This is a genomic window from Mesorhizobium sp. P2_C7 (genome assembly GCF_056404515.1).
This window is the reverse complement of sequence record NZ_JBFUDW010000003.1, coordinates 390831-445091: the sequence shown is the minus strand read 5'-3', so window position 1 is coordinate 445091 and position 54261 is coordinate 390831. Positions and strand designations below refer to the sequence as shown.

56 protein-coding genes and 1 other RNA gene (1 of these 57 cut by a window edge) are annotated in these 54261 nt (G+C 63.2%); 25 read left to right on the top strand and 32 right to left on the bottom strand.

From position 1 onward, the window contains the following. Nucleotides 1-10 precede the first annotated feature (10 nt). Together AC1D2G_RS09870 and miaA are read right to left on the bottom strand one after the other, a co-directional pair. Nucleotides 11-802, bottom strand: coding sequence for a GGDEF domain-containing protein (locus AC1D2G_RS09870; RefSeq protein ID WP_095087133.1), 792 nt, complete (start codon nucleotides 800-802; stop codon nucleotides 11-13). Between the two features lie 129 nt (nucleotides 803-931). Next, nucleotides 932-1876: a tRNA (adenosine(37)-N6)-dimethylallyltransferase MiaA gene (gene miaA, locus AC1D2G_RS09865; RefSeq protein WP_477413568.1), complete on the bottom strand. Its 945-nt coding sequence runs from the start codon at nucleotides 1874-1876 to the stop codon at nucleotides 932-934. Here miaA and serB point away from each other — a divergent pair. Both serB and AC1D2G_RS09855 read left to right on the top strand, forming a co-directional pair. Further along, nucleotides 1866-2753, top strand: coding sequence for a phosphoserine phosphatase SerB (gene serB / locus AC1D2G_RS09860; protein WP_477413566.1), 888 nt, complete (start codon nucleotides 1866-1868; stop codon nucleotides 2751-2753). The genes miaA and serB overlap by 11 nt on opposite strands. Next, a complete protein-coding gene (locus AC1D2G_RS09855) occupies nucleotides 2750-3322 on the top strand; it encodes a GNAT family N-acetyltransferase (RefSeq protein ID WP_477413564.1) in 573 nt (190 codons plus the stop codon). Before serB ends, AC1D2G_RS09855 begins: the two co-directional genes overlap by 4 nt. A 48-nt stretch (nucleotides 3323-3370) precedes the next feature. Here the strand turns inward: AC1D2G_RS09855 and AC1D2G_RS09850 are convergent, their stop codons facing one another. The 6 genes from AC1D2G_RS09850 to AC1D2G_RS09825 all read right to left on the bottom strand — a co-directional run bounded on the left by AC1D2G_RS09850 (nucleotide 3371) and on the right by AC1D2G_RS09825 (nucleotide 9040). Beyond that, entirely contained in the window at nucleotides 3371-4888 is a 1518-nt protein-coding gene (locus AC1D2G_RS09850; protein WP_457153337.1) for a DegQ family serine endoprotease, read from the bottom strand. A gap of 191 nt (nucleotides 4889-5079) precedes the next feature. Continuing rightward, nucleotides 5080-5268 (bottom strand): DUF2065 domain-containing protein, encoded by a 189-nt coding sequence (locus AC1D2G_RS09845; protein ID WP_095087125.1) that lies wholly within the window; start codon nucleotides 5266-5268, stop codon nucleotides 5080-5082. Nucleotides 5269-5274: 6 nt separating this feature from the next. Continuing rightward, a complete protein-coding gene (hflC, locus tag AC1D2G_RS09840; RefSeq protein ID WP_095087123.1) occupies nucleotides 5275-6243 on the bottom strand; it encodes a protease modulator HflC in 969 nt (322 codons plus the stop codon). Then, nucleotides 6243-7355, bottom strand: coding sequence for an FtsH protease activity modulator HflK (gene hflK, locus AC1D2G_RS09835; RefSeq protein WP_095087121.1), 1113 nt, complete (start codon nucleotides 7353-7355; stop codon nucleotides 6243-6245). The genes hflC and hflK overlap by 1 nt, the downstream gene beginning before the upstream one ends. A 150-nt stretch (nucleotides 7356-7505) precedes the next feature. Continuing rightward, nucleotides 7506-8024, bottom strand: coding sequence for a dihydrofolate reductase (locus AC1D2G_RS09830; protein ID WP_477413562.1), 519 nt, complete (start codon nucleotides 8022-8024; stop codon nucleotides 7506-7508). Further along, on the bottom strand, nucleotides 8024-9040 hold the full coding sequence (locus AC1D2G_RS09825) for a DUF4424 domain-containing protein (RefSeq protein ID WP_477302137.1): 1017 nt from the start codon (nucleotides 9038-9040) through the stop codon (nucleotides 8024-8026). The genes AC1D2G_RS09830 and AC1D2G_RS09825 overlap by 1 nt, the downstream gene beginning before the upstream one ends. Nucleotides 9041-9171: 131 nt before the next feature. On the opposite strand from AC1D2G_RS09825, the gene cobF reads away from it, so the two are divergent. Then, the gene (gene cobF / locus AC1D2G_RS09820; protein ID WP_477413560.1) at nucleotides 9172-9951 is read left to right on the top strand and encodes a precorrin-6A synthase (deacetylating); all 780 of its coding nucleotides are present in this window, start codon (nucleotides 9172-9174) and stop codon (nucleotides 9949-9951) included. A gap of 32 nt (nucleotides 9952-9983) precedes the next feature. On the opposite strand, the gene AC1D2G_RS09815 is transcribed toward cobF, so the two are convergent. From AC1D2G_RS09815 to modA, 5 genes are all read right to left on the bottom strand, one after another. Next, nucleotides 9984-10505, bottom strand: a complete 522-nt coding sequence (locus AC1D2G_RS09815) for a class I SAM-dependent methyltransferase (RefSeq protein ID WP_477413558.1) — start codon at nucleotides 10503-10505, stop codon at nucleotides 9984-9986. A gap of 219 nt (nucleotides 10506-10724) precedes the next feature. Next, on the bottom strand, nucleotides 10725-11066 hold the full coding sequence (locus tag AC1D2G_RS09810) for a winged helix-turn-helix domain-containing protein (RefSeq protein ID WP_095087111.1): 342 nt from the start codon (nucleotides 11064-11066) through the stop codon (nucleotides 10725-10727). A gap of 81 nt (nucleotides 11067-11147) precedes the next feature. Then, nucleotides 11148-12260 carry a molybdenum ABC transporter ATP-binding protein gene (gene modC, locus AC1D2G_RS09805; protein WP_477413556.1) on the bottom strand — a complete coding sequence of 371 codons (1113 nt, stop codon included), beginning with the start codon at nucleotides 12258-12260 and terminating at the stop codon, nucleotides 11148-11150. Continuing rightward, nucleotides 12257-12961, bottom strand: a complete 705-nt coding sequence (modB, locus tag AC1D2G_RS09800) for a molybdate ABC transporter permease subunit (protein WP_477286977.1) — start codon at nucleotides 12959-12961, stop codon at nucleotides 12257-12259. The genes modC and modB overlap by 4 nt, the downstream gene beginning before the upstream one ends. Nucleotides 12962-12977: 16 nt before the next feature. Next, a complete protein-coding gene (modA, locus tag AC1D2G_RS09795) occupies nucleotides 12978-13772 on the bottom strand; it encodes a molybdate ABC transporter substrate-binding protein (RefSeq protein WP_477413554.1) in 795 nt (264 codons plus the stop codon). A gap of 149 nt (nucleotides 13773-13921) precedes the next feature. Between modA and AC1D2G_RS09790 the strand changes: the two genes are divergently transcribed. Then, a complete protein-coding gene (locus tag AC1D2G_RS09790; protein ID WP_095087103.1) occupies nucleotides 13922-14128 on the top strand; it encodes a TOBE domain-containing protein in 207 nt (68 codons plus the stop codon). 38 nt (nucleotides 14129-14166) lie between these two features. On the opposite strand, the gene AC1D2G_RS09785 is transcribed toward AC1D2G_RS09790, so the two are convergent. Together AC1D2G_RS09785 and AC1D2G_RS09780 are read right to left on the bottom strand one after the other, a co-directional pair. Beyond that, nucleotides 14167-14961, bottom strand: coding sequence for a thymidylate synthase (locus AC1D2G_RS09785; RefSeq protein WP_477227035.1), 795 nt, complete (start codon nucleotides 14959-14961; stop codon nucleotides 14167-14169). Between the two features lie 224 nt (nucleotides 14962-15185). Continuing rightward, nucleotides 15186-15497: a DUF2853 family protein gene (locus AC1D2G_RS09780; protein ID WP_477413552.1), complete on the bottom strand. Its 312-nt coding sequence runs from the start codon at nucleotides 15495-15497 to the stop codon at nucleotides 15186-15188. Between the two features lie 169 nt (nucleotides 15498-15666). Here AC1D2G_RS09780 and ssrA point away from each other — a divergent pair. Both ssrA and AC1D2G_RS09770 read left to right on the top strand, forming a co-directional pair. Continuing rightward, nucleotides 15667-16027: a transfer-messenger RNA gene (ssrA, locus tag AC1D2G_RS09775) on the top strand. 113 nt (nucleotides 16028-16140) lie between these two features. Further along, nucleotides 16141-16692, top strand: coding sequence for an AAA family ATPase (locus AC1D2G_RS09770; protein WP_477302128.1), 552 nt, complete (start codon nucleotides 16141-16143; stop codon nucleotides 16690-16692). A gap of 41 nt (nucleotides 16693-16733) precedes the next feature. Here AC1D2G_RS09770 and AC1D2G_RS09765 read toward each other — a convergent pair whose 3' ends face one another. Further along, nucleotides 16734-17939, bottom strand: coding sequence for a multidrug effflux MFS transporter (locus AC1D2G_RS09765; protein WP_477302126.1), 1206 nt, complete (start codon nucleotides 17937-17939; stop codon nucleotides 16734-16736). Between the two features lie 189 nt (nucleotides 17940-18128). Here AC1D2G_RS09765 and AC1D2G_RS09760 point away from each other — a divergent pair, with 189 nt between their 5' ends. The 4 genes from AC1D2G_RS09760 (at nucleotide 18129) to AC1D2G_RS09745 (ending at nucleotide 19982) form a co-directional block, all read left to right on the top strand. Beyond that, a complete protein-coding gene (locus AC1D2G_RS09760; protein WP_095087095.1) occupies nucleotides 18129-18818 on the top strand; it encodes a TetR/AcrR family transcriptional regulator in 690 nt (229 codons plus the stop codon). Between the two features lie 118 nt (nucleotides 18819-18936). Next, on the top strand, nucleotides 18937-19479 hold the full coding sequence (locus tag AC1D2G_RS09755; RefSeq protein WP_477302124.1) for an SspB family protein: 543 nt from the start codon (nucleotides 18937-18939) through the stop codon (nucleotides 19477-19479). Nucleotides 19480-19494: 15 nt separating this feature from the next. Next, nucleotides 19495-19740 (top strand): DUF4169 family protein, encoded by a 246-nt coding sequence (locus AC1D2G_RS09750; RefSeq protein WP_477413550.1) that lies wholly within the window; start codon nucleotides 19495-19497, stop codon nucleotides 19738-19740. 20 nt (nucleotides 19741-19760) lie between these two features. Then, nucleotides 19761-19982, top strand: coding sequence for a ribbon-helix-helix domain-containing protein (locus AC1D2G_RS09745; protein WP_477302120.1), 222 nt, complete (start codon nucleotides 19761-19763; stop codon nucleotides 19980-19982). Nucleotides 19983-20109: 127 nt separating this feature from the next. On the opposite strand, the gene AC1D2G_RS09740 is transcribed toward AC1D2G_RS09745, so the two are convergent. Further along, nucleotides 20110-21912: a chloride channel protein gene (locus AC1D2G_RS09740; protein ID WP_477413548.1), complete on the bottom strand. Its 1803-nt coding sequence runs from the start codon at nucleotides 21910-21912 to the stop codon at nucleotides 20110-20112. A gap of 152 nt (nucleotides 21913-22064) precedes the next feature. Between AC1D2G_RS09740 and AC1D2G_RS09735 the strand changes: the two genes are divergently transcribed. The 3 genes from AC1D2G_RS09735 (at nucleotide 22065) to AC1D2G_RS09725 (ending at nucleotide 23806) form a co-directional block, all read left to right on the top strand. Further along, nucleotides 22065-22496, top strand: coding sequence for a MarR family winged helix-turn-helix transcriptional regulator (locus AC1D2G_RS09735; protein ID WP_477413547.1), 432 nt, complete (start codon nucleotides 22065-22067; stop codon nucleotides 22494-22496). 107 nt (nucleotides 22497-22603) lie between these two features. After that, nucleotides 22604-22909: a hypothetical protein gene (locus AC1D2G_RS09730; RefSeq protein ID WP_477413545.1), complete on the top strand. Its 306-nt coding sequence runs from the start codon at nucleotides 22604-22606 to the stop codon at nucleotides 22907-22909. A gap of 15 nt (nucleotides 22910-22924) precedes the next feature. Next, nucleotides 22925-23806 carry a sigma-70 family RNA polymerase sigma factor gene (locus AC1D2G_RS09725; protein WP_477413543.1) on the top strand — a complete coding sequence of 294 codons (882 nt, stop codon included), beginning with the start codon at nucleotides 22925-22927 and terminating at the stop codon, nucleotides 23804-23806. A 33-nt stretch (nucleotides 23807-23839) separates the two neighbouring features. Here AC1D2G_RS09725 and AC1D2G_RS09720 read toward each other — a convergent pair whose 3' ends face one another. Next, nucleotides 23840-27754: an AsmA family protein gene (locus AC1D2G_RS09720; protein WP_477413541.1), complete on the bottom strand. Its 3915-nt coding sequence runs from the start codon at nucleotides 27752-27754 to the stop codon at nucleotides 23840-23842. A 178-nt stretch (nucleotides 27755-27932) separates the two neighbouring features. On the opposite strand from AC1D2G_RS09720, the gene AC1D2G_RS09715 reads away from it, so the two are divergent. Further along, nucleotides 27933-28919, top strand: coding sequence for a Dyp-type peroxidase (locus AC1D2G_RS09715; RefSeq protein ID WP_477413539.1), 987 nt, complete (start codon nucleotides 27933-27935; stop codon nucleotides 28917-28919). Between the two features lie 144 nt (nucleotides 28920-29063). Here the strand turns inward: AC1D2G_RS09715 and AC1D2G_RS09710 are convergent, their stop codons facing one another. Further along, nucleotides 29064-30551 carry a winged helix-turn-helix domain-containing tetratricopeptide repeat protein gene (locus AC1D2G_RS09710; protein ID WP_477413537.1) on the bottom strand — a complete coding sequence of 496 codons (1488 nt, stop codon included), beginning with the start codon at nucleotides 30549-30551 and terminating at the stop codon, nucleotides 29064-29066. A 143-nt stretch (nucleotides 30552-30694) separates the two neighbouring features. Here AC1D2G_RS09710 and AC1D2G_RS09705 point away from each other — a divergent pair, with 143 nt between their 5' ends. Further along, nucleotides 30695-30913: a hypothetical protein gene (locus tag AC1D2G_RS09705; protein ID WP_477413535.1), complete on the top strand. Its 219-nt coding sequence runs from the start codon at nucleotides 30695-30697 to the stop codon at nucleotides 30911-30913. Between the two features lie 78 nt (nucleotides 30914-30991). Here the strand turns inward: AC1D2G_RS09705 and AC1D2G_RS09700 are convergent, their stop codons facing one another. Continuing rightward, nucleotides 30992-32404: an FAD-binding oxidoreductase gene (locus AC1D2G_RS09700; RefSeq protein WP_477413533.1), complete on the bottom strand. Its 1413-nt coding sequence runs from the start codon at nucleotides 32402-32404 to the stop codon at nucleotides 30992-30994. 205 nt (nucleotides 32405-32609) lie between these two features. On the opposite strand from AC1D2G_RS09700, the gene AC1D2G_RS09695 reads away from it, so the two are divergent. Next, a complete protein-coding gene (locus tag AC1D2G_RS09695; protein ID WP_095087065.1) occupies nucleotides 32610-33095 on the top strand; it encodes a thioesterase family protein in 486 nt (161 codons plus the stop codon). Between the two features lie 144 nt (nucleotides 33096-33239). Beyond that, nucleotides 33240-33437 (top strand): hypothetical protein, encoded by a 198-nt coding sequence (locus AC1D2G_RS09690; protein ID WP_095087062.1) that lies wholly within the window; start codon nucleotides 33240-33242, stop codon nucleotides 33435-33437. Nucleotides 33438-33461: 24 nt separating this feature from the next. Here the strand turns inward: AC1D2G_RS09690 and AC1D2G_RS09685 are convergent, their stop codons facing one another. Next, entirely contained in the window at nucleotides 33462-33941 is a 480-nt protein-coding gene (locus AC1D2G_RS09685; protein WP_477413531.1) for an Lrp/AsnC family transcriptional regulator, read from the bottom strand. 89 nt (nucleotides 33942-34030) lie between these two features. Between AC1D2G_RS09685 and AC1D2G_RS09680 the strand changes: the two genes are divergently transcribed. The 3 genes from AC1D2G_RS09680 to AC1D2G_RS09670 all read left to right on the top strand — a co-directional run bounded on the left by AC1D2G_RS09680 (nucleotide 34031) and on the right by AC1D2G_RS09670 (nucleotide 36681). Continuing rightward, nucleotides 34031-34939, top strand: a complete 909-nt coding sequence (locus AC1D2G_RS09680) for an EamA family transporter (protein WP_457153961.1) — start codon at nucleotides 34031-34033, stop codon at nucleotides 34937-34939. A 147-nt stretch (nucleotides 34940-35086) separates the two neighbouring features. Then, on the top strand, nucleotides 35087-36235 hold the full coding sequence (locus AC1D2G_RS09675) for a histidine kinase dimerization/phosphoacceptor domain -containing protein (RefSeq protein ID WP_095087053.1): 1149 nt from the start codon (nucleotides 35087-35089) through the stop codon (nucleotides 36233-36235). Continuing rightward, nucleotides 36232-36681, top strand: a complete 450-nt coding sequence (locus AC1D2G_RS09670; RefSeq protein WP_477413528.1) for a response regulator — start codon at nucleotides 36232-36234, stop codon at nucleotides 36679-36681. The genes AC1D2G_RS09675 and AC1D2G_RS09670 overlap by 4 nt, the downstream gene beginning before the upstream one ends. Before the next feature lie 84 nt (nucleotides 36682-36765). On the opposite strand, the gene AC1D2G_RS09665 is transcribed toward AC1D2G_RS09670, so the two are convergent. Beyond that, nucleotides 36766-37641: a dienelactone hydrolase family protein gene (locus AC1D2G_RS09665; RefSeq protein WP_477413526.1), complete on the bottom strand. Its 876-nt coding sequence runs from the start codon at nucleotides 37639-37641 to the stop codon at nucleotides 36766-36768. A 257-nt stretch (nucleotides 37642-37898) separates the two neighbouring features. On the opposite strand from AC1D2G_RS09665, the gene AC1D2G_RS09660 reads away from it, so the two are divergent. After that, nucleotides 37899-38054 (top strand): hypothetical protein, encoded by a 156-nt coding sequence (locus tag AC1D2G_RS09660; RefSeq protein ID WP_457151974.1) that lies wholly within the window; start codon nucleotides 37899-37901, stop codon nucleotides 38052-38054. Between the two features lie 9 nt (nucleotides 38055-38063). Next, the gene (locus tag AC1D2G_RS09655) at nucleotides 38064-38498 is read left to right on the top strand and encodes a hypothetical protein (RefSeq protein ID WP_457151975.1); all 435 of its coding nucleotides are present in this window, start codon (nucleotides 38064-38066) and stop codon (nucleotides 38496-38498) included. Between the two features lie 30 nt (nucleotides 38499-38528). Here the strand turns inward: AC1D2G_RS09655 and AC1D2G_RS09650 are convergent, their stop codons facing one another. Continuing rightward, nucleotides 38529-40844 carry a glucose/quinate/shikimate family membrane-bound PQQ-dependent dehydrogenase gene (locus tag AC1D2G_RS09650; RefSeq protein ID WP_457151976.1) on the bottom strand — a complete coding sequence of 772 codons (2316 nt, stop codon included), beginning with the start codon at nucleotides 40842-40844 and terminating at the stop codon, nucleotides 38529-38531. Between the two features lie 188 nt (nucleotides 40845-41032). Between AC1D2G_RS09650 and AC1D2G_RS09645 the strand changes: the two genes are divergently transcribed. Together AC1D2G_RS09645 and AC1D2G_RS09640 are read left to right on the top strand one after the other, a co-directional pair. Next, entirely contained in the window at nucleotides 41033-41860 is an 828-nt protein-coding gene (locus tag AC1D2G_RS09645) for a DUF2059 domain-containing protein (protein WP_477413524.1), read from the top strand. Between the two features lie 81 nt (nucleotides 41861-41941). Continuing rightward, nucleotides 41942-44605: an ATP-dependent helicase gene (locus AC1D2G_RS09640; RefSeq protein ID WP_477302087.1), complete on the top strand. Its 2664-nt coding sequence runs from the start codon at nucleotides 41942-41944 to the stop codon at nucleotides 44603-44605. A 57-nt stretch (nucleotides 44606-44662) separates the two neighbouring features. On the opposite strand, the gene AC1D2G_RS09635 is transcribed toward AC1D2G_RS09640, so the two are convergent. The 5 genes from AC1D2G_RS09635 to AC1D2G_RS09615 all read right to left on the bottom strand — a co-directional run bounded on the left by AC1D2G_RS09635 (nucleotide 44663) and on the right by AC1D2G_RS09615 (nucleotide 49638). After that, nucleotides 44663-45706: an ABC transporter permease gene (locus AC1D2G_RS09635; protein ID WP_477302085.1), complete on the bottom strand. Its 1044-nt coding sequence runs from the start codon at nucleotides 45704-45706 to the stop codon at nucleotides 44663-44665. Further along, nucleotides 45703-46500 (bottom strand): ATP-binding cassette domain-containing protein, encoded by a 798-nt coding sequence (locus tag AC1D2G_RS09630; RefSeq protein WP_095087031.1) that lies wholly within the window; start codon nucleotides 46498-46500, stop codon nucleotides 45703-45705. The genes AC1D2G_RS09635 and AC1D2G_RS09630 overlap by 4 nt, the downstream gene beginning before the upstream one ends. Nucleotides 46501-46585: 85 nt before the next feature. Further along, the gene (locus tag AC1D2G_RS09625; RefSeq protein WP_095087028.1) at nucleotides 46586-47593 is read right to left on the bottom strand and encodes a substrate-binding domain-containing protein; all 1008 of its coding nucleotides are present in this window, start codon (nucleotides 47591-47593) and stop codon (nucleotides 46586-46588) included. A 105-nt stretch (nucleotides 47594-47698) separates the two neighbouring features. After that, nucleotides 47699-48604, bottom strand: coding sequence for a sugar phosphate isomerase/epimerase family protein (locus AC1D2G_RS09620; RefSeq protein ID WP_477302083.1), 906 nt, complete (start codon nucleotides 48602-48604; stop codon nucleotides 47699-47701). Then, a complete protein-coding gene (locus AC1D2G_RS09615) occupies nucleotides 48604-49638 on the bottom strand; it encodes a Gfo/Idh/MocA family protein (protein ID WP_477302081.1) in 1035 nt (344 codons plus the stop codon). The genes AC1D2G_RS09620 and AC1D2G_RS09615 overlap by 1 nt, the downstream gene beginning before the upstream one ends. Nucleotides 49639-49836: 198 nt before the next feature. Between AC1D2G_RS09615 and AC1D2G_RS09610 the strand changes: the two genes are divergently transcribed. Beyond that, the gene (locus AC1D2G_RS09610) at nucleotides 49837-50862 is read left to right on the top strand and encodes a LacI family DNA-binding transcriptional regulator (protein ID WP_477302079.1); all 1026 of its coding nucleotides are present in this window, start codon (nucleotides 49837-49839) and stop codon (nucleotides 50860-50862) included. Nucleotides 50863-50905: 43 nt separating this feature from the next. Here the strand turns inward: AC1D2G_RS09610 and AC1D2G_RS09605 are convergent, their stop codons facing one another. The 4 genes from AC1D2G_RS09605 to AC1D2G_RS09590 form a co-directional block, all read right to left on the bottom strand. Then, the gene (locus tag AC1D2G_RS09605) at nucleotides 50906-51220 is read right to left on the bottom strand and encodes a ferritin family protein (RefSeq protein WP_095087016.1); all 315 of its coding nucleotides are present in this window, start codon (nucleotides 51218-51220) and stop codon (nucleotides 50906-50908) included. Between the two features lie 55 nt (nucleotides 51221-51275). Beyond that, entirely contained in the window at nucleotides 51276-52031 is a 756-nt protein-coding gene (locus tag AC1D2G_RS09600; protein ID WP_477302077.1) for a bestrophin-like domain, read from the bottom strand. 98 nt (nucleotides 52032-52129) lie between these two features. Beyond that, nucleotides 52130-53683: a trimethylamine methyltransferase family protein gene (locus AC1D2G_RS09595; RefSeq protein ID WP_477302227.1), complete on the bottom strand. Its 1554-nt coding sequence runs from the start codon at nucleotides 53681-53683 to the stop codon at nucleotides 52130-52132. A gap of 9 nt (nucleotides 53684-53692) precedes the next feature. Next, on the bottom strand, nucleotides 53693-54261 hold the end of the coding sequence (locus tag AC1D2G_RS09590) for a GcvT family protein (protein WP_477302075.1). Its footprint extends 1843 nt past the window's final position; only the last 569 of its 2412 coding nucleotides appear in the window; its start codon lies off the right edge, out of view; the stop codon is at nucleotides 53693-53695.

Below are 54261 nucleotides of genomic sequence, written 5' to 3'. Positions count from 1 at the left end.
CTTTGGGATTTTAGGCGCAGACGCGGTTGCGGCCTTGCCTCTTCGCCTCGTAGAGCTGGCGGTCGGCGCGGCGATAGAACTCCTCCGCCGTTTCCTTGCGGTCCCAGACAGCCAGACCGACGCTGGTGGTGATCTTGAGCCGGACATTGCCGGACAGCACCGACATGTTGGCGACCGCCTTGCGGATGCGCTCGGCAAACTTGCCCAGCAGTTCGGAGTCCATGTTGGGCGTGACCACTGCGAACTCCTCGCCGCCCAGCCGCGCCACCACGTCGTGATAGCGTGTCATGTCCTTGAGGCAGCTCGCGACGGCCTTCAGCACCTCGTCGCCGACATCATGGCCATGGGTGTCGTTGACCTGCTTGAAATGGTCGAGGTCGAGGATCATCAGCCCGACGGGCTTTTCGATGCGCCGGAACTCCTCGAGATATTCCTTCAGCGCGTCGTCGAAATAGCGCCGGTTCTGCATGCCCGTCAGGCCGTCGGTCAGCGCGGCATGCTCGAGTGTCTCAGAGCGGGCGCTGAGCGATACCGTCATGGCGCGCAGCTTGCCTTCCTCCGTGGCCTGTTTGCGGATCAGCGGATAGATGAAGAAAATGCCGAAGAACAGCGCAGTGGCCAAAAGCACGCCGGTCGCGAACAGCAGCTTGTTGAGATAGATGACCTTGTCCATGCCCGAAGCCGTATGCAGCTCGGTGGCGAAGGATTGCAGCAGTCCATAGGCATGCAGCGTCACCAGGCCGGCGGCCAGGATCACGAAGATAAAGACGAAAAATGCTGATTCCGCCTTATGGAAACGCATCTGCTCCCCAATGGAAAAGTGCCCACTGACCTTATGGCATGGGCGGGCTTACGGAGGGTTAATTTGGACAACCGCAACGGGAACCTTACCTTGCAGATAAACTTTTTAGGTTGCAATGGAAACAGGCGATCAAATCGTGGTTTCCAGATCGTCACCGGGCCTCAATCTTTGCCATTCCGAGCCCAATTGGTGCCTGAACCAGGTCGTTTGCCGCTTGGCATATTGCCTGGTTGCAATCTTGGCGCGCTCGATCGCCTCGGGAAAGCCAATCTCTCCAGCCGTCGCGGCCTGCAGTTCGCGAACACCGATCGCTTTCATCGCCGGCAATTCGGGGTCGAGGCCGAGCGCCGATAGCCGCTTGACCTCGTCCAGTGCCCCCTTGTCCAGCATCTGGTCGAAGCGTTTTTCGATGCGGTTGACCAACGCCGCCCGGTCCGGCTCGATCACGAAGAAACGCGCGCTCTGCCTGTCGATGAGCGGCCGGCCGCGTTCCGCCTGCCATTCCCGGATCGAACGGCCCGATGCGTCGAGCACCTCCAGTGCCCGCACGATGCGCTGGCTGTCCGTCGGCTTCAGCATCATGGCAGCCGCCGAATCCTGGCGCAGCAGCAGGCTGTGCAGCTTGACGGCGCCCTGCTCCTTCAGCTCATAGCGCCAGCGGTCACGAATTCGCTGCGGAATGTCGGGCATTTCCGAAATGCCCTCGGCAAGCGCGCGGAAGTAGAGCCCGGTACCACCGACAAAAATAACAGGCTGTCCGGAGAGCGTACCGTCGTCGATCAGCTTCATCACGTCGCGCAGCCAGGCGCCGGTGGAATAGGCTGTGGCCGGGTGGACATGGCCATAGAGAAAATGCGGCGCGCGGGCGAGGTCGGCGGCCCCCGGCCGGGCGGTCAGCACGTCGAGCACCGAATAGCCCTGCATGGAATCGGTGTTGACGATGACGGCGCCCTTGCGGTCGGCCAGCTCCAGCGCAAGGGCCGACTTGCCGCTGGCGGTCGGCCCGGCTATCAGGATCGCGTTCTTCACGCGGCCCTCGCCCGCCTGTCCGCCGGAATCGTCCATGCCGCTCATCGCCACGCTTGTTTCCCGTCCCGCCGATCGCGCATTGTCGCTTTCGCTTGCGAATATGGCGTCACGGTCAGTCGGCGCAAGCGCTGTTGTCTGGCTTGCCGACGGGATTGCCTGCGATCTTGCCTTGCCGAAAGAGGCTGACGCCGCCGACATAAGTGCCGCCCTGCGTGCAGCACTCGCCACCGAACCGGTCGACGTGATTGTCCAGCCGGCGGAAACGCGCCGCAAGAAGATCCTCATCGCCGACATGGATTCGACCATGATCGACCAGGAATGCATCGACGAACTGGCCGACGAGATCGGCGTCAAGGATCATGTCGCCGCCATCACCGCGCGATCGATGAACGGCGAGATCGCGTTTGAACCGGCCTTGCGCGAGCGGGTGGCGTTGTTGAAGGGCCTCGACGCCACCGTGGTCGACCGCATCGTCGCCAATCGCCTGACGCTGGCCGCGGGCGGCGGCGCGCTGGTGCGGACCATGCGGGCCAATGGCGCCTGGACGGCGCTGGTGTCCGGCGGGTTCGAGGTCTTCACGACGCGCATCGCGGCCATGCTTGGCTTCCAGGAGAACCGCGCCAATCGCCTGCTCGAACAGGAAGGCCGCTTCACCGGGCTGGTTGGCGAACCGATACTCGGCCGCGCCGCCAAGGCCGATGCGCTGATCGAGATTTCCACACGCCTCGGCCTGACGCCGACTGACGCCATTGCTGTCGGCGACGGCGCCAATGATCTCGACATGATCCGGCTGGCTGGCACCGGTGTCGCCCTCCATGCCAAGCCGACGGTGGCGGCACAGGCAAAGGTTCGCATCGACCACGGCGACCTGACAGCATTGCTCTATGTGCAGGGCTACAGGCAGGAGGAGTTTGTGCAATGAAGCCGATGCGTACCGAGCGCCTGATCCTGCGCAACTGGGAGGATCGCGATCGCGAACTGTTCCACCGGATCAATTCCGACGAACTGGTCATGGAATTCTTTCCGTTCCGCCGCACCCGCGCGCAGGCGGACGCCAAAATGGACGAGGTCCGCGCCTGGGTTGATGAGGACGGCTATGGCTTCGCCGCGGCCGAGATTGCGGCCACGGGCGAGTGCATCGGCTTTGTCGGGATAACCGGGACAGAAGACATCGACGTCCTACCCGCCGGCACGATCGAGATAGGCTGGCGTCTCGCCCCGGAATTCTGGGGCAAGGGTTACGTCACCGAGGCGGCCGAGGCCTGGCTCGCCTACGGTTTCGAAACGCTCGACCTGGACGAAATCGTGTCTTTCGCGGTTTACGAAAACCATCGCTCCACCGCCGTGATGAAACGCCTCGGCATGAGGGTCGACCCGGCTAGCGACTTCGACCATCCCGACGTCCCTGACAGCCACCCGGCGCTCAAGCGGCATGTCCTCTACAGATTGTCGCGCAAGGACTGGCAGGCAAGAAAAAAGGCGGCTCAATAGCCGCCTTTTTTCGTCTCAAAATCAGGGCACTACAAGCCTTTCCGGACTTCAGTCCATCCGGATCGTCACGAACCTGAGCTCGCCGGTCTTCGACGCCAGCATCAGCAGCGCGTTCTTGCGCCCTTGCTCCTTCAAGGCGCCAATCCGGTCCATGACATCCTTGGGCGTGGCGACCGATTCCTGTGCGATCTCGGTGATCACCTCGCCCGGCTGGATGCCGCGTTCGGCGGCAGCCGAATCCTTGGTGACATCGGTGATGACGACGCCGGAGACATCGGCGGCAATGCTGAACTTCTTGCGCGTTTCGTCGTTCAGTTCGCCGACGGTCATGCCAAGCACCGAAGCCGTCGAGACGGCCGGAGCCTTGTCGCCCTTGTTCTGGTCGGTGTTGCTGCCGTCCTCGCCGCTGGCCAGCTTTTCGCCATCTTCGAGCCGGCCGAGCGTCACCTTCACGGTCTGCTCGACGCCCTTGCGCACGATCAGCACGTCGACCGCCTTGCCGACCGGGCTCTCGGCGACCACGCGCGGCAGGTCGCGCATTTCATGGATGTCCTTGCCGTCGAATTTGAGGATGACATCGCCGGCCTGAATGGTGCCGTTGTCGACCGGGCCGCCCTTGATGACGCCGGCGACCAGCGCGCCCTTGGCAGTCGCCATGCCGAGGCTTTCGGCAATGTCGTCGGTCACCGGCTGGATGCGCACGCCGAGCCAGCCGCGCCGGGTCTCGCCGAACTGGCGCAACTGGTCAACGACGCCGGAGGCGAGTTGCGAGGGGATGGAGAAGCCGATGCCGATCGAACCGCCCGACGGCGAAATGATCGCGGTGTTGATGCCAATGACCTCGCCGGCGCTGTTGAACAGCGGACCGCCGGAATTGCCGCGGTTGATCGCGGCGTCGGTCTGGATGAAATCGTCATAGGGGCCGGAATTGATGTCGCGGTTGCGGGCCGAAACGATGCCGACCGTCACCGTGCCACCGAGGCCGAACGGATTGCCGATCGCCATGACCCAGTCGCCGACGCGCATCTTCGTGGAATCGCCGAACTTCACCGCCGTCAGCTTGTGGCCCTTCGGGTCGACCTTCAGCACCGCGACATCGGTCTTGGTGTCGGTGCCGACCAGCGTCGCCTTCAAGGTGATGCCGTCCGAGAAATTGACCTCGATGTCGTCGGCATCGGCGATCACGTGGTTGTTGGTGACGACGATGCCTTGCTCCGCGTCGATGACGAAGCCGGAACCCAGCGACTGCACTTTCTGCCCGCCATTGTCCTTGTCGCCGCCACGGTTCTTGAAGAAATCGTCGAAGAAATCCTGGAAAGGCGAACCCTCGGGCAACTGCGGCATCGGCACAGCGCCCGGACCTTCCGTACCCTTCACAGTCTGAGAGGTCGAGATGTTGACCACCGCGCCGAGCAGGCCTTGCGCCAGGTCGGCGACCGAAGCAGGGCCGTCGGCGGCCAATGTCGGCGTCACGAAGGACGGGGCAGCGACGGCGCTGACAAGAAGGGCTGCCGCACCGGCGATGAGCGTCCGCCGTGCCGCGCGCAAAAGGGTATTGGATGTCATCGAGAAGCCTCCCGGTATTCTTGAAAAGAAAAGCGCTTCGACGAAAACGCCGCGTCGCGCCATGTTGGCAAAAAATACGGCACGTTTGCGGCTATGACTATCGGCAGAGGATAAATCATCCGTTATCCCAGGATCGAAGCTCGTATCCCGGGATCGAACTTCGTATCCCCCGGGATCGAAGCTCGCCACGCTTACCCGCTTCGCACCAGCCAGACGATGCCGACACCGATGGCAATCGCCGCCAGCCCGGCGATCCGCAACGCATTCTCGGGCAGCGACAACACTTCAGTGGCGAGCTTCCTGGCAAGGCCTGGAAAGCCGCCATAGACCAGACCTTCTATCACAAGGACAAGGCCCATGGCGGCGAGAAAGTCCTGCACCTGCCGCTACGGGCTGGTGCTGGGCTGTGCCGCCGGCGCGGCAGGTGCCGTCGCCGGCGCGGCGGGTGCCGGTGAAACCGGCTTCGCCGGCGCCTCCTTGCCATCAGGATCGCGGAAGAACCGGAAGAACTCCGAGTTCGGCGACAGCACCATGGTCGTCCCGGTGTTGTCCAGCGCCGTGCCATAGGCGTTCATCGACCGATAGAAATCGAAGAAGGCCGGGTCGCGCTTATACGCTTCCGCGAAGGTGGCGCTGCGCTGGGCTTCACCCTCGCCTCGCAGGATTTCCGACTCTTTGCGCGCTTCGGCAACGATCTCGACCACTTCGCGATCGGCGCGAGCCGTGATGCGCTGTGCCGCTTCGTTGCCGCGTGCCCTCAGCCGCGCAGCCTCTGCCAGGCGTTCGGCCTTCATGCGGTCGTAAGTCTGTTGCGAGACTTCCGCGGTGAGATCGGTACGGCGGATGCGCACATCCTCGATCTGCAGGCCGAGCGACGTGGCGTCGGGCCGGAGCTGATCGCGGACTTCGCGCATCATCACGGCGCGCTGTTCGGAGAGCGCGGCCTCGAAATCGCGCAGACCGTAGACACGGCGCAAGGCAGCGTCGAGACGCGTCCTGAGCCGGGCTTCTGCCAGTTCGATCTGACCGGACACGGCGGCACGGAAGACGCGCGGATCCGAGATGCGATAGGCGATGAAGGCATCGACCTCATAGAACTTGCCGCCCGACACCTGGACGCGGATGTTGTCGAGGTCGAAGCGCAGCACCCGGTTCTCGATCAGCTGCACCGTATCGGCGTCGAAGAATGAGAACGGCGCCTTGAAGTAGATGCCGGGTTCGCTCTTGACGTCGACGATCTCGCCGAACCTGAGCACCAGCGCCTGCTGGCGCGCATTGACCACGAACACCGACGAGTAGAGCAGGAACAGGATGATCGCCACGGCGACGACGATGATGGGGAGACGATTGGCCATTACTGGTTACCTCCCGTTACGGCAGCAGGGGCGGCCGGTGCCGGCGCCTTCGGCTGCAATGCCGGCAGCGGCAGATAGGGAACGACCCCTTGCCCGTTGCCCTGCTCGACGATCACCTTGTTCGAATCCTTCAGAACTCTCTCCATGGTTTCCAGATAGAGGCGCTTGCGTGTCACATCCGGCGCCTTGGCATATTCGTCATAGACCGAGATGAAGCGCTGCGCCTCACCTTCGGCTTCCTGCACGACCCGGTTCTTGTAGGCGGCCGCGTCTTCGCGAACCTGTGCGGCCTCGCCGCGCGCCTGGCCGAGCTTCTGGTTGGAGTACTGGTTGGCCTGCTCGACGAACTTGTCCTCGTCCTGCTCGGCACGCTGCACCTCGTCGAACGCATCGGCCACCTCGCGTGGCGGTGCTGCATCCTCGATCGAGACGGCATTGACGTTGAGGCCGGCCTTGTAGCCATCCAAAGTGGTCTGGATGATCTCGCGAACCGAGGCGGCGATGCCCTGGCGGTCATCGCGGAAGATGTCCTGCGCCGGCCGGCGGCCGACGGCTTCGCGCATGGCGCTTTCGGCAACCTGCCGCAGCATGCCGTCGGGATCGGAGACGTCGAACAGATAGGCCCGGGGGTCGGAGACCTGATAGGCTACGGAGAACTGGACATTGACGATGTTCTGGTCGCCCGAAAGCATCAGGCCGTTGCCGCTGGTGTTGCCGCCGCCAATGTCGACGAGCTGTTCGGAAATCTTGGCTGTCTCGACGGTTTCGAGCGGCCACCAATGGAAATGCAGGCCGGGTTGCGAGAGTTCGGCCTTCGGCTTGCCGAAGCGCAGTTCAACCGCGACCTCATCGGGCTGCACGGTGTAAACCGCCTGGAACGCCCACAGCACCACTAATGCTGCCGCAATCAGCGCGAAAATAGCCGGGCTTGCGCCACCGCCACCCGGCAGTGCGCGCCGTAGCCTGTCCTGGCCGCGGCGGATGATGTCTTCGAGATCGGGAGGCGAACCCTGCGGGCCGCTCGGTCCCTTTGGTCCCTGCCCCCAGGGTCCCTGATTATTGCCGCCGCCGCCCCATGGGCCGCCGCCGCCGCTTTTATCGTTCCAGGGCATGAATGTCCTTTCGCATGGAATTCCCTCAAGCGCCGGTATTATGGCGCGAAATCCAGTATCGTTCTTCTATAGGGACGCCACGAGACGCTTTCAACGCGATGCGTTGCCGACTTCGTCCGATTTGGCCCAGTCGCGACCCTTTGTCGTCTTTCAATGCACGTCGCGGCGGCGCTCGTAAACCGAATAGCGCGTCGCGTGGCTGTCCTTTTCCCCCGCCGGAATCTCCCGTGAGCCGACCATACGCCAGGAATTGGGATCGATCGGCGGGAAATGCGCATCGCCGTCGACCGCTGCCAGCACATGGGTGACGTGCAGCCGGTCGGCCAGCGGCAGCGCCTGGGCGTAGATTTCGCCGCCGCCGATGACGCAGACCTCGTCCACACCGGCCATGCAGCGTCCGCGCACCGTTGCCAGCTGGATCGCGGCTTCGAGTGAATGCGCCACCTCGATACCCTCGGAACGCCAGGCCTTGTCGCGGGTGACCACGATGTTCAGTCTGCCCGGCAGTGGCCGGCCGATGCCTTCAAAGGTCTTGCGGCCCATGATGATCGGCTTGCCCATCGTGTCGGCCTTGAAGCGCTTGAGATCGGTGGACAGCCGCCAGGGCAGCCCGCCATCCCGCCCGATCACGCCGTTCTCGGCAATGGCAACATAAATCGCGACATGCATCAGTTGGCCTCCCCGCCATTGCTGGCCGTCGGATCGAGAAGCAGGATGTCGATGTCGTGCTCGGGATAGAAATCGTCTGCCGTCATCTCGAACGTCGTCGGCCCGACCTTTTTGACATTGTCGCCGCAGAACGAGACCAGCGCTTTCGGATTGACCTTGTCGACGGTCAGCTTGAACTTGCCGATGGTGCCCGCCGCCCAGTTGCCGCCGGTGGTCAGGATATAGGCGATGCGGCTTTCGTTGTACTGGGGATAGCCGTCTGGACCATCCTTCGCCGCCTTGCGCACCGCGTTCTCGAAGGTGTCGTCCATGCAGTAACGGGTCTTGTAGCTGGCGTATTGGCCCTGGAACTTGCCGTCGAAGAAAAAGCTGACCGAAGACGTGCCGCCGACGCTCGGCTTGTAATGGTGCGAGACATGAACGTCCTTGTTGGCCGGAAAGGTCGAGCGCCACCAGTAGGTCGACCGCAATTGCCAGAACGGCGCGTAGTTGGGTTTTGCGCCGGGGCTGTCGTCAATCGTGTCCTCGATGATGATGCCGCGGTTGACCCAATCGTCGGCCACCGCTTGCGGCAGCTTTGCCAATGCGGCCTTCGCCTCGTCGCCGAACGGGTTGAACGGCACATTCTGAGCCTTCAGATCGGCACCGATGTCGATGCCGAGCGCGAACACCTTCTGCTCGAGCTGGGGCTTGGCGGCGACACCGTCGATCGTCACCTCGAAGCCGAGAAAATTGTCGCTCTGATTTTCAGGGATCGCCGGCATCTCCTCGGGATCGCCCGAAATGTCGGGCATCGGGAAAGCGACGATCGCGTCGACATCCTTGTCGGTGTTGTTGTGGAAGACGTAGTCGACCGTCACCTTTTGCGGCGAGATGAAGAGGTCCTCGCTTTGCATCGACACGGCATCGCTGCGCGACAGGATCAGGCCGCCGGTGCCGAGCTCGGCAACCGAATCATTGGCGAATGCAGGCGCGGCTGAAAGCGCCAGCACGGCGGTCAGGACGTATCGCAACATGGAAGCCCCCTCGGCTAGAATGCCGACACGACCCTAGCCGTTTCAATGTGGCGTTTCAAAGCCCTTCCGCATCCGCGGGCGCGCCATGACGCTCTGGACTAACAGGTTTCGATCGGGCAGGAGATCGTTCCATGCGCAAGCTTCTCGTCATCGGCATCGGCGCCGGCAATCCAGACCACATGACTGTTCAGGCCATAAACGGCCTCAACCGCGCCGACGTGCTGTTCATCCCCGACAAGGGCGCGAAAAAGAACGACCTTGCCGACCTGCGCCGCCAGATCTGCGATCGCTTCGTCACCAACCCGAAGTCGCGCCGCGTCGAATTCGACGTGCCGGTGCGCGCCGAGCCGGCGCCCTCCTACCGCTCGACGGTCGACGACTGGCACGAGGCCATTGCCGCCATCTACGAAGCCCTGATCCGCGACGAGATTGCGCAGGATGGCTGCGGCGCCTTTCTGATCTGGGGCGATCCCTCGCTCTACGACAGCGCGCTGCGAATCCTCGAGCGCGTGCGCCTGAGAGGCAATGTCGCGTTCGAACTGGAGGTCATTCCAGGCATCACCGCTATCCAGGCGCTTGCCGCCAGCCACAAAATGGCGCTGAACCGCATTGGCGATTCCGTCCTCGTCACCACCGGCCGCCGCCTCTCCCACGAGGGCCTGGCCGACAATGCCGGCAGCACCGTCGTCATGCTGGATGGAAAATGCGCGTTCAACACGCTTGCCGACAAGGATGTCGCTATCCATTGGGGCGCCTATCTCGGCACAGCGGACGAGATTATTCTCTCGGGCCGGATCGGCGATGTCGGCCCGGAGATCGAAAGGGTCCGCGAGGAAGCCCGTCTGCAAAAGGGCTGGATCATGGATACGTATCTGCTGCGCAAGCCTGGTGAGCCGCAGGACGATCGGTAATTTTCAGGAACCGAAGGTCCAAACCTAACGACCTACGCCTGCCGTCGTTTCAAAATTGCGCAGAATTCAAAGTTGTTGTGCGGCGTGGCATAGACTTGCTCGACATCCAGCCCGATGAGACCGAGATTGGAAAGTGCCTCTATGCCGTCGCGGAAGCTTTGCGGCGTAAATTGCCACGCGTGAACATCGACGTATGCCCCGCCGGAATTGTCATATTCGCTCATGGCCACGGAGACGGCAGCAATATTCTGCCGATAAACCGGCAGCCCATGATCTCCGGCCCAATGACGGGCAGCGTCATTGTGCGTGATCAGTGCTCTGTGTTCGATGACGCTCTTTACGCAGTGAACGCTGTTGCCCCGAGCGTTGATGAAATCTGCAATTGAGCTCTCTGGAATGAAGTGATCGAAGCAATAGCGCTTGTCCGGTACAATCAGGAGGTATCTGCCTGTCGGCACGAGAATCCTCTCGACCTGTCTCAGATGGTGGATCAGATCCGGCTGATGCTCGATGCAGTGACTGCTCAGGCAGTGCTGCGCTGCTTCCAAGATCATGGCCTCAGTTTCCTCGATGTATGGAGTGCTCAGGGGGCCGATCTGCTGTGCATCAACGTGTCGTCTAACCAAGAGGTGCCAATTCTAACCAAGAATCCGGAGCCGGACAACTGGCCCGCGAGCGCTCAAAGCAACCGTTGCGATGATGTTGTTGGCACCGCGCTGTCGGCCTCTGGTTGGCGCCGTGAACTGGGCGTCCCATCTTCCGCTCGGCAGCTCTCACCCGGCGTCGATTTCAGCCTGCAATGCCTCCATATGCGTCGCAGCCGCAGCCGCAGCCGCGCGCTCGATGGCGCGGAAGCGGCTGACAACCGCAAGCCCCACCGCCGTCAGTTGCGCGCCGCCGCCCTTGCGGCCGCCGGTCTGCGCCGCGACCAGCGGCTTGCCGAACACCCGGTTCATGTCCTCGACCAGGTCCCAGGCATGCTTGTAGGACATTTCCATGCCACGCGCCGCCGCAGAGATCGACCCGAAGGCGGCGATCTGCTCGAGAAGCTCGATTTTGCCCGGTCCGATGCGCCCGTCGGGGTCTAGATTTATCCGCAAGCTCAGCGACGGCATTTTGGCTCCTCCGCGGTCACGCCCGATGCCATACTAGAAGCTCTTCCGCGATACCGCTATTCCAAAAAAACATAGCGATGGTCAGCCATCCGCTTCGACGGACAGGCCGGCGCCGGTGTTTGCCCGGTCGAAACTCACCGTCTTGACCACCGCGAAAACCTTGCCGCCGAGCCGAAGCTTCAGCCCCTGCCGCGACTGCTCGGTGATGCGGGCAAGCACGGTTGCGCCGTTGCAGTCGATGCCGACCTCGACTGTCGCGCCCTCGCCCGGGCTGATGGCGACAATGGTGCCCGGCAGAATGTTGAGCGCGCTGAGGCCTGTCGGTTTCTCCGTTGCGATCATCACGTCGCGGGCGCGGATGCGGATGCGCACCCGCGCCCCTGTCGTCATCGCCAGCCGCGGCACCCGGATCTCGCCGGCGGCCGAGCCGAGCACGGTCATGCCGAAAATATCGTCATGGTGCAGCACCTTCGTGTCCAGCACGGCGCCGCCCTCGGCGCGCTCCTCCGCCGGCAGCAGGTCGAGCCTTTGCATCACCGCCTCGGTCGGTCCGCTCGCGATGACATGGCCTTGCGACAGCGTCACCACGTCGCTGGCCAGCCGCGCCACCTCGGCAACCGAATGGCTGACATAGACGATCGGGATTTTCGTCTCGTCGCGCAGCCGCTCGATATAGGGCAGGATCTCGGCCTTGCGCGCCTCGTCGAGTGAGGCCAGCGGTTCATCCATGAGCAGCAATCTGGGGCTGGCCAGCAACGCCCGGCCGATCGCCACGCGCTGCTTCTCGCCGCCCGAGAGCCTTGCCGGCCGCCTGTCCAGCAGCGGTCCAATGCCGAGCAATTCGACAACGGCATCCATCTCGGCGTAGCGCTCCGTTGCCGGCGTGAACCAGCGGCCATAGCGCAAATTGCTGGCCACGCTCATATGCGGAAACAGGCGCGCATCCTGGAAGACCATGCCGACGCGGCGCTTGTGCCTTGGCACGAAAATGCCAGCGCCGGTGTCGACCAGCACGCGGCCATCGACCTCGATGCGCCCTTTGTCGGGCCGGATCAGCCCGGCGATCATATCGATCAGCGTCGTCTTGCCGGAGCCCGAGGGTCCGAACAACGCCGTCAGCCGCCCGGCGCTCTCGAAGCGAACATCGAGGCCGAAATCGCCGAGGCGATGGCTGATGTCGACAAGGACGGTCATTCAATGTCCATCCGCCGACCGACACGCCGTGCCAGCACCTCCGAAGCGACCAGTGCGGCCATCGAGATGACAATGGAGATCAGCGTCAGCCTGAGCGCGCCTTCGTCACCGCCCGGCACTTGCGTGAAGGTATAGATCGCCGACGGCAGTGTCTGCGTCTCGTTGGGGATGTTGGACACGAAGGTGATGGTCGCGCCGAACTCGCCCATCGCCTTGGCAAAAGCCAGGATGGCGCCGGCGATCAATCCGGGCAGGATCAGCGGCAGCGTGATGGTGGCGAACACCCAGTAGGGATTTGCGCCGAGCGTTCCCGCCGCCGCTTCCATCTTGCGGTCAACCGCCTCGATCGACAGCCGGATCGCACGCACCATCAGGGGAAAGCCCATGACGCCGCAAGCGAGCGCCGCACCCGTCCAGCGAAACGAGAAGACGATGCCGAAATGCTCGGCCAGGAAGGCGCCGGCCGGCCCTCGCTTGCCGAAGGTCAGCAGCAGCAGATAGCCCGTCACCACCGGCGGCAGAATCAGCGGCAGATGGACCAGGCCATTGAGCAGCGTCTTGCCCCAGAATTGTCCTCGGGCAAGCAGCAGCGCGATCAGTATGCCCGGCGGCAGGCTGGCGAGCATCGCCACCGTCGCCACCTTGATCGACAGCCGGACCGCATTCCATTCGTCGGGAGTGAGGTCCAGCAGCCAGTTCATGCGTTGGTTTCGTACCTCAATTGCTCGGCGTCAGGACAGTAAATCCCTGCTCCTTGAACAGCGCACCAGCCTTGCCCGACTGCAGGCATTTCAGGAAAGCCGGCGTATCCTTGTCCTTCGAATCGGCGGTCTGGGCAACCGGATAGATGATCGGCGGATGCGAATCCTCCGGGAAGGTGCCGACCACCTTGACGCCCTTCTCGGCATGCGCGTCGGTGGCGTAGACGATGCCGAGGGCGGCTTCGCCGGTCGAAACCAGCTTCAGCGCCGCGCGCACATTCTCGGCCTGCGCCACCTTGCCTTCGACCGACGACCAGACACCGAGCGATTCAAGCGCGGCCTTGCCGTATTTGCCGGCCGGCACAGCCTTGAAGTCGCCCATGGCAAGCTTGCCGTCGCCAATCAGCTTGGCAAGGTCAAAACCCTTCTCGATCTTGGTTTCAACCGTCGAGTCCTTCGGCGCCACCAGCACGATCTCGTTGCCGAGCAACTTCACTTCGGTGTCCGGCTTGGTCAGCTTCTTGTCGGAGAGATATTTCATCCAGTCGAGGTCGGCCGAAATAAAGACGTCGGCAGGTGCGCCGCCCTCGATCTGCTTGGCCAGCGCCGAGCTTGCGGCGTAGGAGACGGTCGCGGCCTCGCCGACATCGACCTCGCATGCCTTGTTCACCGCGTCGAGCGCGTCCTTGAGGCTGGCCGCGGCAAACACCACCACCTTGTCTTCGGCATGCGCGGCCGGCACTGCCGCCATCAGCGTCGCGGCAAAACCGCCAATGGCGATCGCTCTCAATCCGAAACCTTTGCGCGTCATGGAAAACTCCCCTGGGTTTGAAATCCGATCGGCTCGAAGCCTACCAACCGATATATCCGCATGAATATAACAAGGGAAGGCCCCGTACCCCTGTGCGACATCGATTGTTCTGGTAAGACGGGCAAAGAAACCCTGGAAAGGAAACTCCGATGAAGATCAGCGCCCGCAATATCCTCAAGGGAACGATCACCGAGATCGTCAAGGGAGCCACCACCTCGCATGTCAGGATCGACATTGGCGGCGCCGTCGTCACCGCTTCGATCACCAACGAGGCCGTCGCCGATCTCAAGCTCGAAAAGGGCAAGCAGGCCTATGCCGTGATCAAGGCTTCGGATGTGATGGTCGGCATCGACTGATCGGTGCCTGATTTCGAGGGTAAGCCGATCGGCGGGACTTAGACCGCGATCGGCGCCTTGATAGTCGCATCGGCGACGTAGTTTTCCAACCGGAAATCCTCGAAGCGAAAGGCGAACAGGTCCTTCACCTCCGGATTGATCCACATTGTCGGCAGCGCCCTTGGCGTGCGCTGCAATTGTTCGCGCGCCTGTTCGAAATGGTTCGCGTAGAGATGCGCGTCACCGAGCGTATGGACGAAATCGCCTGGCTTCAGCCCGGTCACCTGCGCCACCATCAAAGTCAGCAGCGCGTAGGAAGCGATGTTGAACGGCACGCCGAGGAAGATATCGGCGGAGCGCTGGTAGAGCTGGCAAGAAAGCCGGCCCTCGGAAACATAGAACTGGAACAGGCAGTGGCATGGCGGCAGCGCCATGGCTTCCACTTCGGCCGGGTTCCAGGCTGAAACGATCAGCCGCCGCGATTGAGGATTGCGGCGTATCTCCTTCAGAAGATTCGCTATCTGGTCGATGGAACCGCCATGGCCATCCGGCCACGAGCGCCACTGCTTGCCGTAGACCGGGCCGAGATCACCATTCTCGTCGGCCCATTCGTCCCAGATCGAAACGCCATGGTCGGTGAGGTATTTGATGTTGGTGTCGCCGGCCAGGAACCACAGCAGTTCATGGATGATCGACTTCAAGTGCAACTTCTTGGTGGTGGTGACGGGAAAGCCGCGCGCCAGATCGAAACGCATCTGGTAGCCAAACACGGAGCGCGTACCAGTGCCGGTACGGTCGCCGCGATCGGCGCCGTTGTCCAGCACATGCTGCAAGAGGTCGAGATATTGGCGCATCGGTTTCCGGCTCGATTCGAGATTTCACCAATCATAGCGCATGTGTGGGTTGACGCCACGCTTGTCTGAAGTCTTCCCCGGCGGAGAGACCTTTTCAGAATTCGCTCTGGCGAGTCGAATAGCGTGGTTTTCGAGAACCGGAGCGGAGCGTACTAAAGTACGTGAGCACCGGAAGCGCAGAAAACCGCGCTAGTCGGCCGCCAGAGTAGAATTATCAAAAGGTCTCAGAGGGAGCCGAGTTTGCCCAGGTCCTTGGCGACCAGATAGTAGAAAGTCACCCGGTTCTTGGTGTTGTCGGCGGCCATCGCCTTGCAGACCTTTTCGATCGACGCATCAGCCATCTTGTCGTCTGATATGCCAAGCTTTTTTGACACCCAGCCGGCCTTGACGCGGTCGAGCTCCTTCGGGTCGGTGCAGGACACCAGCGAGGAATCGCGGTTCCTGAGCGCAATGCCCAGATGCTTCACGATCTTGTCGACCACGTCGGCGCTTGCCGCGGCATCGTATTTCTTCACGTCTGCAAGATAGTCGGCCATCAGAATTCCCCTCGACGGCGCCACGAATCCGATCGATGAGGGCTGTGGCGCGCTGCTGCAACCTGTGCGCTAGGTCGGTAACTCCTCACCGTCGCAAAGCTTCGGTTGAGACCGCGCCCAAGTCAACCCTTGGCAATGCGGTTTTGGCATGGGGACAAAGTGCCATTGCGGCCTTTCATTTTCCACCATCGGCCCCTATATTCGTTTTGTCGGCTTGACCGACTATGGCGATAAATGGGCGATGAAATAAGCCGTTCGGACCCGGGGGCGGTACCCGGCGCCTCCACCAAAAGCCGCTGCTGAGAACAGAGCGGTTTTTGCTGGGGGCGAAATAGGATCGACGAAGGTGTAAAGATCGTACTTTTGCCCGGCATTGTACCACCGTCATCGGGCTAAACTTATAGTTGCCAACGACAACTATGCGGAAGCACGTCTCGCTGCTTAATGCGGTGCGATAGCTTCAATTCAAGTCCTAGAGGTTCGCACTTCTAGGCGGGGTTCGGAGGTACCTGGCAACAGAAACCTCCACTTCTCCCCCCTTCAATACGCTTCACGCGCAACGGCAGCTTCGGCTGATCAGCCCCTTTGCACCGCCATGGCCGCGAAGGGCGCAGCCCCGCGTGCCCGTCTCCATGGACAAAAGATGCAAAACGATTCAGATCGATTCTTCGTGCTGACCGGTGGTCCCGGCTCCGGCAAGACCACCTTGATCGAAGCCTTGCGCCAGGCAGGCTTTGCCACCTCGGTCGAAGCCGGCCGCGGCATCATCCGCGACCAGTCCGCCATAGGCGGGACTGCCCTGCCCTGGCATGATCGCGCGCTGTTTGCCGAGTTGATGCTGTCGTGGGAGATGCGCTCCCATCAGGTCGCGTGCGAACCCTCAGGCCCGGTCTTTTTTGATCGCGGCGTACCGGACACGCTTGGTTATCTGCGCCTGACCGACCTGCCCGTTCCCGAGCACGTCATGCATGCCGCCGAACGCTTCCGCTATGCCAAGCGCGTCTTCATTGCTCCGCCATGGCCTGACATCTTCACGCAGGATGCCGAGAGAAAGCAGACGCTCGACGAGGCCGAGCGCACATATCATGCGCTGGTCGGCGTCTATACGGAACTGGGTTATGAGCTGGTCCCGCTGCCATTGGCGCCGATCGAGGTCCGGCTGCGATTTGTGCTGGCCGAGGCAGGATTGAGATAAAAAAGGCCGGGCGAGCCCGGCCTTTTCGTGGATTGTAATTGTTATTCCGCCGGCGCCTCAACAGCTTCGCGCGAGCGGCCGAGCGTGACCTTGGCCAGCGTGAAGGAGATCACCGCACAGAGCGTGATGCCGGCCACCATCGGCAGCGGCGTACCGTCGAAGAACACCCCGGCGACGCCCATGGCCACCGCACCGATGGCGAAGTGCAGCGTGCCCATCAATGCCGAAGCCGTGCCGGCGATCTCGCCATGCTCTTCCATGGCCAGCACCGAGGTGGTCGGGATGACCAGGCCGAGGAAGCCGTAGCCGACGAACAGCAATGCCGCCATCACGTCGAGCCGGTCGATACCTGTGGCCATCACCGCGAACAGCATCACCATCGTCGTGGCGTAGCCAGTCACCGCGACACGCACCACGCGCCGCAGCCCGAAGCGCTCGGCCAGCAGACCCGTCAGCTGCGACATGCCGATGAAGGCGACCGCATTGATCGAGAAGAACACGCTGTAGACCGAAGGCGAAAGCCCGTAGTGGTCGATCAGGATGAACGACGAGCTCGACAGATAGACGAAGAAGCTCGCAATGCCGAAACCGGCGATCGCCACCAGACCGAGGAAGTTGCGATCACCCATCAGGAAGCGGTAGCCGGAAAGCGCGGTTGCAAAGGAGGAACCGGCGCGGTCTTCCACCGGCCGCGTCTCCTTGAGCGAAGTCGCCAACAGGATGGTGGCAAGCACTGCCGCACCCGTCACCGTCCAGAACACCGCGCGCCAGCCGAAATTCTCGATGATCTGGCTGCCGGTCAGCGGCGCCAGGATCGGCGACACCGAAAACACCAGCATCAGCAGCGACATCAGCTTGGCAGCCTCATTGCCTGTGTGCAGGTCACGCACGATGGCTCGTGGAATGGCCATGCCGGCGCTGGCGCCAAGGCCCTGCAGAAAGCGGAAAGCGATCAGCCATTCGATGGTCGGCGCCATTGCCGAACCAATGCCGCCGATCATGAACAGCGCAAGGCCGCCATAGAGCGGCAGCTTGCGGCCGACCATGTCGGAGATCGGCCCAACGACGATTTGGCCAAAACCCATCGACAGGAAGAAGATCAACAGGCTCATCTGCACGGCAGCGGTGCCGGCGTGCAGATCCGCGCCGATCGAAGGCAGCGCCGGAAGATACATGTCGATGGCGAACGGGCCGATGGCGGACAACAAGCCGAGCACGACCGCAATGCGGAGGAATTTGGGACTCATGATAAAGGCTTCTTTCGAATCTGGTTGCCGCCGCGGGCCGGCGGGTAACCCAAGGACGTTCCATCCCCTGAAATTCCGACTCTCCAAGAGCGAATTCTCTTCGTCTCTCCGGAGCGAAATCTCTTCGTATTGTGTCCACAAATTTAGACACTCTTGTCTAATTCGTCAATCACCTCTATATAGATTTCTATGAAGCTGCACGTTTCTCCTGACACTTTCCCGCCACGTGGCCATGAGGCCAAGCGCATATCGATCGTCGACGCCGCAGCTGGAGTCTTCTGTCGCGAAGGTTATGCCGGCGCCAACATCGACCTGATCGCGGTCGAGGCCGGCGTCTCACGCCAGACCGTCTATAACCATCATGGCGACAAGGAAAAATTGTTCGTCGCCGTGGTGCGCGATCTGACCGAGCGCTGCAATACCGGCATTTTCGCCACCATCGCCACCTTCCCCGATCAGCCCAAGGACCTCGAAGCCGATCTGATCGGCTTTGCCGTACGCTTGAACCAGAACTGCATCTGCAACCGCGACGGAAAATTCCTGCGCAAGCTGATCCAGACCGAAGGCGAGCGCTATCCCGAACTGTTTGCAGAATGGCTGGAACAGGGCCCAGGCCGGACCTGGCCGGCAATCGCCGCCCGCTTCGCGCGGCTGGCTTATGGCGGTTACCTCGCGATCGAGGATCCCGATGTAGCGGCACGCCAGTTTCTCGGCCTCGTCAATGCCGAGCTGCAAACGACCTTCATGCTCGGCGGCACGCCGCGCGAGGACGAGGTGCTCCAGTCGGCGACCAATGGCGTGCGCACCTTCCTGCGTGCGTTTGGCAAGCGCCGGTCCGTCGCATCGGTTGAAAAGCAGGCCGCGCTGGCCAGCGCCTGAGCGATCAAATCGTCGGCAATAGTCCTCGTCTCGGTGCGGAGGTGATCTATATGCGGTTTACGCCGCGCTCAAGCTTGATTACAGCTATGCGGACGATTCAACGGAACCCGACCGCCACATGGCCGACGACCACATCCGCTACGACATTCTCGCCCAGGAGGCGTTGCGCGGCGTCATGCGCAAGGTCCTGGCCGAAGTCGCGCGCACCGGCCTCCCCGGCAACCACCACTTTTTCATCACATTCCTGACCGGCGCGCCGGGCGTGCGCGTGTCGTCGCGGCTGCGCGAGCGCTATCCCGAGCAGATGACCATCGTCATCCAGTTCCAGTATTGGGACCTGAAGGTGACCGACACCGGCTTCGAGGTCGGCCTGTCCTTCTCCGACGTGCCGGAGAAACTCGAAATCCCCTTCTCGGCCGTGCGCGGCTTCTATGATCCTTCGGTCAATTTCGAACTCGAATTCGACGTCAAGACGGACGGTGTGGCAGCCGAGGAACTAGCCGCTGAAGCCTCGCCCGAGCCGCTGACCATCGTCTCCGAGAAAAAGCCGAAGGCCGAGAAGAAGGCCGCCGCCGCCGAGTCGGAGAAGAAGCCCGCCGCTGCCGACGCCGCCACCAAGGGCGCCGAAGTGGTCTCGCTCGACGCCTTCCGCAAGAAATAGTCCACGCCTCGCGCCATGGCCGACATCGTCAACCTCCGCCAGGCCCGCAAGCAGAAGGCGCGGGACGAGAAACTGCGCGTCGCCGAACAGAACCGGGCGCTGCACGGTCGTTCCAAGGTCGAAAAGGAACGCGACCGCATGATCGCCGACAAGAGCGACAAATTCGTCGCTGGCCACCGTCGCGAACCCTTTGGCGATAAAGACAACCAGAGCATCGGACCGAAAAGCGCGCGGCGGCTTCGGGATGAATCCGATGCTTAGAGCAAAATGAGCACTCCGCCGTGAGCGCCGTCGAAAAGCGCTCGGTGACCATTCGCGGTCACCGCACCAGCTATTCGCTGGAAAAGCCCTTCTATGACGATCTCGTCGGGATCGCGGCGACCAGGAAGCTGACGCTCGCCGCTCTTGTCGCCGAAGTCGACGAGACGCGGCCCCGCGACACCAACCTGTCCTCGGCGCTCCGGCTCGTTGTCCTGGAGTGGGCAAAGCGCGGCGCCGGCTAAATCTTTGTCTTTACGCACTTCCGGACGGAAACCGCTAAACACTTCCCGGAAACGGCGAACCGCTCTAACTCGTTGTTTGAAGCACTTTCGGACGGAAAACCGCTAAACCCTTTTCCTGGAATTGCTCCTAGAGGCTCTCGACCGCGTCCGCCTTTTTCCTGCGTCTGGTGCCGAAACCAAGCAGGGTCGAGCGATCGCGTTCCTCGGCCTGTTTCCTCGACCGCACGCGCATCAGATCCTTCCAGCCGACATAACCGACCAGTTGCAGGTCCTCACGGGTGACGACGGGCAGATGGGAGACGTTGGCCAGCAGCAGCTTGTCGGAGAGACCCTCCAGATACTCATCTGGATAGGCCAGCGTGATCTTGCTGCCGGCCAGCAGCTCGCCAAGCGTCGTGGTGCGATGCGTGCCGGCGCGTCTCCAGCGCAGGATTGCCGGCGGATCGATGAGACCGAGCACATGCCCGTTCTCGTCGACGACGGGAAAGCTCGGATGCCGCGTTTCCGGCGCCGTCAGGAATGCCGCCGCGCCATGCAGCGTCATCGCAGCAGGTACGCTCTCGACCTGTGAGGTCATCACCTCGCGCACCCTGGTCAGGGCGAAGGGATCGACACGGTATTCGCGAACCAGATGATGTCCCCTTCTGGCGATCTTCTCGGTCAGGATCGAACGCTTCATCAAGAGCACGGTGACGGCATGTGCCGCCGCGCAGGCCGCGATCAGCGGCACCAGCATGTGCGTGTTGCCGGTTAGCTCGACGGCAAAGAACGTTGCGGTCAATGGCGCCCGCATCGTGCCGCCCATGGTGGCGGCCATCGCCAGCAGCGCCCAGAAGCCCGGATCGGCCGCGGGCAGAACGCCGGCGAGCACCGCTCCCATCGCCCCACCCATGATCAGCAGCGGTGCCAGCACGCCCCCGGACGTTCCCGAACCGAGCGCCACCGACCAGATGATGGCTTTCACCACAAGGAGGATGAGTGCCGCGGTGGCGACCGTGCGGCCATCCAGCATGTCGGTGATGTTGTCATAGCCGACGCCGAGCGCCTGCGGCTCGATCAGTCCGCCTATGCCGACCACCAGGCCGCCCAGCATCGGCCACCACATCCAGTGAATGGGCAGCTTCTGGAAGCCGTCCTCGCAGGCATAGACCATCTGCGTCAGCAGCCCCGACAACAGGCCGGCCGCAACGCCGATCGAGACCCAGCCGGCAAGACCGACAAAGGACACCTCCATGCCGCCCTGAAACGGAAAGATCGGCCCGGGCAGATGCAGCATGGTGCGCTCGACCTCGGCAATGATTGCCGCGACCGCCACGGGAATGAAACTGCGCGGGGTCCATTCGAACAGCAGCAGTTCGACCGCCAGCATGATGGCGGCGATAGGTGTGCCGAAGACCGTGGTCATGCCTGCCGCCGCACCTGCCACCAGCAGCGTCTTGCGCTCATTGTCGCTGACCGGCAGCATTTGTGCGATCAGCGAACCGATCGCGCCGCCCGTCATGATGATCGGGCCCTCGGCGCCGAACGGGCCGCCCGAGCCGATCGAAATCGCCGACGACAGCGGCTTCAGGATTGCAACCTTGGCGTCGAGCCTCGAGCGCCCGAGCAGGATCGCCTCGATGGCCTCCGGAATACCGTGGCCGCGGATCTTCTCGCTGCCGAAGCGCGCCATCACGCCGATGATCAGCGCGCCGATCACCGGGACGACGACCGAGGCATAACCCAACGGCGTGTCCTGCAGCTTCAGATCAGCAAGCGTGAACTGGCCAAAATAGGCAATGTTGGTGGCAAGCCGGATCAGTTTCAAAAGCGCGATGCCGGCAACCAGCCCCGCCGTCGCCACCACCACGGCGATGGCGGCGACGAGCAGCACCCTGGCATCGGTGGTGAAATCCCTGAGATGACCGGGATTGGAGTGATTGGACTTCATGACGGACTTTGCTTTCTGGCGGCGAGCCGTATCTCGCGGCATGGTCAAGGCGGCCAGCCGGCTTTGTCGACTGGCTATGTATCGTAACACGATATAAATATTCAAGCCGGTTTTGCTCGAAATCCGTTTGAGCTTTCCCGGAAAACGAACAAATGTCTGGTATGACGCAGCCGCAGAAACCACGCCCCGCCATCAAGCAGTCCGACTACCAGCGGCTGTCCGAATTTCGCTACCTGATCCGCCGCTTCCTCGAATTCAGCCAGATCCAGGCGGAAGACGCCGGCCTGACGCCGCGCCAGCATCAGGCGTTGCTTGCAATCAAGGGATTCCCGGGCGGCGGACCAGTGACGGTTGGCGATCTGGCCGAGCGCCTGCGCATTCGCCATCACAGCGCCGTCGAACTGGTCAACCGCCTTTGCGAGGCAGGACTGGTGGCAAGGGATCAGGACAAGGATGACCATCGCCGCGTGCTGCTGCAGCTGACCGAACGCGCCGACGATTGTCTGGCCGAGCTGTCTGCGGCACATCTCGACGAGCTGTCACGCATCGAACCCATGCTCAAGCGCCTGCTCGTCCGCGAGTGACGGCACGGCAGCGAATTATTCCTGGCACCCTGAATCCTTGGGCTTCCCGGGAACGTCTCGACAGGAGTGGGCCGGCAAGGCGAAACACGAATCAAGGAACAATCACGATGAAACGCCACCTGATACGCTACAAAACCAAGCCGGAGCTGGCCGACGAGAACGAGCGGCTGATCAAGGCCGTTTTCCAGGAACTAGGCGACAAATCACCGGACGGCGTTCGCTATATGACATTGCGGGCCGGCGACGGGACCTTTGTCCATCTGGTCGAAACGGAAACTGATGCCCATGCCGAACTCATTACCGGGCTTGCGGCATTCGAGGCCTTTCAGAACGGCATCCGGGACCGTTGTATTGAGCGCCCTCAACGTGACGAAATGACCGTCGTAGGCAGCTATCGGATGCTGGGCGAGTAGTCGGGATAGAGGCGCATGAACATACCTGGCGATATCCGCGAGTCGTTCGATCGCCTGTTCGGGGAATTGCGCCCCAAGCTGCACCGCTACTGCGCCCGCATGACCGGCTCGGCCATCGACGGTGAAGACGTGCTGCAGGAAGCCCTGGCCAAGGCGTTCGAAGCCCTGCCCAACACCGGCCCGATAGCGAATCCGGAAGGTTGGCTGTTTCGCATCGCCCACAATGCGGCGCTTGATTTCTTGCGCCGTCGCGCCCGTGAAAGGGCCTTTTCCGATGAGGATCCGGACATGATCGTCGACCCGGCCAACCCCACCGTCGATCGTCAGGCCGCGGCCGCCGGCCTGCACACCTTCATGCGCCTTCCCGTCGCGCAGCGAAGCAGCGTCATCATGATGGACGTTCTGGGCTATTCCCTGCAGGAGATCAGCGCCATGTTCGACAGCAGCATTCCGGCCATCAAGGCAGCGCTGCATCGTGGCCGTGGCCGCCTGCGCCAACTCGCCGATGAACCCGAGGATCGCCCTTCCCCCAGGCTGAGTGCGTCCGAACGCCTGCTCCTCGACGCCTACATCGATCGTTTCAACGCCCGCGATTTCGACGCGGTGCGCGACATGCTGGCGGACGAGGTGCGGCTGGAACTGGTGGCCAGGGCGCGGCTGAATGGCCGCGGGCAAGTGGGCACCTACTTCCGCAATTATTCGTCGGTCCAGGATTGGCGTTTCGTGCCGGGCTTCGTCGAAGGCAGGCCGGCAGTCCTTGTCTGCGATCCAAGTGACCCGACGGCGCGGCCTTCCTACTTCGTGCTGCTGGGATGGCAGGCGGGCAGGCTTGCCGCCATTCGCGATTTTCGTCACGCCCGCTACGTTGCGGACAGCGCCGAGATGTCCGTCCTCTGACGCAATTGTTCGGCGTGCCGGCGGCAGTTTGTGCTACTGCAACGACTTCAGCAGATTGTCGATGGTGAACGGATTGGACTTCGGCTTGGCCGGCGGCGGGTTGTCGTTGGCCTCCGGCAGCGGCGCACGCTCCACCTTCGGCGCCTGCTGCGCGGCCTTGCGTTCGGCCTCGAGCCTTGCCTTTTCCTGCGAGGCGATGCGTCTTGCCTCGTCCGCCTTCTGCCGCTCCTGCTCGTCGGCCTGCGCCTTGGCTGCCTCGTCGGCGGCCTGCTGCTGGGCCGCGGCCTCGGCATCTGCCTGGGCTTTCGCTTCGGCATCGGCTTTCGCCTTTGCATCCGCTTCAGCCTGGGCCTGCGCATCTGCTTGGGCCTTTGCCCTGGCGTCGGCCTCGGCTTTCAGCCGCGCCGCTTCCTCCTGTTGGCGCAGTTCCTCGGCCGCCCTGTCGCGATCGTCCTGCAACGCCGCGTAATAGCGGACCTCGCGCCGCAGCCGCTGCTTTTCAAGCAGCGCCGCCTGCATCGCCTCGACGCGCTGCTGTTCCCTTTCCAACGCGCGCTGGGTCAGGAACTGTGCCAGCGGCTCACTATCGAACTGCCGTTTCACGGCGCCGAACGGCCCCTCGGCGGTGAAGTTCACGACCGGCTCGGAGCCAACCAGCGCGTCGTCGCCGGGCCGATAGGTGATCGCCCCCTTGGCGGAAACCATGGCTGCGTTGAGGTCCGCAATGATGTCGGCGGACAAGGTCGCCGCCGGATTCTCCAGGCTGATCGGCGGTGCCCGCACCGTGCCGCCGGCAACCGTGAAGGCGACAGATGTATCCTTTGCGGCAAAACTGCCATCGGCGGCGATTTGCGGCGCGAAGGCGGCGGTCTTGGCCGCATCGATGTCGCGCCCTATCGCATCCGCCTTGGCGAGAAACGCGTTGAAAGCATCGGGATTGACGCCGGCGACCTGCAAGCCCTTCAGCGCCGCCGTGCCGGAGCCGGATAGAGCCGCCACCATCGCATCGACCGACTTGCCGCTGGTCGACAGCGCCGTCGAAAAGTCGCCACTGCCGCTGATGCCGGCATTTGGCAGCACGGTCGCCAGATCGGCGCCGGCCAGTTTCATCTGGCCGGTGAAAAGTCCGGTGCCGTCATTGTTCTTCAATTCGAACAGGCCTGTCAGCGCACCATTGAGGAATTTCGCCTTGAGATCCGAAACCCGGATGCCTTCCTGGTCGAGTTTGAGCGAGAATCCGGCGTCATAGGCGGTGGCGAACGGCCCGGCGGCAAGTGCCGCCGTCGTCAGGTCGAGATCGGCGGTGAACGGCAGGCTGGATTTCTGGCTGAACGGAGCAGCCGGCCAGCCACCATTCTTGTCGCCCCCACTCTTATTGGCAAGGAAAGCGGAATCGCCGAACAGCGCCACCGCCATCGGATCGAGATCAAGTTCGTCGAGCACCAGCGCGCCGGCCAGATGCGGCACGCCGTCCTTGACCTCGACATTGACGTCGCCGGACACCGCCGCCTCATTTAGGGCACCGCTGAGATTATCCAGCACCAACAGGCCGTTGCCATAGTCGCCCTGCGCCGCGAGTGACGCCGACATGCCAGCGCCCATGCCCGGCAGGCCGATGCCGGTCGTCATCAGCCACGGCTCGATGTCGGCGGCATCGAGGCTGAGCTTGCCTTTGACGGTAGCCCCTTGCGGCGTGTCCGCGACGGTTCCCTCGAAACCGGCCCTAAAGTCGTTGCCGGCGAGGCTGAAAGTCGTCGCCAGGCCGCCGCCAAGCGTACCCTTGGCCTGAACATCCGTGCTCGCCTCGCCCAGCATGCCGAGCGGCAGCGCCGGCAGGCCATAGAGCGCCAGCAGCGCGGTGGCGTCAGGGTTCCTGGCGTTGAAGGTCAGCGTCACCGGCGCTTCGAGCAGCTTGTCCGCTGCTCCCTTCCCCGACAGCGATGCCGAAAAAGCCGAGCCGCCGGCCTTGCCTTGGCCGCTCACCGCCAGCCCCGTGGTGCCATCGCCATTGTCGGCGGCACTTGCCACAAGGTCGACGCGTGCATCCTGGAACAGCTCGGGATAGGCCGCCGCACGGCTTGCCAGCCCCTTCAGCACGGCATTGTCGGGATAGTGCTGGGCGGCGACGTCGACCAGCGGCTTGAGATCGACGGCAACCACCGAAGCGTCGAGCTTGCCGGTCGGACTTGCCGGAAAATCCTTGATCCGGCCGGTGGCGCTGATCGAGGCGCCGGCCAACCCGCCCAACGACAGTCGGTCGATTTCAAGCAACCCGTCGCGCAGCCTCAGCGCCGTGTCGACCGTGTCGGCGGTCAGGCCGCCGGCGCTGACCGGCCCGGCCTTGATCTGGAAATCCAGGTCGCGGTCGGCAAAGCGGTTGGCGCCCTTGTCGCTGACGAAGATCGAAGCGAAGGCCGCCAGCCCGTCAACATCGAGCTCACCGCCTTCGAGCCGCATCAGCACCGACGGTTTGGCATCGTCAGGCTGGCTGGAATCGATGCTGCCGGAAAACTTCGCCTTGCCCAGGATCAATTCGAGATCGCTGAAGGCCTGCCGCTTTTCCGTGAGATCGACCGTGGCCTTGAAACCGGCGGCGGGCAGACGGCGGATCGCCTCGTCGACATCCTTCGACAGCCACGCGGCGAAGCCGGAAGGTTGCGCCACGGCCAGCAGCAGCGAGCCGGTGAAGCCGAAATGATTCTCGACGCTGAGCATGCCGTTGGCTTCCAGCGTGGTGCGGCCAGGCAGTGTCGCGGCGAGCGATTCCACCAACCAGCCGCCATCGGTCGGCTCGGCGGAAAGATGGACGTCGCGCACCGTGGTGTCGCCGGCGACCACCGCCGGCAGCTTGACCTCGACGGTGCCGGGTATGGTCGGCTTCGGCAGCTCGTGCAACGCTTGCTCAAGCGCCGCGATGCGCTGGTCGAGCGTCGCGCCGGCGCCGGCCTCGGCGCCCACCGCCTCGTCGAACTGCACCTGCGCGCCACTGGCCTCGATGGCGAAGCTCGGCTTCAGACCGAGATCAACCGAAGCCTTGCCGTCGGCGGTGTACGGGTTGTCGAGCGGCCCCGTCTCGAAGCGGAATTCGTCGACACCGAGCTTCTGGTGGTCGAGCGAAAACTTGCCGTTCAGCCGAAAGCCCGGATCGGGCTTGCCAGCACTGACCTTCACCGTCTCGCCGTCGTTGCCGCGCAGCGCGGCGCTGTTCTTGTCGGCACCGGAGATCTTGAACTGGCCGGAGTAGACAGCGGCACCCTTGACGATGCCTGCATTGCCGTCAGTTTCGATGACCAGCGGATAGGCATCGGGATCGGCCTTGAGCCGAAGCCGCATCTGCCCGGTGCCTTCGGCCTTGCCGGTGGACGCCACGACCGTGGTGCGAAGGCCGTCGAGCCGCAGTGTGCCGTCCATGCGCCATGGCCCGGCCAGCGACTTGGCCGAGATCGTCGAATTGATCTCGGAGATGAGATGGCTGCGTCCGCCGGCGGCATGGCTGAGTTTGATCTGCCCTTCCGTCACCGTCAGCTTCTCGATCGAGATCTGGTTGAGGTCGAAGGGCGAGGACGGCCGCATCGCCCAGTCGACGGTACCGTTGCTGGCAATATCGATGGTCGCTTGCGGCCGCACCAGCCGCATGTCGAAGATCAGCACCTCGCCACGCAGGAAGGGCGCCAGCTCCGCATCCATCGAAAACGTCTCGACGGTCATGGCCGGCTGGCCATTCGGGCCACCGGCGACGGTGACGTTGGAAAAGGTCACCGAGGGAAACGGCAACAGCCGCGCCGTGGCATCGCCCTGCACCGTCACCTTGCGGCCGAGGATGGCGCTGGCTTCGCGCTCGAATTCGGCGCGGTAGCCGGTCCAGTCGACAAAATACGGCACCACCAGCGCCGCACACAGCACCAGCACGAACAGGCCACCGAAGATCACGAACAGACGTGCGAGCATCAGCTCCAAACGGATCGATTGAAATTCTGCCGCACTCTACCTGCATCCGCGTGTCGATAAAGAGGCAATTCATCCAGCGTTGCGTGATGTCTCATCCGCAGGTTGCGTGATGTCTCATCCGCAGTTGCGTGAAGTCGGATGATCTGAAACAAATCCTGGAAAAGCGGAGATTTTTCGGATGTCAGGGAAGAACTGGGACCGCGTGCCGATCGATGCGCAGAGCGTCGATGCTCCACTGTCGTTGTCGGCGGTCTTTCTTGTCGTCACCGTTGCCGGCGAGCAAAGCGCTCTGGCCAAGGTCGCGGCCGTGCTCGGCGGGCTTGACGATCTCGTCAAGACTGTCGGATTCCGTGACCTGTCCGGCCACCTGTCCTGCATTGCCGGCATCGGCCGTGAGCTCTGGGATCGTCTCTCTCCAGACCGGCGGCCGCTGGAGCTGAGATCGTTTGCGCCGATCAAGGGCGCGGTTCATTCGGCGCCGTCGACAGCGGGCGACCTTCTCTTCCACATCCGGTCCGAACGCCCCGACATGTGCTTCGAGTTCGAGCGCATTCTGCTCGACAGCCTTGGCGACGGCGTGACGGTCGTCGACGAGGTCTCGGGCTTCCGCTATTTCGATGCGCGTGACCTGCTCGGCTTTGTCGACGGCACGGCCAACCCGACCGGCCTCGATCTGCCTGCCTCGGCGCTCGTCGGCGATGAAGATGCCGACTTCGCCGGCGGCAGCTATGTCGTCGTTCAGAAATATCTGCACGATCTCAATGCGTGGGCGCGAACGCCAACGCCCCTCCAGGAAGAGATCATCGGCCGCACCAAGATCGACAACATCGAAATCGATGATGACGACGCGCCGCGCAAATCGCACAAGTCCCTGGCGACCATCGAGGATGCCGATGGCAACGAATACGACATCCTGCGCGACAACATGCCCTTCGGCCAGCCGGGGCGACGGGAATTCGGAACCTATTTTATCGGCTACACCAAGTATCTCTGGGTGATCGAGAAGATGCTGCAGCGAATGTACATCGGTGACCCGCCGGGCGCTTACGACCGGTTGCTCGATTTCTCCACGCCGCACACCGGCACGACGTTCTTCGCGCCAACCCGCCCCATGCTGCAAACGCTTGTTCAGGGCGCGCAGGAGAAGCCTGCGGCCGCACGGTAGTCCGGCGCCCTCTGGTTTGTCACCGACCGCATTCCCGTGAGCGCGGTGCGCGAGTTGAAGGCAGGGCCGTCCGAGGCGGCCCGTTGTCTTAAGACGGGTCGATGGGTACTCACAGCTCACAGCGGGCTGCGGCTTGGGAGACGCTTATTCTTGCCTGTCGACACGCTCCAGGATGGCGCGGTAACGGCTGCACACAGCGGGATCCTCAAAGAAATCCAATTCTGCATCGACGATCTCGTCAAGGCCTAGTCCAGGGTAATGTGCCTTGACTTTTGCCAGGACGTCTTGCGCTTGCTCGATTTCGCCGAGTTCGCAATGGCAGACGACAAGACGGACGAGCGACCACCGCGGTACGCTCGCCATTTTCGCGTAGCAAACCGTTGCCTCGCGATATCGTCCAGCAGTGGTCAGTATGATGCCGCGAAAGTCTTCATACCATCCCACAGCGTATGGGTCGCGGCGCTGGGCTTGGTTTATTTCAACAAGCGCCTCATCCGGCCTGTCCGTGTAATTGAGGAAAAGGGCACGGATGCTGAGGATGAACGGGTCGTTCGGATTCAGCGCAACCGCACGGTCCAGACTGATTTCAGCCTGCCTGAATTGGCGCAAGTACAAGAGAGCAAAGCCGGTCGCGAGATGGCCGTACGCCCCGTCCGGGTCGAGTTGCAACGCGGTTTTTGCCATCTCCAGTGCGGAATGCAGATAATCTGCATTGTAGTAGACCCAGAAGAATTTGAGGGTCTCGACAACGCCGAGCATGGCGTGGGCAGCAGCAAACCGCGGATCGAGCTTTACCGCCTGGCGCAGAAACGGTTCCGCTTCGTGCGCGGCGTCATAGACGGCCGCCAATTGCAGCGCCCGCAGGTAAAACTCATAGGCCGACATGTTGTCCGTCGGCCGGGCCCTGGCGCGCGATGCAATCGCGGTTCTGGCCTGCCGGGCCAGGCGGGCTGCAATCATCTGGGTGATTTCGTCCTGGATGGCGAAAATGTCATCCAGTTCGCGGTCGTAGTGCTCGCCCCAGATGTGAGCTGTTGAAGATGCGTCGATCAGTTGCACGGTGACCCGCACCCGATTGCCGATCTTCCGCACGCTGCCTTCGACGACATACTGGACGCCAAGTCTCTTCGCCACCTCGGCCACGTCATTCGCCTTGCCACGGAACTGGAAGGAAGAGTTCCGCGCAATGACCAGGAACTCCCTGAACTTGCCAAGCTCGGTGATGATGTCTTCGGTTATCCCGTCGCTGAAATAGCCCTGTTCCCGGTCGCCGCTCATGTTGTCGAAGGGAAGAACGGCGATGGACGCTCTGGCCGGCGCTGTAGCCTCTGCCGTGGCCACAAAGGGCTTGGGACCAGCATATTTATAGCCGCGACCATGGACGGTTACGATCATCTCGGCGGGCAGCAGTTTTCGTAGCGCCGAAATGTGGACCTGCAGCGTGTTCTCCTCCACCACCACGCCGGGCCAGACAGCATCGAAGAGTTCGGTCTTGCCGATCACCTCGTCCGGCCTCTCCAGCAACGTGGCGAGGATGTCGAAGGACCGCGTCGACAGCTCCATCGGCCCCTTGGGACCCAGCAGCAGCCGTTCGGCGCGCTTCAGACGATAATTCCCAAACTCCAAGTCCATTTGCAAAAGAACCCGTCCCTCGAGGGCAACGATAACCCAAGACGGTCCTGAAGGCGAACTTCAGGGTAGTTCAGAACCTTTCAGGTCCGAGCCAAGGACCTGAGTGGGACACGGTGTCATTCTCACCGTCACTGGAGGACACCATGGCCGACATCTCCACCACCGCCCTGATTAACATCCGACGCCTTAAACTGCCTCGGCTAGGCTTTCCGAGGCTTGCAATCGGCGCAACTCTCAATGCCATATGCGGTGTGATGGGCGACGCATTCAAAATGGCCTACCTGGACCCATACACCGGTCTTCGTCGCCAACCGCCGATCGTCCCGGACGAAGATCTTGAAGGCCGAGATCCCAACTGGTGACCTGCAAGTCCTCGCCGAGTGGTTCAGCGCAAGCTTCGCGACTGGGTCGAACCAACTACGCGCTAACAAGTCCGCGCCCTAATTTCCAGGCAATATCTTGCCCGGGTTCATGATATCAAGCGGATCGAGCGCCTGCTTGATGGTGCGCATGATGTCGACGCCGTGCCCGAGTTCATGGCGCAGGAAGCCGATCTTGCCCTGGCCGATGCCGTGCTCGCCGGTGCAGGTGCCATCCATGGCGATCGCCCGCATGTTTAGCCGCGCGACGAACTTTTCCGACAGCGCGATTTCCTTGGGGTCGTCGACGTCCATCAGCACCAGCACGTGAAAATTGCCGTCGCCGGCATGGCCGACGATCGGCGCGATCAGCCCCATCTCGGCGATGTCGGCTTCGGTCTCGGTGACGCATTCGGCAAAGCGCGAGATCGGCACGCAGACATCGGTCGACAGTCCCTTGGCCCCCGGCCGCAGCGTCAGCGACGACCAGTAGGCGTCGTGCCTCGCCTTCCACAATTTCGTCCGCTCCTCGACGACACTGGTCCACAGAAACGGCCCGCCGCCATTCTCCTCGGCGATCATGCCGAAGGTCTCGGCCTGCTCGGCAACGCCGGCGTCGCTGCCGTGGAATTCGACGAAAAGGCACGGGCTCTCGGGATAATCGAGTTTCGAATAGTTCTTCATTGCCCGCATCTGCAGTGCGTTGACCAGTTCGATGCGCGCCACCGGAATGCCCATCTGGATCGTCGCGATGACCGCGTTGCAGGCCGCCTCGACACTCGGGAAGGGACAAACGCCGCCGGAGATCGCTTGCGGAATGCCTTGCAGCTTCAGTGTCAGCGATGTGATGATGCCAAGCGTGCCCTCCGAGCCGATCAGCAGTCGCGTTAAATCATAGCCGGCCGAACTCTTTTTTGCGCGCTTGCCGGTCGTCACCGTCTCGCCGTCGGCCATGACCGCGGTCAGCGACAGCACGTTCTCGCGCATCGTGCCGTAGCGTACCGCATTGGTGCCGGACGCCCGCGTTGCCGCCATGCCGCCGAGCGAAGCATTGGCGCCTGGATCGATCGGAAAGAACAGGCCGGTGTCGCGCAAATGCCGGTTCAAATCCTCGCGGGTAACGCCGGGTTCGACGGTACAGTCGAGATCCTGCGGATTGACCGCCAGGATGCGGTTCATCCGTGACGTATCGACCGAGATGCCGCCGCCCGGCGCATTGGTGTGGCCTTCCAGCGATGAGCCGACGCCGAACGCAATCACCGGTACCCGGTATGCGGCGCAGGCGCCCACGATCTCCTGCACCTCGGCCGTCGTCTCCGGGAAGGCGACGCCATCCGGCGCCTGCGTCGGAATATAGGTGGTGGTGTGAGCGTGCTGGGAGCGGATGGCCCGGCCGGTCTGGAAGCGCTCGCCGAGCCGCTGCTTGAGGATGCCGAGCACCGCCGCGATGCCTTCCTCGTTGCGTTCGACCGGATTGAGGTCGCTCAGAGCCATGAATTCCTCCGCGAATGGACCAGCGCGCACCCTTGTTGTGCATCTATGGATGATGCGCTCGGCAATCCCAGGAAAGGCGTGGAGCGGCTTTCCATCGGATTTGCGTCAAACAAGGAGATAGAGCAGTTCGGCGTTTCCGTGAAACGATGAACCGATCTAGTCTCACCGGCAACAGTCTGTCCAGCACCAGAACAAGGAAGTTTCGATGCCTATTCCCGCCCCCTTCGTCTCCCAACCGATGGACATCGAGAAGGACTGGATCGACTACAACGGCCATCTCAACATGGCCTATTACAACGTGCTGTTCGACCGCTGCTCGGACGACGCCTTCGAGGCGATGGGCATGGGGCCGAATTACGCCAGGGACCGCCGCCTCACCATTTACACGGCGGAAGTCCATGTCTGCTACGTGCAGGAGCTGCATCTCGAGCACAAGGTCACCGTCACCTTCCAGCTGATCGACCATGACGACAAGCGGCTTCGGGTCTACCAGGAAATCCGCCACGTCGACGGCTGGCTGGCCGCCACATCGGAATCGCTTTCACTGCATGTCGACATGTCCGGGCCGAAGGTGGCACCCTTTCCCGCCGATGTGCTTGCCAAGGTCGAAGCCATGCGCGCCGCCCATTCGGCGCTGCCGATGCCGGAGCGCGCCGGCCGTTCGATCGGGATTCGTCGCAAGACCGCTTGAAGCGACTCGACGCCCACGTTAACCTTACCGAGGTTTTAACGGGAACAAGCCAATTGAGCCATTGAACGACTCAGCGGAGCGGTCGAGAACGGTCCGCATGGGTTGCGATACGGGCGGCGGGCGAAGCCGGTTCGAGGGACGTGCATGAAAACCGACATCAAGGTCGAAGTGGACAGGCTGGTAGCCGATCCGCGCATCACGGACTATGATTTCTGGCGCTCGCTCAAGAACGTCAACAACGAGATTTTCCACATCGCCAACAACAACGAGCCGATCCCGTTCGACATGATCCGCTGGCGCGCCATCCTGAAGCAGGCGCGCATGAAGCGCGGCCACGCATAAATCTTCAAACCGACATCCTCGCCCTCAAGACTGGCGTTTCACCGCTCCCAGCGGCGAGCGCGCCACCACCGGCGACGACTGGATGATCGCCGTGTTGGTCATCGCGTAGGGAATGATGCGGTCGATCACCCGTTCGAGCTCGGCCACGGAGCCGACATGCGCCAGCGCGATGAAACAGTCCTCACCGGTCACCCGGTCGCATTGCGCGATCTCCGGCAGCTCGCGGATGATCTCGGCCACCACAGCCAGTTGCCCCGGCACGGGACGGATGCGCAGCCATGCCGATAGCGGCAGGCCAAGTGCGGCAGGGTTGATCCTGACCGAATAGGCCTCGATGACGCCGCTCTCCTGCAGTCGCTTGATGCGCTCGGCGACACTCGGCGCCGACAGGCCGACCGAGCGTGCAAGCTCCGCCGTGCTGACGCGAGCGTCCTTTTCGAGCAGCAGCAGGATCTTCATATCCGCCGCATCGAGGTCGGTGCTTTCAGTTCGAAGGCGTTTCAAGGAAATCTCCTTGCTTCCAGGCGAAAGCTAGTCAGAAGGGGCAATCATCACCCATATAAATTGACAAAACTGCCTGCGATACTGATCCGATGGATGATCAAACGCAAGCTCTCGCGGCAAGCGCTGCCCGTGCTGGCCCCACCCTCGGCGGGCTGGCGACGAGACTGCCGCCGCATGTCTGGTTCGGCGTCAGCGCCGTCTTCCATTATCTCGGGCCGGCATTCGCCGTGCTGCTGTTCCCGCATGTCGGCGTGCTCGGCATGGCGTGGCTGCGGATAGCCACCGCAGCCCTGGTCTTCGCGCCACTGACCCGTCCATGGCGAACCTTCGCCCGCGCCGATCGCTCGACGCGGCTGCTGTTGCTGGCCTTCGGCGCCTGCCTGGCGGTGATGAACTGTTCGTTCTACCTCGCGCTCGACCGCCTGCCGATCTCGCTGGTGGCGGCAATCGAATTCGTCGGCACCATCGGCATCGCGCTGATCGGCCTCAGAAGCCCGCGCAATCTCGCAGCGCTTGCCATTGCCGTCACCGGCACATTGCTGCTCATCGACGTCAAATGGTCGAGCGATCCGCTTGGCCTGTTTTGGGCCTTCCTCAACGGCGCGCTGTTCGTCGGCTACATCGTGCTCGGCCACCGCGTCGCCCGCGCGGGCGCAGGCGACGGCATCGCGGGCCTCGGCGCGGCGATGGCCATTGCCTTCATCGTCGTGCTGCCGATCGGCCTCACCGACGCGTTGCCCGCTCTTTTCTCACCATTGCTGTTGCTCGCCGCCATCGGCGTCGGCATCTGCTCGTCGGTCATTCCCTACATCTGCGACCAGCTCGCCATGTCGCGGCTGCCGCGCGCCAGCTTTGCGCTGATGCTGTCGCTGCTGCCGGTTACCGCGACGCTGATCGGCGTCATCGTCTTGCGCCAGATTCCGAGCCTCATTGACTGCTTCGGCATCATTTTGGTCGTCGCTGGCGTTGCCTTGCATAAACCCGCAGGCGTCAGATAAGCTGAATAAAACAGTTTATTATCAAAGACTTAAATCAACAACTCTTGAGTTCCGCGATTCGCCAGACCGCGATAAAACGGCTCAAGATTGAACTATTTCCACTCCTGAGCCGTTGGTCCCCACGAAACGGCTTGGAGTTAGAAAGAAATGGACTGGAAACGGACCAGGGAACCGGCTGACGCCTGGCGCATGACAGACGATCTGCATGCAGAACACGGCAAGGGCGATCCGTTCGCCGCCGCCATTCGCGCCACACGCATGTCGATGATCATCACCGATCCCCGGCAACAGGACAATCCGATCGTCTTTGCAAATGACGCGTTCCTGCGCCTGACCGGCTATGAGCGCGACGAGGTCATGGGTAAGAACTGCCGTTTCCTGCAAGGACCCAAGACCGACAAGGCCGCCGTCGACAAGGTGCGCGCCGCGATCGAAGATCGAGCCGACATCGCCGTCGATCTTCTGAACTACCGCAAGGACGGTTCCAGCTTCTGGAATGCGCTCTACATCAGTCCGGTTTCCAACGACAAAGGCGAATTGCAGTTCTTTTTCGCCTCGCAACTGGACGTCTCGGACCGCAAGAGCTCGGAGCATCGCGTAAAAGCGGACAAGGACCGCTTCGAGAAGGCAGTACAGGAACGCACCAGCGAGCTTGAAGCCGCACTCGAGGCGCAGACAACCCTTCTCCACGAGGTCGACCATCGGGTGAAGAACAACCTGCAGATGATCTCCTCACTGATCATCATGCAGAGCCGGACCATGAAGGACGAATCGACCAAGCAGTCGCTGTCTACCATGCTGGCGCGCATCGAGGCGCTGAGCACCGTCCACCGCCGGCTCTACCAGTCGAAGGACGTTAGCCGGTTCGACGTCTCGGATTTCGCCAGGGATCTCGTATCCGACCTGCTGACGGCTTCGGGACGTTCGGAGATCAAGTCGACCCTCGACCTCGAACCCATCGTCATTTCGGCTGAAAAGGCAACGCCCGTCGCCCTGATGGTCAATGAGCTTGTCACCAACGCGCTAAAACATGCTTTCAAGGAAAAGCCGGACGGCACGAGGGCGGGACGCATCGGCATCAAGATGAGCCAGCCTGACGGCCACTTCAACATCGAGGTGTCCGATGATGGGGTCGGCATGGCTGATGCCAGCGGCGACGCGTCTTTCGGCATGCGGCTGATCAAGTCGCTGGCCCGTCAGCTGCGCGCCGACATCGAATGGCGCGACGCCGGCCCCGGCACCAAAGTTATCATCTCGATGCCGAACGAACCGCAGCAAAAAGGGAATGTGTCATGATTGAACCGCTCAAGATCCTGATCGTCGAAGACGAAGCGCTGCTGGCAATGGAACTGGAAGGCCTTGTCGAGGACGCCGGCCACAGCGTTGTTGGCTGGGCGACCTCCCTGACCGAAGCAAGGACCATGGTGGATACAACGGCCGCCGACATCGCCTTTGTCGACATTCATCTGACCGACGGGCCGACCGGCGTCGAAGTGGCCGAATATATCGGCCAGAAGAAGAACGCCATGGTGGTGTTCATGACCGCCAACCCGAAACGTATTCCCGATCATTTCGCAGGCGCGATCGGCGTGATTGCCAAACCTTACACGATGAACGGGCTGACCTCCGCGTTACGCTATCTGCAGGAAGGCGTGCGCCGTCCGCCGCCCGTTTCGGTGCTGCCGTCCGGCTTCACGCTGTCGCCGGCCTTCGAAACCGTCTGGGCGTCCTCAGGTGCCTGACTCCAAAAGCTGGAGCACGGGAAAGCGCGTAGCGCTTTCCCTAAGGCAAATCCGAGCGGCGCGGCGTTACCGCGATGAAAAGCTCTACGCCAGCTTCTCCTTGAGGAAAGCGATCGTGCGCCCCCAGGCGAGGTCGGCCGCCTTCTTGTCGTAGCGCGCCGCCGAGGTGTCATTGTTGAAGGCGTGGTTGGCGCCTTCATAGACATACACCGTGTATTCGACATGCGCGGCGTCGAGCTCCTTCTTGAAGGCGTCGATGCCGGCATTGGTGCGCTCGTCCAGCCCGGCATAGTGCAGCAGCAGTGCAGCCTTGATCTTCGACACATCGGCGGCCTTCGGCTGCATCCCGTAATAGGCGACGGAGGCGCTGAGATCGGGCGCGTTGACCGCCAACATGTTTGCCGTGCCCCCGCCCCAGCAGAAGCCAACGGCGCCGACCTTGCCGTTGCCGTCCTTTTCGGCCTTGAGGAAAGCGACCGTTGCCACCCCGTTGGCGACGGTCTGCGCGGAATCCAGTTTGGCGAACATGTCGCGCGCCTTGTCCTCGTCGTCAGGCGTGCCGCCGAGCGGCGACAGGAAATCCGGCGCCAGCGCCACAAACCCTTCCAGCGCGACGCGCCGCGCCACATCGCGTATATGCGGGTTGAGCCCCCTGTTCTCGTGGATGACGATGACGGTGCCGAGCTTGCCGGACTGGCTCGCCGGCTTGACCAGATAGCCCTTCATCTCGCCGCCGCTGCCGGCATATGTGATGTCCTCGCCCTTCACGCGTGGATCGTTGTCGGCGACGATTGCCGCTTGCGCCGAATTTGCCGCCAGCAGCGGTGCGATTGCGGCGGCGGCAGCACCCGATCCGGCAAGCCGGGTCAGTTGCTCCATGAAGCGGCGGCGGTCGAGCGTCAGATGGGTGTATTCATCATAGGCGTCGATCATAGCCTGGGTGATGGCTGGTTTCGTCATGGGCGCGCTCCTTCGATCCGCTTTGGCATCGTTCGCAAGATAGGGGCGAGGCTCCTGTCGTCCAGTCACGGCTCGGTGACACCTCGTCCTCCCTTGCGAATGCCCTGGAGACTTCCAGCATCATCACGTTTTGGTCATCGGCCACAAATCCTGATGGCGCTGCCACAATAGTGGGGGACACTGACAGACGTCGGCCGCGCCTTGGCGCGGTCACGGTTCCTGATCTGAAAGGCCCGATCTGGAAAGGAAAGACGCCGATGACCATGCCCTCGCCAATCCTGGCAGCCGCCTTCCTGGTTGCCGCGACCGCCATTCCAGCGTTGCGCGCGACGATCGTTGCCGCAAGTCGAAGGTCCATGATCAAGGTCCGCAGCCATCAGCGCCATCCGGCAAACACGAAAACCCAGGGTTGAGGTGAAGTCATGGACGTACAGGACATCGTGAACACTGTTTCGCAGAAGGCGGGTCTCGACCAGGCGACGACGGAAAAGGTCGTTGGCACCATTTTCTCGGTGCTCGAGCACGAAGCGGAAGGCACCAGCGCCTCCTCATTCTTCGCCAAGATCCCCGGCGCCGATGCGTTGGCCCAGAAGTATGACGTCATGGCCACCGCCCCAGCCGGCGGTGGCGGCTTTCTGTCCTCGCTGCAGGGCGCGCTTGGCGGCGTTCTCGGCGAGAAAGCCGGCGCATTGGTCAACGGTATTGCGGCGCTGAAGGCATCCGGCCTCGACATGGCGCAGATCCAGAAGGCGGGCGCGACGCTGATCCAGCAAGCCGAAGCCGCCGCCGGCCCGGACCTGACGAACGAGGTGCTGGGCTCGGTGCCCAGCCTGAAGAGCCATCTCGGGATCAGCTGAGGCGTCGATCCGTCAAGACAGTAGTCTCCCCTACTTCGGCAGCGCGTAGGCCATAACAAAGTCGCCCGGCTTTGTGCCGACCGAGCCGTGGCCGCCGGCAACGATGACCACGAATTGGCGTCCGTCGGCGACGGTGTAGGTCATCGGCGTCGATTGCCCGCCGGCCGGCAGCCGCGCCTGCCAGAGCTGCTTGCCCGATGTCAGGTCATAGGCGCGCAGATAATCGTCGACCGCGGCACCCAGGAAGGCGACGCCGCCGGCGGTGATCATCGGTCCGCCAATGCCCGGCACACCGACCTTCAGTGGCAATGGCAGCGGCGTCATGTCGTAGACGGTGCCGTTGCGATGCTTGTAGGCGATGGTGCCGGTCCGTAAATCCACACCCGCGACATAGCCCCAGGGCGGCGCCTGGCAGGGAATGCCGAGCGGCGACAGGAACGGTCCCATCACCACCGCATAGGGCGCGCCCTCGTTGCGGTTCAGCCCCTGCTCGCTGCCGCGCCCTTCATCCGGCGGCGGCACCTGATCGCGCGGAATGAGCTGCGACTTGAAAGCCAGATAGGTCGGCATGCCGAATAGTACCTGCCGCACCGGATCGACCGCGACGCCGCCCCAGTTGAAGGTGCCGAAATTGCCGGGATAGATTAGCGACCCCTGCACCGACGGCGGCGTGTAACGGCCTTCGTAGCGCAGGCCCTGGAACTCGATCCGGCACGCCAGTTGGTCGAACATGGTGATGCCCCACATGTCGGCGTCGGTCAGCGGCTTCGGATTGAAGGAGAGGTCCGACGCTGGCTGCGTTGGCGCGCTGTGGTCACCCTCGACGGCGCCGCCGGGCGCCGGCACTTCCTTGACCGCAACCACCGGCTCGCCGGTGCGGCGGTCAAGCACATAGAGGTCGCCCTGCTTGGTCGGCCCGACCAGCGCCGGCACCACCGTGCCGTCGGCCTTGGTGATGTCGATCAGGCTCGGCTGCGCCGGAACGTCCATGTCCCAGAGGTCGTGGTGCACGGTCTGCCGCACCCAGCGCAACTGCCCGGTGTTGAGGTCGAGCGCGGTGATCGAGGACGAGAACTTCTCGACATTGTCGCTGCGCCCGGCACCGAGCTGGTCCGGGGTCTGGTTGCCGAGCGGCACGTAGAGCAGGCCGAGCTTCTCGTCGGCGCTCGGCGTCGACCACATGTTGGGCGAGTTGGCGGTATAGGTCTGGCCCGCCGCCAGCGGCGTCGTCTGGTCCGGATTGCCGGAATCCCAGTTCCACACCAGGGCGCCGGTGTTGACATCGTAGGCGCGAATGACGCCGGACGGCTCCTGCGTCGAATAATTGTCGTTGACGGCCCCGCCGACGATGATCTTGCCGCCCGATACCAACGGCGCCGAGGTCGAATAGTAATAGCCCGACTTCGGATAGGGCATGTTGGTCAGCAGGTTCAGCGTGCCGCCCTCGGCGAAGGCCGGACAGACCTGCCCGTTGGCGGCGTCGAGCGCGATCAGCCGCGCATCCGAGGTCGGCAGGTAGACGCGGGTTGCACAGGGCTGGCCGGCGGCGATGGCGGCATCGGCATAATAGGACACGCCACGGCAGGTCTGGTGCTGGCGGTCCTTGTCGAGCTTGATCTTGGGATCGTAGCGCCATTTCTCCTTACCGGTCACCGCATCGACCGCGATGGCGAAATTGTGCGGCGTGCAGATGTAGAGCGTGTCGCCAATCTTCAGCGGTGTCACCTGATACGTTGTCTCGCTGATATCGTCCGGCCCCTTCACGTCGCCGGTGCGATAGGTCCAGGCAGGCTGCAGCTTGGCGACATTGTCCGGCGTGATCTGGTCGAGCGGCGAATAGCGTTGGCCAAACTGTGTGCGTCCGTAATAGTGCCACTCACCGGCCGGCACATCGTTGCCGAGATTGGCATTGGGGATCACCTTGTCGGTGTCGAGCTCGCCGGCAATGTCCTTCGGATCCGCTGTCATTGAATAACCGGCGACCGCCAGCGACGCCAGCACGGCAAGGATCAGCGGCGCGCGTGCGTCAGGGCCGGTAATCCCCCGCCGCGCCCACGGCGTCAGCAGCCACAGTGCAACCAGCACGATGATGCCGCCGCGCGGGCCGAGTTCCCACCAGTCGAAGCCGGTTTCCCAGACCGCCCAGGCCAGCGTGCCGATCACGATCGCCGCGTAGAGCCACAGCGCGGTGGACCGGCGCCGGTAGAGCAGCCAGGCGGCGATCAGGAAGGCGAGGCCGACGATAATATAGTACCAGCTGCCGCCCAGCGAAGCCAAGCGGATGCCGCCGCCGCCAAGCACCAGACCGATCAGGAAAAGGATGAGGGAGGTGATGGTGACAGCCAAGATGATACTCCTTCGACTGTTGCGTTTTGCGACGCCCAAGGACAGCCCGATGCACCCGTTCCTGCCCTCCGCACAGCTTTCTCCCGCCCGCCCCGCCTGTCAAGCGACGCACACGCCAAGGTGGCAATCCATCTTGCCTGCGGCCGGGTTTTCCAGCAGTCTCCATCATCTCTCCGAGGAGCAAGCACATGACGTCGTTCGTTCCGCCGCTGACGCGCCTGATGCTTGCACTCTGTTGCCTCGTCTCTCTCACCGTGGCTGCGCCTGCGCAGACGCTGCATGAGATCAACAAGGCGAACGGCTTTCACGAGATGCTGATGGCTATCGGCCCGGGTTTCATCGCAGCCGTGAAATCGGCGCCGGAAACGCCGCCGCAAAAAGTCCAGGACGCCCTGGCGGCGGCCATGGAAGGCGCTTTTGACGCCAACAAGATGGAGGCAGCCATCGAAGCGCGAATGGCGGACAAACTGCCCGCCAGTGAATTGTCCGACCTGGCCTCGTTCTATGCGTCGCCCCTCGGTAAACAAGTCACGGCACTGGAAATCCAGGCGTTAACTCCGGAAGAAAGGCAACGCAAGACGATCGAAGGTCCCAAGATCCTGGGCGAACTTCCATCCAGGGATCCGGCTCGGCTCGCACTGTACAAGAAGCTCGTGGACGATCTCAGCGCTGTCGATACCGGAGAAGCCGTGGCCTTGAACATGGGCTATGCAATGCTTTCCGAGATGCTGGGAGCGGCCGGAAAGCCCCTGCCCGACGACCAGATCATGGCCCTGCTGCGTCAGCGATCCGAAGGCCTTCGCCATGACATCGAAACGGACGTCATGGCATCGGTGGCCTACATCTACCGGGATCTGCCGCTTGACGATCTCAAGCTCTACCAGACTTTCCTGACATCGCCCGCCGGCAGCCACTATTACGACCAGATGCAGGTCGCTCTCGGCGCCGTGATGACGGACGAGGCGCGCTCCTTCGGACATCGATTTTTCGTCGCCCTCGGTTACCGCAAGGCCTGAACGGCCCGTATCAGGCACTTTGGCGGAACAAAACGTAGACACTTCTGGCCTTTCGCCGCCGAATCACTACATTCGGGGGAGATGTCCGGCTTTTCCGAAGACATGCCCTTTTTCGATGAACCCAATGCGCGGCCCGCGGCCCCGTCGGGCATTGCCGCGCGCGCCATGGCTGCCCGCAGCGGCCACAACAACGCACCTGACTATCTGAAGGGGCTGAACCCCGAGCAGCGGCTGGCGGTGGAAACCACTGAGGGCCCGGTTCTGGTGCTGGCCGGCGCCGGCACCGGCAAGACGCGTGTGCTCACCACCCGCATCGCTCACATCCTCGCCACCGGTAAGGCGTTCCCCTCGCAGATCCTCGCCGTCACCTTCACCAACAAGGCCGCGCGCGAGATGAAACAGCGCATCGGCATCCTGATCGGCGAAGGCAATGTCGAAGGCATGCCGTGGCTCGGCACCTTCCACTCGATCGGAGTTAAGCTGCTTCGCAGACACGCCGAGCTTGCCGGTTTGCGCTCCGACTTCACCATCCTCGACACCGACGATGTCGTGCGGCTGATCAAGCAGTTGATCCAGGCCGAGGGGCTGGACGACAAGCGCTGGCCGGCCAAGCAGTTCGCCCAGATGATCGACGGATGGAAGAACAAGGGACAAGGCCCGGGCGACATCGCCGAGGGCGACGCACGCGCGTTCGCCAACGGCAAGGGCCGCGAGCTCTACAAGGCCTATCAGGCGCGGCTGCAGACGCTGAACGCCTGCGACTTCGGCGACCTTTTGTGTCATCCGATCCGCATCTTCCGCGCCAATCCAGATGTGCTGAAGGAATATCACAAGCGCTTCAAATACATCCTCGTCGACGAATATCAGGACACCAACACCGCCCAGTACATGTGGCTGCGCCTGCTGGCGCAGCGGCCGCCACCGTCGCGCCAATCTTCGTCGACCGCCGGCCTGCAGTCGGCCGAAGGCCGCAAGGACGACCGTCCGTCCGAGCCGTTGCGAGGCCCCCGCGGAGGGCCCGCGCCGGCAGGCGCGGAACAGCCCGTGAGCGACAACAAAGTCAACATCTGCTGTGTCGGCGACGACGATCAATCCATCTATGGCTGGCGGGGCGCCGAGATCGACAACATCCTGCGCTTCGACAAGGATTTTCCCGGCGCCACCATCATCCGGCTGGAACGCAACTACCGCTCCACCGCGCATATCCTGGGGGCTGCCTCCCACCTGATCGCCCACAATGAGGGCCGCTTCGGCAAGACGCTGTTCACCGACCGCGACGAGCCAGAGGACGACAAGGTGCATGTCCACGCCGCCTGGGATTCCGAGGAGGAAGCCCGCGCGGTCGGCGAGACCATCGAGGCCTACCAGCGCCAGAAGCACAATCTCAACGACATGGCCATTCTGGTCCGCGCCTCGTTCCAGATGCGCGAGTTCGAGGACCGCTTCGTCACGCTCGGCCTCAACTACCGCGTCATCGGCGGTCCGCGCTTCTACGAGCGCATGGAGATACGCGATGCGCTGGCCTTCTTCCGCGTCGTCGCGCAAGGCGCCGACGACCTCGCCTTCGAGCGCATCGTCAACGTGCCGAAGCGCGGGCTGGGCGAAACCACCATCCGCCAGATACACGACACGGCGCGCGCGCTGCGCGTGCCGATGCTGGAAGCCGCCGCCAAGCTCGCCGAAAGCGACGAGTTGAAGCCGAAGCCGCGCGCCGCCTTGCGCGAGGTCGCGGCCAATTTCGAGCGCTGGCAGAAGGCGCTGGAGACCACGCCGCACACCGAACTCGCCGAGACCATTCTGGAAGAGAGCGGTTACACCGACATGTGGAAAAACGACCGCTCGGTCGAAGCGCCCGGCCGGTTGGAGAATTTGAAGGAGCTGATCCGCTCCATGGAGGAATACGAGTCGCTGCGCTCCTTCCTCGAGCATGTGGCGCTGGTCATGGACGCCGAGCAGAATGCCGAGCTCGACGCCGTCAATATCATGACGCTGCATTCGGCCAAGGGTCTCGAATTCGAGACCGTCTTCCTGCCCGGCTGGGAGGAAGGCCTGTTCCCGCACCAGCGCGCACTCGATGAAGGCGGCCGCTCCGGGCTGGAGGAAGAACGGCGTCTGGCCTATGTCGGCCTGACCCGCGCCAAGAAGAACCTGCATTTGTGGTTCGTCTCCAACCGTCGCATCCACGGCCTGTGGCAGTCGACCATCCCGTCGCGCTTTCTCGAAGAACTGCCGGAAGCCCATGTCGATGTCGCCGAAAGCGGCAACAGCTATGGCGGCTATGGCAATTCCTATGGCGGGGGCTCATTCGCCTCCGGTCGCGGTGGCCGGCAAAATCCCTATGGCGCCTCGCGCTTCGACAATGTCGGCGCCAACACCGAAAAATCCGGCGCCTTCTCCAACACCTATGCGACGCCGGGCTGGCAGCGCGCGCAACAAAACCGCACCGAAGCGACCGACCGCAACTGGGGCTCGCGCTCCGGCCATCAGGTCGAGCGCATCGGCTACGGCGAGACCGACTCCGGCTACGGCGCCGGCCGCACCAGTGTCAAAGGCCGCACCATCGACGGCGAGCTGGTCGCCAAATCCGTCTCGGATACGCCATCCGCCTTCAGCGTCGGAGATCGCGTCTTCCACCAGAAATTCGGCAACGGCAACATTTCCGCCATCGAAGGCAACAAGCTGACGATCGACTTCGACAAGGCCGGCCAGAAGCGCGTGCTGGACGGGTTCGTCGCGGCGGTGTGAACGGCCGCTTGCCCCGTTGTCCTACAAGCGACCGCCCCAGCCAGAAATCTCCACCCGTCACCGATACCGCGCCTGGTTCCATTTGTGGCCGAGCAGCGACAGGATGATGATCAGCCCGTTGAAGAACTGCACGTAGAAGCCGCTCAGGCCCGCCGCCACGACGCCGGTCTGGATGAACGACACGGTGACCGCACCGATGGCGCCACCGACGACGGTGCCGATGCCGCCCCAGGTCGGCGTACCGCCGACGAACACCGATGCCAGCACCGGCAAGAGATAGCCGTCGCCGGCGGTCGGCCACCAGGTGAAGTTGATCATCACCGAGAAGGTGCCGGCGATCGCCGCACCGATGCCGACGAAGACGAATACTTTCACCCGCACACGCTTGACGTCGATGCCCATCTGCTGGGCGCTGTCGGGATTGTCGCCGACCACCCTCACCTGCGCGCCGAAGCGGTGGCGGTTGTAGAGCATCGCCGACAATACGACGAAGGCGATGGCCCAGAATATCTGCACCGGGATGCCATAAACCTGGCTGGAGAAAATCTTATAGGCCCAGCTGTCGGCAAGGTTGGTCAGCGCCATCGACTTGCCTTCGTTGATGATCTGGATCAGGCCGCGCAGCAGGAAATTCATGCCGAGCGTGGCGATCAGCGACGACAGCCCGCCATAGACCACCAGGGAGCCCACCAGGAAGCCGAGCAGTATGCCGGTGACGAGCGCCGCCAAAATGCCGAGAAACGGATCGTAGCCGGCCTGCACGACCAGCGCGAAGACCCATGAGGCAAAACCCATCGTCGCCGGAAACGACAGGTCGATCTCGCCGCAGGTAACGACGAAGACCAGCGGCACCACCACGAACAGCGCGACCGGCAGCGTGGTCAGCACCGAACTGTAGAGATACCAGGTGGTGAACACGGTCGGGTTGGCGATCATGAACACCGCCATCATGACGATGAACACGCCGAGCGTGCCGAGCGAAGCACGGTTGTCGAGGATGAACCCGCGCAGCCATTGATCGGATGGGTGTCTCCACTCCTTCTGTGGGCTGGGAATGGCGGTGGACGGCTCGTGCAGATCGGGTTCCATGGTCTTGCTCATCGCACTGCCCTCTCGGCGTCGCCGGTGTCGTGCAACCCGGCCAGCCCGCCGGGATGTGCGACATCCTCCATGAAGTTGATGAGGTCCTCGGCCGACTTGACCTCGCTGCGGTCGGCGGTGAGCGCGACCTTGCCGCGATCGAGCACCACGAAGCGGTCGGCGATGTCGAAGACATGATGGATGTTGTGGCCGATGAACAGGATCGAGCGGCCGCTCGCCCGCACTTGGCGCACGAAATGGAAGACCTTGGCGGTTTCGGTCAGCGACAGCGCCGTCGTTGGCTCGTCGAGGATGATCAGTTCCGCCTGCTTGTAGATGGCGCGCGCGATCGCCACGCCCTGGCGCTCGCCGCCCGACAGTTGGCCGACGATCGACTGCGGCGTGAACACTTTCGAGGTGAAGCCGATCTCGCGCATCAGCCGGCTGGCTTCCTCGATCTCCTTGTTGACCTTCAGCCAGCCGAGGAAGCCGGTGAGTTCTCGGCCCATGAAGATGTTGCGCACGATCGTCTGCTGCACGGCCAGCGCCCGGTCCTGGAACACCGTCTCGATGCCCGCGTCGCGCGAACGCGCCGCGCTCCATCCCGTCACCGCCTTTCCGCGCACGAGAATCTCGCCGCTGGTCGGCCTGACCACGCCGGACAGGATCTTGATCAGCGTCGACTTACCGGCGCCATTGTCGCCGATCAGGCCGACCACTTCGCCCCGATCGACGCTGAGATTGACCCCGCCCAGTGCATAGACCTGGCCATAGGACTTGCTGATATCGCGCAGTTCGATGATGCGTTCGGCCATCGGATCCTCACCTCTGTTGTCGCTGCCAGCGTCTCTGCCGGCGGTCCTGCCGGCCGGGCTCAGCCCCGGCCGGCAGCTTGGGAGGTCAGCGCAGTGCCTGCTTGGCGAGTTCGGCGACGATCTCGTAATTTTCAACCGTGACGAAGCCGGCGCCGGTGTCGACATTCATCGGCGCCAGACCGAGCACCACCTGCTGGCAGAGGCTGAGGATCGGCAGATAGCCCTGCAGGAACGGTTGCTGGTCGGCCGTCAGCTGTACCCAGCCGCCCTTGAAGGCCTCGACGATCTGCGGGCTGGTGTCGAAGCCGAAGTTGAAGATGTCGCCGGCCTTCCTCCCTGCGGCCTGCATGTATGTCGGCACATTGCCGAGCATCTGCCCGCCGGGATAGCCGACCGCCTTGACGTCGGGATTGTTGAGCAACGCGGCGGTGATTAACGGGATCGCGAGATTCGGATCGGCTGCCCATTCGGTTTGAGAATTGATTTGAATGACATCGATGCCGGCCTCTTTCAGCGCGGCGACTGTCCCACGCTCGCGCGCGCCCCGACTCTCATTTTCGAACGGGCCGATCATGATCGCCTTGTCGCCGGCCTTGAGCTTGGCCAGCTTGAACGCCTCGGCGCCGAGCGCGCGGCCCTGCTGCTCCTGCTGGGCGCCGACATAGCCGCCGCCGAACGCCGCCGTCACCGTCGGCACCGGCACGTTCTGGTACATCATCTTGATGCCATCCTTATGCGCCTGTTCGGCCAGCGGCATGATCGCCGCGTCGCCGGGGTGGCCCATCATGGCGATGCCGCCTGGCTTGACCGCGACCGCCTCGCGCAATTGCTGCACCATCTTTTCGACGTCCCAGCCGGAGAAGATGTAATCGACCTTTGGTCCGAGATCGGCTGCCGCCTGCTTGGCGCCATTGTAGACGATGGTGCCGAAGGCGTCGCCCTCGGCGCCGCCGACGAAGAAACGGATGTGGACGTCCTTGCACCATTGGGCGTCGAGCGCCTGCGCCGGCAAGGTCGAGATCGCAGCGGCGAGCGTCGTGGCGGCGGCCACGATGGTCGAGCGCAGAAGTGTCCTTCTCATCGTCATGCTCATGCACTTATCCTCCCTTTTTTCCCTGGCTAGGCCGAGGGGTTTTCGACGATCGCTTCGGCAGTGCGCCGCAATCTTGGCCAGCCGGCACCTCCCGCCGGCTCGCTCTCACACCGGGTTAGGCAGGTAGCTGGCACCTCCCCGGCATTGCTTCAGATAGTCCAGGGCGCGTACCTGCCCGGTGATCTCCAACTCGTTGCGATAGACCGGATCGTGCCAGCCCTCGATGTCGATGGCGCCCTTGTAGCCGGCCAGCCGCAGTTCGCTGATCACCCGCGTCCAGTCGCTGTCGCCAAAGCCCGGCGTGCGCATCTGCACGAACGGCAGCCGGCCGAACACGCCGTGTTCGCGGATCACATCCCAGCGCACCGTCGCGTCCTTGCCGTGGACATGGAAGATGCGCGGCGCCCATTTGCGGATTTGTGGCAGGGGATCGATCAGGTAGACGAGTTGGTGGCAGGGCTCCCATTCGAGGCCGAGATTCTCGTCTGGCAATTCATTGAACATCAGCTCCCAGGCATCCGGATTGTGGGCGATGTTCCAGTCTCCGCCAGCCCAGTTGCCGTCCATGGCGCAATTCTCGAAAGCGATGCGCACGCCCTTGTCGGCGGCGCGCCTGGCCAGCGGACCCCAGACTTCCTTGAAGCGTGGCAGGCTGTCGGGCAACGGCTTGCCACGGAGGCGGCCGGTGAAGCCGCTGACGATCGAGGTGCCGAACAGATGCGCGTTGTCGATCACCGTTTCCCAGGCCTGGAGCACGCCGCGATCGACTTCGCCGCTCTCCAGCGGATTGCCGAACACGCCGATCGAGGAGACCGTGACGTCGGCATCGCCGATCGCCTCGCGGATCTGGCCGGCAAGCCGCGGCAGATCCTTGCCGCCCAGCGTCTGCCAGAAGAAGGGCTGGATGCACTCGAAACCGAGCGGCAGGATCGCCTTGATATAGGCGGCCGGGTCATCGAGATTGGCCCGCACCATGGTGCCGATCCTGATGTCGAGAAGCGGGTTTGGCATCACTGTCCTTCCTGCGAAGAGATCGTCACCCGGCGCCCGGTCTCGGCGCTCTCGATAGCGCCGAAGACCATGGCCAGGCTCTTGATGTTATCGGCGCCGCGCGTCTCCGGCTCGGTGCCGGTCTCGATCGCGCGTATGAAATCCTGGATGATGCCAAGATGTCCGCCGACGCGGTCGGCGGGATCGAGCGGCGGCACGGCGATCGGCTCGGTACGGTCGAACAGGCCTTCACGGGCTGGCAGGACGACCTCGGCCTTCAACTCGTCATTGCCGTCCCAGACCAGGCTGCCGCGCTCGGCGACGATGCGCCATGTGCTCTCCCAGCTGGTGCGAAAGCCGGCGGCGCACCAGGAGCCGGCATAGGTGAAGACCTTGCCACCGCCGAGATCGAAGACGGCGCTGGCCGATGATCCCTGCCGGTACCAGGAACTCGCCGGCTCCCATTCCTGGCAATAGACGCCGGCCGGCTCGCCATTCACCATGTAGCGGGCGGCGTCGAAGGTGTGGATCGCCATGTCGAGCAGCAGGACGTGGGCCATCTCCTCGCGAAAACCGCCGAAATGCGGCGCGACGAAGAAGTCGGCATGGATGCTGGTCGCGGCACCGATGGCGCCGAAAGAGAGAAAGCGCCGGATACGCCTGACATTGGCGACATAGCGGCGGTTCTGGACGACGGCATGGATACGCCCGGCCCGGCGCGCGGCCTCGACGATGGCGCGCGCATTCTCGGGGCTGTCGGCGAGCGGCTTTTCCGTCAGGAGATGGCAATGATGGGCAAAGGCCGAGAACGCGACCTCACGCCGGGCGGCGGGAACCACCACATCGAACACTGCGTCCGGCCTGGTCTGGTCGAGCACCGCGTCGAGGCTGGTGCCGGTGACGGCGCTGGTGAGGTCGTATTCGCGCGCCCTCGCCTTCGCCCTGTCGGCGTCGAGGTCGACAAGGCCGACAACGGAAAGCCCGTCGATCTGCCTCACGGCATCGAGCCACTGCTTGCTCATCGCTCCGCAGCCGGCCAGGACGACATTGATCATCCAGCACTCCTCCTCCGCTCGGTCCCTCCAGACCGATCGTCACGGCATTCACGGCATGGCCGTAAACGTTTTTCCGTAAACGTTTACGAGAACACACCCGAAGGTGTAGAATGTCAATTGGTCGCTCGCAAAAAGTTGTCTTGTCGCCTTGGCCTGAGCGCTTACCGGTGCTAGCCAAGCAAGGGGGAGAACAGTCACTTGGCGTCCAGCATTCATGACCTTGCCCGTCACCTGAACATTTCGATCGGCACCGTGTCGCGCGCCCTCAACGGCCGCGCCGACGTCAACGCCGACACGCGCCAGCGCGTGCTCGAGGCGGCCAGGACGCTGAACTATTCGCCGAACCAGTCCGGCCGCAGCCTTCGGCAGGGCGCCACCCATTCGATCGCCTTCATGCTGCAGCCGCATCCGGGTGACCAGCAATATGGCGAGCCGTTCTTCATTCCCTTCCTGATCGGGCTGCAGGCGAAACTCGCCGAGAGCGGCCTCGACCTGATCGTGGTCATGGGCGCGCCGGGCGACTACCAGCAGGAACGCCTGCGTCGTGTCGTCGAGACACGCCGCGCCGATGCCGTGGTTCTGGCCTGGACGCGGCGCGAGGACGAGCGCATCGACTATCTCACCCGGGTCGGCTTCCCGTTCGCCACGCTCGGTCGCAGCCGCTCCGGAGCCAAGTCATACCCTTCGCTCGATCTCGATTTCGAAAAGGCCGGTGCCGACGCGGTCGACCGCCTGGTGGCGCGCGGCCACCGCCGCATTGCCGCCATCCGCCCGTCGCTCGATCTCAATTTCGCCTATCTGTTCCTCGACGGGTATCGCAAGGCCTTGCGGCGGCACGACATCGAAGTGGACCCCGAACTGATCGCGTCCGGCTTCATCAACGAGGCCGGCGGCTACGAGGTGACGCCGCAGGTCATGCGCTCCAAGGACCCGCCGACCGCCATCATCTTCAACAATGACGCGATGGCGCTTGGCGGTTGCAAGGCGCTGGCCGAGATGGGGATCAGGCCGGGGCACGACATGGCGGTGACCGTCATCGTCGACACGCCGCTCTGCCGTTACTTCTCGCCGGCGCTGACCGCCTTCCGCCCTGCCCTGGAGCCGATGGGTCAGCGGCTCGCTGAAATGCTGCTGGCCTCGATCCCGGCCTTCGCCGGCCCGGAGGGTCCGCGGATCATGCGCGAGGTCTGGCCGCTAGAGCTTGTGGCGCGCGACAGCGATTGATCTGGCCGAAAGCAGAGTCAGATCGGTCGCTACCTATCAGGCCTCAATCCACCTTTTTCTCACCCCTCTCGCCGGCCTTGACGATGTCGCCCGTGGTGAACAGGATTTCCTTCAGTTCCGCCCGCCAATCCTTTTTCTGGCGCAGCAGGAATTCGAGATCCATGCCGAAATGCTTGAACTCCTCGCCTTGCGCGTTCTTCATGATGGCGCGGGCCTGCGGGTCCTTCTCCACCGAGATGCGCTGTTCGTACCAGCCTATCGCTTCCGCCTCCTCGATCAGCGAGGTGATCATGCGGGCAAAGGTCCGCACCTTCTGCGACAGTTCTTCAGGCGGTTCGTGATACTGGTCGAATCCCATGTCGTCCTCCGTGGAGCCATCTCACAGAATGCCCGGGATCGACGCCGGTTCCGTATCATCGCTGCAATTCCGCCAATGCCCTCTGCAGGGGCGCCGGCGAAATCTGGATCGGGCCGGAGAACGGTATGTCCATATCCAGGATGAGGTAGATCGCACCGGCGATCAGCACGGCCGAAACCACGAAGGTCGAAACCGTGATGGCGTTGCGTGGTGCCCTGAACCCGAAGCTGGCGAAGATCAGCACCAGCCACGCAACCAGCATGGCGATCAGCGGCGCAGGGATCGTGCCCTCCGACTGCTCGATCAGAATCCATCGCAACTCCACCACTTTCTGCAGACGCTGACCGGCATCCTGCAGAAGGGCGCTGTGCGCCGCGTCGGCCGGCTCCAGCGCCCTCAGCCGGGTGCCGATCTCCGTCAGCAGATGTTCGGACAGCCGGTTGGCGACGACCGGAGTTTCACCCGTCGGCGAAGCGTCGCCCGCCACCCTCTGCACATAGACGACCAGCAGCTGGCGCGCCTCGTCGGTCTCCGGGCCATACTCGCGCAAGGTCCTGTCGAGCAGGATCAGCTCCGTCGCATAGTCGTGCACGTTGTGATCGATCGATTCGAACGTGTTCTTGGCCGAGTTGATCATCAGGCCGAGCACCAGCGAGGTCATGACTCCAAACAGGTTGGCGGCGAGCCGAACCACATTGTTCGTATCTTCGTCGCGATGTCTGACCGGCAGCCTGGGCCAGATCGCCATGCTGGCCAGCGGCGCCGCTGTCAGGCACAGGAAGATCATCACTGCGATCAAAGCTTCGCGCATGCGCCCATTTCTGCACGGGATGCGCCGATTGCCAATGACCCCGGCACCGATCACGTCGCGAAAGCTGCGTAACGCGTCTTGCGCGACTGCGCCCGCCCTCAGGACACCGGTGCTGCGCCGCCCTCTTGCGTGCGCCGGGCGATGAACGCGTCGAGGACGCCGGCGGTCGCGATAGCCGATTCCGGCGGCACGAAATCGGCCAGCGCCCGTCTCCAGACACCGGTGGCGCGCTCGCTCGCCGTCTTCGACCCGCCTTGCGTCCAATTGCCGAAATTCGACCAGTCGGCGACCAGCGGTTCGTAGAACGCGGTGCGGTAGCGCGCCATGGTGTGGCCGGCCGAGAAGAAGTGACCGCCCGGCTGTACCTCGGCGATTGCCTCGAAGCCGATGGAATCGATGTCGCCGGGCGTCGGGGCGCAGAGTTCAGCCACGGTCTGCAGCGCCTCGATATCGGTGACCAGCTTCTCGAAGGAAACACTCAAGCCGCCTTCCAGCCAGCCGGCGGCATGGATGCACATCGTCGCCCCGGCCAGCACCGAGCCCCACAGCGCGAATTGCGTCTCGTGCGCCGCCTGCGCGTCCGAAATGTTGGCCGCACTGCCGCCGCCGGACCGCCATGGCAGCCCGGTGAAGCGCGCCAGTTGGCCGGCGCCCAGCGTCGCCTTGACATGCTCCGGCGTGCCGAAGGCCGGCGCCCCGGATTTCATGTCGACATTGGAGGAGAAGGAGCCATAGACGACCGGCGCGCCGGGCCGCACGATCTGCGCCAGCGTCAGTCCGGCCAGCGCTTCGGCATGCTGCAGCGTCAGCGCACCGGCGACCGTGATCGGCGCCATCGCGCCCGCCAGGCAGAAGGGCGTGATGACGGAGATCTGCCCGGCCATGGCGAAATCGATGATGCCTTGCGCCATCGGGATGTCGAGCTGGCGTGGCGAGTTGGTGTTGATGACGGTGTAGCAGTGCGCGCCGGCAAGGAATTCGTCCTCCGACAGGCCGCGCGCCAACCGCAGCATCTCGAAGCCGTCCTCGACCTGCGGCGTGCCGCGCGCGAAGACGAACGGAAGCTTGTCGGAGAGCGTCAGCTGGGCACGGTTGACCGCATAGTGGCGAAAGCGGTTGTCGACGTCCTGCGGCTCGATGCAGGGTCCCAGCATATGCAGCACATCGAAATGCTGCACCAGCCGTATCAGATCCTCGAAATCGGCCAGCGTCCCCGGCCTCCGGCCTCGCTCGAGATCGGTGACGTTCGGCGCCCCGCATCCGGCCAGGAAAGTCATCGAGCCGAGTTCGAGCGTCAGATCGCGAGTGTGAGCACCGCCATGAGCATGGATCGACTTCGGCGCCGAGGCCAGTGCCGCCGTCACCATATCGCGGCCGATGCGCACCATGTCGGTGTCCGGATCGACCAGGGCGCCGGCGTGGGCGAAATGTTCACGCGCCTGCGGCAACAGCACCTTGATACCGAGCTCTTCCAGCACGCGCAGCGCCGTGTCGTGGATGGCGGCAACCTGATCATCCGAAAAGATCGGCTGCGGCAGGAACGGGTTCCTCAGCGAACGGTAATTGGGGCGGCGGCTGGTTTCCGAGCCGGCTTCGCCCGTCCGTCCACGCCGGCGCTCGCGCCTGCTGTCACGTGCCGCGTCATCCATCAGAAATCCTCCTCATTGCCGCATCGCCTTGCCTTCGGGGTCGTAGGGCGAGGCCGCGATGACGCGCGCCGGCCTCTCCGTGCCGACGACATGCACCGAGAGCGCGGTGCCCTCGCCTGCGAAATCACGATCGACGAGCGCCAGCGCCAGGCTTTTGCCGACAGTATAGCCATAGCCGCCCGAAGTGACGAAGCCGACGCGCCGGCCTTGATGCCAGACCGGCTCGAAGCCGCTGGCGTCGGCGTCGATGGCATCGATCTCCAGCGTCACCAGGCATTGGCCGCTGCCGCCCTCCCGCTGTTTCAATGCCGCCTCGCGACCGGTGAAGTCACCCTTCCCAAACGCGATGAACCGGTCGAGACCGGCCTGATCGGGTGTGTAGCCCTGGGTGAATTCACGCGACCAGATGCCGAAACTCTTCTCCAGCCGCAGCGCATTCAGCGCGTAATAGCCGATCTCGGCAAGGCCGAGATCCTCGCCGGCGGCCAGCAGCGTTTCGCGCAAGCTGGCATGCATGGTGACCGGACAACTGATCTCGAAACCGAGCTCACCGGCGATCGAAAGGCGGGCAACCCGCGCGG

What these genes read in the sequence shown, in the direction of transcription:
- AC1D2G_RS09870 (WP_095087133.1), bottom strand. Translation starts at nt 802, where the DNA reads ATGCGTTTCCATAAGGCGGAATCAGCATTTTTCGTCTTTATCTTCGTG.
- serB (WP_477413566.1), top strand. Translation starts at nt 1,866, where the DNA reads ATGCCGCTCATCGCCACGCTTGTTTCCCGTCCCGCCGATCGCGCATTG.
- miaA (WP_477413568.1), bottom strand. Translation starts at nt 1,876, where the DNA reads ATGAGCGGCATGGACGATTCCGGCGGACAGGCGGGCGAGGGCCGCGTG.
- AC1D2G_RS09855 (WP_477413564.1), top strand. Translation starts at nt 2,750, where the DNA reads ATGAAGCCGATGCGTACCGAGCGCCTGATCCTGCGCAACTGGGAGGAT.
- AC1D2G_RS09850 (WP_457153337.1), bottom strand. Translation starts at nt 4,888, where the DNA reads ATGACATCCAATACCCTTTTGCGCGCGGCACGGCGGACGCTCATCGCC.
- hflC (WP_095087123.1), bottom strand. Translation starts at nt 6,243, where the DNA reads ATGGCCAATCGTCTCCCCATCATCGTCGTCGCCGTGGCGATCATCCTG.
- hflK (WP_095087121.1), bottom strand. Translation starts at nt 7,355, where the DNA reads ATGCCCTGGAACGATAAAAGCGGCGGCGGCGGCCCATGGGGCGGCGGC.
- AC1D2G_RS09830 (WP_477413562.1), bottom strand. Translation starts at nt 8,024, where the DNA reads ATGCATGTCGCGATTTATGTTGCCATTGCCGAGAACGGCGTGATCGGG.
- AC1D2G_RS09825 (WP_477302137.1), bottom strand. Translation starts at nt 9,040, where the DNA reads ATGTTGCGATACGTCCTGACCGCCGTGCTGGCGCTTTCAGCCGCGCCT.
- cobF (WP_477413560.1), top strand. Translation starts at nt 9,172, where the DNA reads ATGCGCAAGCTTCTCGTCATCGGCATCGGCGCCGGCAATCCAGACCAC.
- AC1D2G_RS09815 (WP_477413558.1), bottom strand. Translation starts at nt 10,505, where the DNA reads ATGATCTTGGAAGCAGCGCAGCACTGCCTGAGCAGTCACTGCATCGAG.
- AC1D2G_RS09810 (WP_095087111.1), bottom strand. Translation starts at nt 11,066, where the DNA reads ATGCCGTCGCTGAGCTTGCGGATAAATCTAGACCCCGACGGGCGCATC.
- modC (WP_477413556.1), bottom strand. Translation starts at nt 12,260, where the DNA reads ATGACCGTCCTTGTCGACATCAGCCATCGCCTCGGCGATTTCGGCCTC.
- modB (WP_477286977.1), bottom strand. Translation starts at nt 12,961, where the DNA reads ATGAACTGGCTGCTGGACCTCACTCCCGACGAATGGAATGCGGTCCGG.
- modA (WP_477413554.1), bottom strand. Translation starts at nt 13,772, where the DNA reads ATGACGCGCAAAGGTTTCGGATTGAGAGCGATCGCCATTGGCGGTTTT.
- AC1D2G_RS09790 (WP_095087103.1), top strand. Translation starts at nt 13,922, where the DNA reads ATGAAGATCAGCGCCCGCAATATCCTCAAGGGAACGATCACCGAGATC.
- AC1D2G_RS09785 (WP_477227035.1), bottom strand. Translation starts at nt 14,961, where the DNA reads ATGCGCCAATATCTCGACCTCTTGCAGCATGTGCTGGACAACGGCGCC.
- AC1D2G_RS09780 (WP_477413552.1), bottom strand. Translation starts at nt 15,497, where the DNA reads ATGGCCGACTATCTTGCAGACGTGAAGAAATACGATGCCGCGGCAAGC.
- AC1D2G_RS09770 (WP_477302128.1), top strand. Translation starts at nt 16,141, where the DNA reads ATGCAAAACGATTCAGATCGATTCTTCGTGCTGACCGGTGGTCCCGGC.
- AC1D2G_RS09765 (WP_477302126.1), bottom strand. Translation starts at nt 17,939, where the DNA reads ATGAGTCCCAAATTCCTCCGCATTGCGGTCGTGCTCGGCTTGTTGTCC.
- AC1D2G_RS09760 (WP_095087095.1), top strand. Translation starts at nt 18,129, where the DNA reads ATGAAGCTGCACGTTTCTCCTGACACTTTCCCGCCACGTGGCCATGAG.
- AC1D2G_RS09755 (WP_477302124.1), top strand. Translation starts at nt 18,937, where the DNA reads ATGGCCGACGACCACATCCGCTACGACATTCTCGCCCAGGAGGCGTTG.
- AC1D2G_RS09750 (WP_477413550.1), top strand. Translation starts at nt 19,495, where the DNA reads ATGGCCGACATCGTCAACCTCCGCCAGGCCCGCAAGCAGAAGGCGCGG.
- AC1D2G_RS09740 (WP_477413548.1), bottom strand. Translation starts at nt 21,912, where the DNA reads ATGAAGTCCAATCACTCCAATCCCGGTCATCTCAGGGATTTCACCACC.
- AC1D2G_RS09735 (WP_477413547.1), top strand. Translation starts at nt 22,065, where the DNA reads ATGTCTGGTATGACGCAGCCGCAGAAACCACGCCCCGCCATCAAGCAG.
- AC1D2G_RS09730 (WP_477413545.1), top strand. Translation starts at nt 22,604, where the DNA reads ATGAAACGCCACCTGATACGCTACAAAACCAAGCCGGAGCTGGCCGAC.
- AC1D2G_RS09725 (WP_477413543.1), top strand. Translation starts at nt 22,925, where the DNA reads ATGAACATACCTGGCGATATCCGCGAGTCGTTCGATCGCCTGTTCGGG.
- AC1D2G_RS09720 (WP_477413541.1), bottom strand. Translation starts at nt 27,754, where the DNA reads ATGCTCGCACGTCTGTTCGTGATCTTCGGTGGCCTGTTCGTGCTGGTG.
- AC1D2G_RS09715 (WP_477413539.1), top strand. Translation starts at nt 27,933, where the DNA reads ATGTCAGGGAAGAACTGGGACCGCGTGCCGATCGATGCGCAGAGCGTC.
- AC1D2G_RS09710 (WP_477413537.1), bottom strand. Translation starts at nt 30,551, where the DNA reads ATGGACTTGGAGTTTGGGAATTATCGTCTGAAGCGCGCCGAACGGCTG.
- AC1D2G_RS09705 (WP_477413535.1), top strand. Translation starts at nt 30,695, where the DNA reads ATGGCCGACATCTCCACCACCGCCCTGATTAACATCCGACGCCTTAAA.
- AC1D2G_RS09700 (WP_477413533.1), bottom strand. Translation starts at nt 32,404, where the DNA reads ATGGCTCTGAGCGACCTCAATCCGGTCGAACGCAACGAGGAAGGCATC.
- AC1D2G_RS09695 (WP_095087065.1), top strand. Translation starts at nt 32,610, where the DNA reads ATGCCTATTCCCGCCCCCTTCGTCTCCCAACCGATGGACATCGAGAAG.
- AC1D2G_RS09690 (WP_095087062.1), top strand. Translation starts at nt 33,240, where the DNA reads ATGAAAACCGACATCAAGGTCGAAGTGGACAGGCTGGTAGCCGATCCG.
- AC1D2G_RS09680 (WP_457153961.1), top strand. Translation starts at nt 34,031, where the DNA reads ATGGATGATCAAACGCAAGCTCTCGCGGCAAGCGCTGCCCGTGCTGGC.
- AC1D2G_RS09675 (WP_095087053.1), top strand. Translation starts at nt 35,087, where the DNA reads ATGGACTGGAAACGGACCAGGGAACCGGCTGACGCCTGGCGCATGACA.
- AC1D2G_RS09670 (WP_477413528.1), top strand. Translation starts at nt 36,232, where the DNA reads ATGATTGAACCGCTCAAGATCCTGATCGTCGAAGACGAAGCGCTGCTG.
- AC1D2G_RS09665 (WP_477413526.1), bottom strand. Translation starts at nt 37,641, where the DNA reads ATGACGAAACCAGCCATCACCCAGGCTATGATCGACGCCTATGATGAA.
- AC1D2G_RS09660 (WP_457151974.1), top strand. Translation starts at nt 37,899, where the DNA reads ATGACCATGCCCTCGCCAATCCTGGCAGCCGCCTTCCTGGTTGCCGCG.
- AC1D2G_RS09655 (WP_457151975.1), top strand. Translation starts at nt 38,064, where the DNA reads ATGGACGTACAGGACATCGTGAACACTGTTTCGCAGAAGGCGGGTCTC.
- AC1D2G_RS09645 (WP_477413524.1), top strand. Translation starts at nt 41,033, where the DNA reads ATGACGTCGTTCGTTCCGCCGCTGACGCGCCTGATGCTTGCACTCTGT.
- AC1D2G_RS09640 (WP_477302087.1), top strand. Translation starts at nt 41,942, where the DNA reads ATGTCCGGCTTTTCCGAAGACATGCCCTTTTTCGATGAACCCAATGCG.
- AC1D2G_RS09635 (WP_477302085.1), bottom strand. Translation starts at nt 45,706, where the DNA reads ATGAGCAAGACCATGGAACCCGATCTGCACGAGCCGTCCACCGCCATT.
- AC1D2G_RS09630 (WP_095087031.1), bottom strand. Translation starts at nt 46,500, where the DNA reads ATGGCCGAACGCATCATCGAACTGCGCGATATCAGCAAGTCCTATGGC.
- AC1D2G_RS09625 (WP_095087028.1), bottom strand. Translation starts at nt 47,593, where the DNA reads ATGAGCATGACGATGAGAAGGACACTTCTGCGCTCGACCATCGTGGCC.
- AC1D2G_RS09620 (WP_477302083.1), bottom strand. Translation starts at nt 48,604, where the DNA reads ATGCCAAACCCGCTTCTCGACATCAGGATCGGCACCATGGTGCGGGCC.
- AC1D2G_RS09615 (WP_477302081.1), bottom strand. Translation starts at nt 49,638, where the DNA reads ATGATCAATGTCGTCCTGGCCGGCTGCGGAGCGATGAGCAAGCAGTGG.
- AC1D2G_RS09605 (WP_095087016.1), bottom strand. Translation starts at nt 51,220, where the DNA reads ATGGGATTCGACCAGTATCACGAACCGCCTGAAGAACTGTCGCAGAAG.
- AC1D2G_RS09600 (WP_477302077.1), bottom strand. Translation starts at nt 52,031, where the DNA reads ATGCGCGAAGCTTTGATCGCAGTGATGATCTTCCTGTGCCTGACAGCG.